The following is a 57,671-nucleotide window of genomic DNA, read 5'->3' on the forward strand; positions in this document are numbered from 1 at the left end:
ATGTGAGAGAGGAAGAAGTAGGCAGAGTCCTTGGCATGAGCAAAGAAGAAGTCAGAAAAGTAACAGCAGAGAGTTTTTTCGCCCACACACTGTCAATGGATGAGGCAACTCCAGAAGGGGAAAGAGAAGAGACGTTTACTGCTTCCATTGCAGACAAAAATGTGTTGTCACCAGAAGAAACTTATATAAAATCAGCGGCATTACAAGAACTAGCGGATGTGATTCAACATCTTCCCGAGAAAGAAAAGGTTGTTATTGGTTTATTCTACCAAGAAGAAATGACATTAACTGAAATCGGAGAAATTATGAGCCTGTCCACATCCCGCATTTCACAAATTCATTCCAAAGCGTTGTTTCGCTTGAAACAAACTCTGAAAAATCGTTGGAATACATAATAAAGAAGGTTTGATAATATGCGGATAGAAGAGTGCTTTGACGTACACATTGCAGAAGATGGGATGACCGCTTATTTGACGATATTAGAAAAATCAGATGAACAGGAACAGTGGGAGCTGGATGTATGGGAAAGTTTCTTGAAAGCGAATGGCGTAGTTTACGGTATAAAACACCAAACGCTTGAAGCTGTAGTGGAACAGCCGCAAGAGCTGACCTTTCCGCTTGTTATAGCGGAAGGAATCTCTCCACAAAATGGAACAGCCGCTTTCATCCAGTCTGCGCTAATAGAAAGGGAAGTCCATACATCAAGGACGCAGGCCGGTCAGCAAATAAATATCAATTTAAAACAGGTAATTGATATACCAATGGCAGAAGAGGGCGAACTGGTTGGGGAAAAAGTTGAAGCTACTCCCGGAGTAGATGGCACTACGGTCACCAATGAATCCATTAAAGCAAAAGCCGGCCGGGACTTTGTTCTTCGTCCAGGAAAAAACACACGCATAGAAGGCAATCAGATTTATGCGTTATCATCAGGGCAAGTAAGTGTCCACAAAAAAACAGTTCATGTCTATCCTGTCTATGAAGTATCAGGAGACTTAGATCTGCAAACGGGCAATATTGATTTTACTGGTAATGTTGAAATTAGAGGGAATGTGCCATCTGGTTTTGAAGTGAAAGCAAAAGGAGATATTAGGGTGCGTGGGACAGTGGAAGGTGCTTTTATTGAAGCGGGTGGATCTGTTTATATTGGAGAAGGTATTAGTGCACAACATAAGGGGTATGTGGAAGCAGGAAAAGATATACAGGCGACATACCTGAATGAAGCACATGTCGAAGCTGGTGATAACATTGTTGTCCAGGAAACAATAATGCACAGCCGTTGTCATGCAGGTGGAGATATTATTTGTTTAAAAGGCAGAGGCCTTGTAGTAGGAGGTTCTCTCTCTGCCGTTTCGGCTGTCTGTGTGAAAGAAGCAGGCAACGTGATGAATACGAAAACGTCGTTTTTCCTTGGTGCAGCTGAACAGCTCATTAATAGACAAAAAGAGCACGAGCAAACACTGGTTCAAGCAAAAAATGAAAGCCTGAAACTGCAAAAGTTTTTAAAAGATTTAGATAACAAAAAAGTACCTGCAGCTAAGAATCGTGTCATGAAGCTAAGAGCACGGAATGCGTTAAAAACATTACAGATTAAAGCAAAAGATGCCGCTGAAGAATTAGAAGTAATGCATGACGTATGGGAAGATGCCGGAAGGGGATATATTATCGTCAAGAACCAGCTGCATGAAAATGTCGTGATTCATTTTGGGAAATATAGCAAAACGACTCGAAGAACATATTCAAATGTGAAAGTGACGTATGAAGAAGGCGATATTCATATGAAATCATTGTAAATGGAAGGGGCCAGCTATGTTTTTACGTGCCGTTGCACGAGAGCATCAAGCTGTGCATAACGTGCAGCATATCCCTTCTTGAAAACAAGAAAAAACACGTGAGAGGAGGAATAGTTATGACTGTGGCTTTTATAGTGTTAAGCTTTTTCGTTCACATTGTAACGATAGGCTTTCTTGTCGTGATATCTAAAAAACAGAAGGCCTTACAAAAAGAGCGCGGCAATCTTATGAATGTTCGTGAGGATGTCAAAGGTTTGCTCGAAACCTATACCAATGAAGTGAAGCGAGAAAACGAAGCGCTAAAACAATCGCTGCAAACTCAAACGTCAGCACCCAGAATATATGAGCTGCAGCAGCAAACACAACAAGCAGCAGAAGAAAGTGATAAACGTCCTGAACAGCAAGAGCGCACTGATAAGAGAGAAAACATACGTGAAAATAATTTTTCTATTCCGAATAAAAACGAAGACATCGAAGATACAGAAGATACATATGAAGTATCGTTCAAAGCAAAAGTACTCTCATTAGCCAATCAAGGGTATGAAAAAGGAGAAATTGCGAAACAATTGAATATGGGAAAAGGCGAAGTAGAGCTGCTGTTAAAATTTTATCAATAAAAACGGATGACAATCTTGCTTTGCTGTGTGACGTATGGTATATTAATCCACGGTGTTATTACACACGTTTGGCTGATTTAAGCAATGGTGCCCCGCATGAGGGTTTTGCTTAAATATGAAGCAGACGGAGGAAAAAACCTAAGGAGGAATAAAAATGGCTGTTATTTCCATGAAACAACTGCTCGAAGCAGGGGTTCACTTCGGACACCAGACTCGCCGCTGGAACCCAAAAATGAGCCGTTATATCTTTACTGAAAGAAACGGCATTTACATCATTGATTTGCAAAAAACAGTAAAGAAAGTAGAAGAAGCGTACAATTATGTGCGTGATCTTGCCGCTGACGGCGGAAAGATTTTGTTTGTAGGTACGAAAAAACAAGCTCAAGATTCTGTACGCGAAGAAGCGCAGCGTTCTGGAATGTATTATATCAATCAGCGCTGGTTAGGCGGAACACTAACAAACTTTGCTACGATTAGAAAGCGTATTGCACGTTTGAAAGATATTGAAAGAATGCAGGAAGATGGAACGTTTGATGTTCTTCCTAAAAAAGAAGTAATGCTGTTGAAAAAAGAAATGGAGCGTCTTGAAAAGTTTTTGGGCGGCATTAAAGAAATGAACGAACTTCCAGATGCCATCTTTATCATTGATCCGCGCAAAGAACGCATTGCTGTAGCAGAAGCGCATAAATTGAACATTCCTATCATTTCCATTGTGGACACAAACTGTGATCCAGACGAAATCGATAAGGTAATCCCTGGTAATGACGACGCTATCCGTGCCGTTCGTCTATTAACTTCTAAAATGGCTGATGCTGTAATTGAAGCAACGCAAGGAGCAGAAGAAGCTGTTGAAGAACAGCAGCAGGAAGCGGCAGAAGAGAAGGAAGAAGAAGAAACCCTTTCTTAATCTTCCTAAACGCTCTGTACAGCAGATTGTTATATGTTTAACCATAAAGGGTGATAAAAGGGGGATGCCCTTTGTCACCCTTTTTCCTTGCAAAACATATGCACAGGATATAAATGTTTGAAATGAATACATTAGAGGAGGAATATGGAATGGCTATTTCGGCTAGCATGGTAAAAGAACTACGCGAAAAAACGGGTGCAGGAATGATGGACTGCAAAAAAGCTTTGACAGAAACGGATGGAAACATGGAAGAAGCAGTGAACTACCTTCGTGAAAAAGGTATTTCCAAAGCTGCTAAGAAAGCAGACCGTGTGGCTGCAGAAGGTCTTACTTACGTTACGAGTGAAGGTAATAAAGCAGTCATTGTAGAAGTGAACGCTGAAACGGACTTTGTTGCGAAAAATGAAAATTTCCAAACACTTGTAAAAACGATTGCTGATTACTTGTTGGAAAAAGAACCAGCTGACGTAGAATCCGCTCTTTCCAGTGAAATGAAAGATGGTACAACACTAGAAACATACATTAATGATCAAATTGCGAAAATCGGTGAAAAAATCTCATTGCGCCGTTTTGAAGTACTTACAAAAGGTGATAATGCAGCATTTGGCTCCTATTTGCATATGGGAGGACGTATTGGCGTATTAACAATGCTAGAAGGTACAACAGATGAAGATATCGCAAAAGATGTTGCCATGCACGTTGCTGCTATTAACCCAAGCTATGTTTCCCGTGATGAAGTGCCAAAAGAAGAAGCAGAAAAAGAGCGTGAAGTATTAAAACAACAAGCGCTTAATGAAGGAAAGCCTGAAAATATCGTAGAAAAAATGGTAGAAGGCCGCCTTAATAAATATTTTGAACAAATCTGCTTACTTGACCAAGAGTTTGTCAAAGACTCTGATCAAAAAGTTGGCAAATATGTAGAAAGCAAAGGCGCTGCCGTAAAAACATTTATCCGTTATGAAGTAGGAGAAGGCATGGAAAAACGCGAAGATAACTTTGCAGAAGAAGTTATGTCACAAGTGAAAAAATAACTGCACCAAAAGACAGGGGCTTAACAGCGTAGTGTAGTAGTGGCCGTCTGATGAAGATATATCATACCTCTTCATAAAGTCACGTTGCCTGTAAGCCCCCTTTTTGTGACGACGTTTTTGGGGACTGTTTCGATGACACCGATAACAGCCCCTGTTTTTCAATAAGAGCCTTCTTTTACATCACGATCACATGACAAATCACGACGTTATTGCAAGCAAAAAAACGGGGGTTAATCATGGCGAAATACAAACGGGTAGTATTAAAATTAAGCGGGGAAGCGTTGGCTGGCCAGCAGGGTTATGGAATTGATCCAGACGTCATACAATCCATTGCGTCCCAAATAAAAGAAATAGTAGAATTAGATGTAGAAGTTGCTGTCGTTGTAGGCGGAGGCAATATTTGGCGAGGAATGGCCGGAAGCTCAAAAGGGATGGATAGAGCTACAGCAGACTACATGGGAATGCTTGCGACTGTTATGAACTCGCTGGCTCTACAAGACAGCTTAGAAGATAATGCCGTGGAAACAAGAGTGCAAACGTCGATTGAAATGAGGCAGGTAGCTGAACCTTACATACGCCGCAAAGCGATACGGCATTTGGAAAAAAAGCGTGTTGTTATTTTTGCAGCCGGTACAGGTAACCCATATTTTTCCACCGATACAACAGCAGCACTTCGCGCAGCGGAAATTGAAGCAGAAGTAATTTTGATGGCTAAAAATAATGTAGATGGCGTATATGATGCAGACCCATCAGTACATGCAGATGCTAAAAAATACCAAACGCTGACGTATTTGGATTTATTAAACGGAGGATTAGGAGTTATGGATTCAACCGCTTCAACGCTCTGCATGGACAATAATATCCCGCTGCTCGTATTTTCCATTATGGAAGAAGGTAATATAAAAAAAGCGGTTCTTGGTGAAGATATTGGAACCGTGGTCAGGGGGAAAGAATAATGGCAAAAGAAATAATTCAAGAAGCAAACGAGAGAATGAGCAAATCGGTTGATGCACTCAGCCGTGAATTAGCTACGTTGCGAGCTGGACGAGCAAATCCTTCCATGCTTGACAAAGTCATGGTTAATTACTATGGAGCAGAGACGCCGTTAAACCAGTTAGCAACGATTTCTGTACCAGAAGCGCGCCTTCTTATTGTCACGCCTTTTGATAAATCCTCAATTGGTGATATTGAAAAAGGGATTCAAAAAGCAGACCTTGGTTTGTCTCCGAACAACGACGGCGGTGTGATTCGCATTAACATTCCTTCCTTGACAGAAGAAAGGCGAAAAGAGTTAAGCAAGCTCGTGAAAAAATATGCAGAAGAGGCAAGAGTGGCTGTGCGCAATGTACGCCGCGATGCAAACGATGGTTTGAAAAAGCAGCAAAAAGAGGGCGAGATTTCGGAAGATGAGTTAAAAAGGCATCAAGATGAGGTCCAAAAGATTACCGATAAACATATACAGGCAATTGACAAGGCAGCAGAAAATAAAGAACAAGAAATTATGGAAGTTTAATGCAAATCACGTTACAATGAAAGCATGTTATGAAACCCTCTTCTACGTTAGGAGGGTTTTTTTGCACCATTGTATGTTATTTTCTCGATGCTACATAGATGTGATACTTTTAACAAAGGCTGGTGCCCTCTACATGGATGATCAATTTTTTCATGCTAGAAATGCAAATGCGATAGATAATACTCAAGCAACAAAACTTGGCAATATTCCGGAACATATAGCCATTATTATGGATGGAAATGGGCGATGGGCAAAGCAAAAAGGTCTGCCGCGCGTAGCAGGTCATAGGGAAGGCATGAAAGTGATTAATAAAATTGTTGCAAAAGCATCAGAGGTGGGTGTTCGATACTTAACCCTGTACGCTTTTTCCACCGAAAATTGGAAGCGGCCTAAATCAGAGGTTGAATTTTTAATGAAATTGCCTGACCGTTTTTTGTCGAAAGAGCTGCCGAAGTTAAAGAAAAATAATGTACAGGTGCGCACAATGGGAGAAAAGTCATTATTACCTGCACATACTCAAAAAGCAGTTCAAAAAGCAGTGCGGGAAACGGCAGACAACACAGGGGTTGTGTTAAACTTGGCTTTAAATTATGGAAGCCGTCATGAACTTGTTTATGCCATGAAGGAAATTGGCAAAGATATAGAAAAAGGCAAACTTGCAGCAAAAGATATAGATGAAAAGTTAATTGCAAGCAATTTATTATGCAGTGACTTGCCAGAGCCGGACTTGCTGATTCGAACGAGCGGAGAGCAGAGATTAAGTAATTTTATGTTGTGGCAGCTGGCGTACAGCGAGTTTTGGTTCACCGAAGTATTGTGGCCTGATTTCACAGAACATGACCTTTTACAGGCAATTCAAACGTTTCAGCAGCGCAAAAGGCGGTACGGCGGTGTATAATGGAGGATAAATAATGAGACAGCGGCTTATTACAGGAATAATTGGAGCAGTTGCTTTTATAAGTGTAGTCATTATAGGAAATACAGTATTCACATTAGCTATTGCCATCGTTGCATCGATGGCGATGTTTGAATTGCTGCGAATGAAACGAATTCGGCCGTTTTCTTTAATGGGGGTTATTAGCTTATGTATTATGTGGATTTTGCTTGTACCAACTGAATGGCTAAACATTGTTTTTTTTATGCCTGTATCAAAAGCGGAACTATTTTTAATGACTATTCTTTTACTGCTGGCATTGACGGTGTTCACGAAGAACACGTTCACCTTTGATGAAGCAGGTTTTGTCATATTATCTTCCGTCTATATAGGGTATGGGTTTTATCACTTTTTGGTGGCGCGGAATTTAGAAGAAATCGGACTTACGTTGATATTATTTATTTTGTTTCTTATTTGGTCCACTGATTCAGGTGCTTATTTTGTTGGCAAACGCTGGGGGAAGCACAAGCTTTCTCCAGATATCAGTCCAAAAAAAACCATTGAAGGATTCATCGGCGGCATCGTTATGGCTGCAGTCGTCGGCGGAATCTTTCATTTCTTTTTTCCGATTTATTCGTCCATAACGACATTAATACTATTCATCGTCGTGACATCTGTATTTGGACAACTTGGTGATTTAGTGGAGTCGGCGTTAAAGCGTCATTATGCGGTGAAAGATTCCGGAACAGTCCTTCCAGGCCATGGAGGCGTGCTGGACCGCTTTGATAGTTTGATTTTTGTGATGCCCGTTCTACATTTCTTCCATTTTTTCTAACAGCTCTGCTGCAGGTAGCAACTTCCTATGTAAGCAGGTGGATAACATGAACTGATCATTCAATGTGCGAAAAAGACACTTGTTTTGCGAGTTTCAGAGAAGGAAGTTTTTCTCCGTAAGCATAGCCGATAGTACCGCCATAACAACAGCAATATGAAAAAGAACCTTTTTAACAAAAAACGTCCATCATGACACAAAGGAGTATCTTCATGAAAAATATTGCACTCATTGGTTCGACTGGCTCGATTGGAACCCAAACATTGGACATTATTCGAACACATCGAGATGAATTCAATTTAGTTTCGATAGCAGCCGGCCGTAATATAGAGTTAGTGCTCAAACAAATTAGAGAGTTTTCGCCCAATGTCGTAGCAGTTGAAAGAAAGCAGGACGCAGAACATATTCAGCAGCAAGTAGACCCAGCTGTTAAAGTGTTACATGGGAAAGAAGGCTTGCTTGAAGCAGCTGTTGCAGACAACGCGGATTTTTTAATGAATGCTTTAGTGGGAAGTCTTGGCTTAGAGCCAACGCTGCAAGCGATGGAAGCAGGCATGGATATAGGTATTGCCAACAAAGAAACGTTGGTTACTGCCGGACACCTTGTCACTGAAAAAGCAAAAAAACATCAGGTGCAGCTTTTACCAGTAGATAGTGAGCATTCTGCAATCTTTCAAAGTTTAGAAGGCAATCGGCGTCAAGAAGTAGAACGGTTAATTGTGACCGCGTCAGGAGGAAGTTTTAGAGACCGAAGCCGCAGTGAATTAGAAGGGGTGTCCGTAGAAGATGCACTTAAACACCCGAACTGGCAAATGGGTGCAAAGATTACCATTGATTCTGCTACGATGATGAACAAAGGGTTTGAAGTTATTGAAGCTCATTGGCTGTTTGATATGTCTTATGATGACATTGATGTTGTTCTTCACAAAGAAAGCATTATTCATTCACTTGTAGAATATCGTGATAAAAGCGTACTTGCCCAGCTAGGTTCTCCAGATATGCGTGTGCCAATCCAATATGCCATGTCTTATCCAAATAGGCTTGAATTAAATGATACGGAAAGGTTAAACTTATGGGAAATAGGGAAACTGCACTTTGAAAAGCCTGACTTTGACCGGTATCGTTGTCTGCGCTATGCTTATGAAGCAGGACGAACGGGAGGGACGCTTCCAACAGTATTAAATGCAGCCAATGAAGAAGCAGTCCGGCACTTTTTAAACGGTCAAATCACCTTCTTATCAATTGAAACCCATATTGAAGAAGCGCTTGGACGGCATCAAACGATACAACATCCAGATTTGGATACGATTTTAGAAGTAGACAAGGAAACAAGGGAATTTGTCAGCTCTCGAATAGGATGAAGGTGGGAGAAATGTGGATACTTTAATTGCGATTATTATCATATTTGGTGTGCTCGTAGCGGTTCATGAATGGGGACATCTTTATTTTGCTAAAAAAGCTGGTATTCTGTGCCGTGAATTTGCAATTGGTTTTGGGCCTAAGATTTTTTCGACAAAGAAAAATGAAACGGTTTATACCGTTCGACTTTTACCTTTAGGCGGGTTTGTCCGCATGGCGGGGGAAGACCCGGAAGCTGTCCAAATAAAGCCAGGATATGAAGTCGGACTGGTATTTAACGAAGCGAACAAAGTCCGTGAAATCATTGTTAATAACAAATCGAAACATCCAGAAGCGAAAATTGTTTCTGTTGAGAGAATAGATCTCGAACGCAAGTTGCAAATCGAGGCGTATACCGATGAAGAGGATGGCTTGAAGTCATTTGATGTGGATGAAAAATGTGACGTCATTGTTGATGAAAAGCCTGAACAGATTGCTCCCATCCACCGGCAATATGGTTACAAAAAGCCATGGCAAAAAGCAATGGCCATTTTTGCCGGTCCGTTTATGAACTTTGTGCTTGCTTTTGTCATTTTAGTTGCATTCGGTTTGATTAATGGCGTTCCTCAAGACGACGCAGCACTAGGCGAATTTACGGAGGAGAGCCCGGCTAGGGATGCAGGGCTTGAAGAAGGAGATCGCGTTGTCTCTATCGAAGGAGAAGAGGTAGACAGCTGGACGGAAATGACGAGAGCAATTCAACAGCACCCTAACGAAGAAATTGCCTTTCAAGTTGAGCGAAACGGAGAGTTATTGACAGTTCCTGTTGAAACCGGTTCGCGGTATGATGAAATGGCGGAAGAAGAAATCGGTATTATTGGTGTTACGAGCGTCATGGCCCATTCTCCACTAGAAGCCGTGCAATATGGAGCGAGTCAAGTCTATCAGGTAAGTATGTTAATATTTGATGTGCTCGGCATGATTGTGACCGGTGATTTTTCTTTAGACTATTTGTCAGGTCCTGTAGGGATTTATAATTACACAGGGGAAGCGGCAGCTTTAGGTATTGCGGTATTAATTCAATGGGCAGCGATGCTCAGTGTCAACTTAGGTATTGTGAACTTATTGCCGCTGCCAGCGTTAGATGGTGGAAGGCTGTTGTTTATATTTGCAGAAGCCATACGGGGAAAACCAATCGACCCGCAAAAAGAAGGCATGATTCATTTTATCGGCTTTGCCTTGCTGTTTTTACTGATGCTTGTTGTAACGTGGAATGATATAAATAAATTTTTCATGTAAGAAATTGACGCAATAACATAAGAAAGAAGGTTCTATGTTTATGAGACAGCAATTATTTTTTAGTCCTACCATGAGAGAAATTCCGCAAGGGGCGGATATTCCCAGTCACCAGCTGATGTTAAGAGCAGGACTTGTCCGTCAGACAGCTTCTGGTATTTATTCGTACTTACCGCTTGGAAAAAAAGTGCTTCGCAACGTTGAAGAAATTATCCGTGAAGAAATGGACAACGCGGGAGCACAAGAGTTATTAATGCCTGCCATTCAGCCAACGGAGTTATGGGAAGAATCCGGACGGCTGAATAATTACGGTCCAGAGCTCATGCGTTTAAAAGATCGGCATGAACGTGACTTTGTATTAGGGCCAACACATGAAGAAGTCATTACGAGTCTTGTTCGTGATAATGTGAATTCGTATAAAAAACTACCAATGAATTTATACCAGATTCAAACGAAATACCGTGATGAACGCCGTCCTCGTTTTGGGGTGCTGCGCTCACGAGAATTTATGATGAAAGATGCCTATTCGTTTGATACGGATAAAGAAGGGTTAGACAAGAACTACCAGGCCATGTTTAACGCCTATACAAATATCTTTTCGCGCTGCTGTCTTGACTTTCGGGCAGTAAAAGCTGACGCAGGAGCCATTGGTGGCAAAGGTGGAACTCATGAATTTATGGTGCTGTCTGATGTAGGAGAAGATACGATTGCCTACTCGGGTGCTTCTGATTACGCAGCGAACGTTGAAATTGCTGATTTGCCTGATATGTATGAAAAAGCAGAAGCACCGAAAGAGACAATGGAAGATATCCATACCCCAAACATGCGGACGATTGAAGAGCTTACACAAGGTCTTCAAATCAACAGTGATCGTTTATTAAAGTCGCTTTTGTTTTTAGTTGATGACAAGCCGATTCTTGTTGTTTGCCGGGGCGACCATGAAATTAACGAAATCAAAGTAAGTAATGCGTTTGAAGCAGAAGACGTAAGACTTGCCGAGGACAAAGAAGTTTTTGATATCATGGGAGTAGAAACCGGCTTTATCGGACCGGTAAACGTTCCAGAAGAAGTGACAGTTGTTTGTGATTTTGCGGTTAAATCTGTTGTATCAGGTGTTTGTGGGGCAAATAAAAAGGACAAGCATTATCAAAATGTTCATCCAGAGCGCGATTTTTCTGTGACGTCATATGGCGACTTCCGCCTTGTCCAAGAAGGAGATCCGTCTCCAGATGGCAAAGGGACCATTCAGTTTGCAAAGGGCATTGAAGTTGGTCATGTGTTCAAGCTTGGCACGAAATACAGTGAAGCGTTAGGGGCTGTGTATTTGGATGAAAACGGCCGTTCTCAGCCAATGATAATGGGATGTTATGGTATTGGAGTCAGTCGAACAATAGCTGCTATTGTCGAACAGCACCACGACGATAATGGACTAATATGGCCAAAGTCCATCGCTCCTTTTGATGTGCACGTCCTTGTATTAAATACAAAACAAGAAGAACAAGTGAACCTCGGGGAAAGTTTATATGAATCGTTGAAAAAGGCAGGATATAACGTGTTGATTGATGATAGAAAAGAACGTGCTGGTGTAAAATTTAAAGACGCTGACTTATTAGGGCTGCCGATTCGAGTAACGTGTGGAAAGAGGGCAGCAGAAGGAATTGTCGAAGTGAAAACAAGACGTGACGGCAATATGGAGGAAGTTCATGTTGATGAACTGGATTCTTACTTGACAACATTGTATCAACAAATACAGTAACAACATGCGGGCTGTTTATCAGGCTTTCACCCTTGAAGCCTATTAAAACAGCCCTTTTGTTTCCATTGTTAGGAGTATTGTGTGACAAAATACATGTGTGTAAACGCTCAGCATGCCTGTACATGCTGAAAGAAACCATAGGGAAGCTATGTGCTTTTTGTGAAGGAGGATTATAATCCAGATGAGCACCGGGGAAGATCACATTAGACAAGAACGCTTTCAATTGCTCCTTCAACAGGTCATGATGCCAGAAGATGTGGTAAACAAATATTTTAGTGAAGGAAGAGTTGACAAGTTAACAATTTGGAAAGAAGAGAAGAAATGGCATTTTCAATTCACTTTACCTAATCCTCTTCCATATGAAGTGTATGTACAGCTTGAACAGCGAATGACCAAAGCTTTTCAACAAATAGCAGATGTACATTTTTCGATATCGTATAGTGAAAAAGCGCTGCCGCTCTCTGATTTACCGATGTACTGGCCCTCTGTTGTTAGTAAGCTAGAAGGGCTTGCACCATACGCCAGGCAACGGCTGCAAGGGAATACACCAACTGTCAACGGAAACATTGTGACAATCACTTGTAAAAATGAAGCAGAAGGCTCAGCGTTGAAGCGTCGGTTACAAGAGCCATTAAATGAAGTGTTAGCATCATTTGGGTTTTCATTTTGTCAAATCGATACGTTGGTTGAAACTTCAGCAGAAGAAGTGGCACAGTTTGAAGAGAAAAAGAAACAGGAAGACCATTCTAAAATAGTCGAAGCTATGATGGAGAAGAAAAAGCAGGAACAGCAAGCGAGTCAGGAAAATAAAAACAAACCTCTTCAAATCGGCTATCCGATTAAAGATGAACCAGTGCCGCTTGAGACTATTCAAGATGAGGAAAGAAGAATGACAGTGCAAGGTTATGTGTTCGAAGCAGAGACCAAAGAGCTTCGCAGCGGCAGGACACTTTTAACGTTTAAGATAACAGACTATACGGATTCAATTTTAGTAAAAATGTTTTCCCGGGATAAAGAAGATATTCCTAAGTTAGAAGCCCTAAAAAAAGGAATGTGGCTGAAAGTACGGGGCGGCGTACAAAATGACACGTTTGTCCGTGACTTAGTTATGATTGCTAACGATATTGTGGAGATACAACCGCAGCAGGTGCGTGCGGATGAGGCGGATGAAAAACGAGTGGAGCTGCATGCTCATACGGTCATGAGTCAAATGGATGCAACGGCAACTGCATCGCAGTATGTAGAAAAGGCAGCAGAGTGGGGGCACGACGCAGTGGCCATCACAGATCATGGTGTGGTCCAGGCGTTCCCGGAAGCTTACAATGCCGCACAAAAACATGGCATTAAAATATTATACGGCATGGAAGCAAATCTTGTGGATGATGGTGTGCCGATTGCTTACAATGAAGCAGACCGGGATTTGTATAGTGACACGTATGTCGTCTTTGATGTTGAGACAACCGGTTTATCGGTAGTGTACGATACAATTATTGAACTGGCAGCGGTAAAAATAAAAGACGGCGAAATTATCGACCGCTTTGAATCATTTGCAAACCCACACCAAAAGCTGTCAGATACAATCATCGATTTAACAGGTATTACTGATGATATGGTAAAAGATGCTCCAGAAGTGGACGATGTGCTGCGAAAATTCCATGCCTTCACCCAAGGTACGGTGCTCGTTGCCCATAATGCTAGTTTTGACATCGGCTTTTTAAATGAAGGCTATAAAAAAGCAGGACTGGAAAAAACGGAAAACCCCGTGATTGATACGTTAGAGCTCGGCCGCTTTTTATATCCACAGTTGAAAAATCACCGCCTCAATACGCTTTGTAAAAAGTTTGATATTGAATTAGTAAGTCATCACCGTGCGATTTACGACGCCGAAGCCACGGGCTATTTGCTTTGGAAAATGGTAAAAGATGCGACAGAAGAAGGCATTAAACAGCATTATGAGTTAAATAAAAATATGGGAAAAGGAGATTTTCACCGTCTTCGCCCGTCTCATTGCACAATTATTGCAGAAAACCAAGAGGGCTTAAAAAATTTATATAAACTCGTGTCCATGTCGCATATTGATTATTTCTATCGTACCCCGCGCATCCCTCGGTCGAAGCTTCAGCAGCATCGAACAGGCTTAATTGTCGGTTCTGGGTGTGACAAAGGGGAAGTGTTTGAAACAATGATGCAAAAATCGGCGGAGGAAGCAAAAAAAGCAGCTGAGTTTTATGATTACTTGGAAATTCAGCCGCCGGAAAACTATCAGCATTTGCTTGAAAAAGAGCTGCTTCCAAACGAAGAAGCCATTTATGACGTGCTGAAAAAAATTGTTTCTCTCGGGAAAGAACTAGAAAAGCCAGTTGTTGCGACAGGAAATGCACATTACATGGAGCCGGAAGATTATATTTATCGCAAAATATTAATCGCATCACAAGGCGGGGCAAATCCGCTTAATAAACAGACGCTTCCACCTGTACATTTCAAAACAACATCTGAAATGCTTCAGGCATTTTCGTTTCTAGATGCTGATACGGCAAAGAAGGTCGTGGTTGACCATTCTCAAGATATTGCTGCGCGTGTAGAGGAAATACATCCGATACCAGATGAATTGTATACGCCTAATATCGAAGGCTCCGATCAAGAAATTCGTGATATGAGCTATGGTAAAGCCAAAAGTATTTATGGCGACCCACTTCCAGAAATCGTGGAAAAACGGCTCGAAAAAGAATTAGAAAGTATTATAGGCCATGGTTTTGCGGTTATTTACTTAATTTCACAAAAGCTGGTAAAGAAATCGTTGGATGATGGCTACCTAGTAGGTTCACGCGGGTCCGTGGGGTCATCATTTGTTGCGACGATGACAGAAATTACAGAGGTTAACCCGCTGCCGCCTCATTATGTATGTCCGTCTTGCAAGCATTCGTACTTCTTTAATGATGGCTCTGTTGGGTCGGGCTTTGACTTACCAGATAAAGAATGTGAAAAATGTGGAGCAATGTATATTAAAGATGGACAAGATATACCATTTGAAACGTTTTTAGGATTTAAAGGTGACAAAGTGCCAGATATTGATTTGAATTTTTCTGGTGAATATCAGCCGGTAGCTCACAACTACACAAAGGAACTATTTGGAGAAGACAGCGTTTATCGTGCGGGTACGATTGGAACCGTTGCGGATAAAACTGCTTATGGGTTTGTAAAGGGGTATCAAAGCGATTTAGACATTCATTACCGCGGTGCTGAAATTGACCGGCTCGTGTCGGGATGTACTGGTGTGAAACGCACGACTGGCCAGCACCCGGGCGGCATTATCGTTGTTCCGGATGAGTATGATATCCATGACTTTTGTCCCATTCAATATCCAGCAGATGACAAGGATGCGGAATGGAGAACAACACATTTTGACTTCCACTCTATCCACGATAACTTGTTAAAGCTGGATATTTTAGGCCATGATGACCCTACTGTAATTCGTATGCTTCAAGACTTGAGCGGGATTGATCCCATGACAATCCCAACGGATGATAAAGAAGTAATGAAAATTTTCAGCGGACCGGAAGTGCTTGGTGTTACACCAGATCAGATTATGTGTAAAACAGGAACATACGGCATACCAGAGTTTGGAACGCGTTTTGTACGGCAAATGCTTGAAGAAACAAACCCCAGCACCTTTTCAGAACTCGTTCAAATTTCAGGTCTTTCTCATGGTGCTGATGTATGGCTTGGCAATGCGCAAGAGCTTATTCAAAGCGGGACATGTGAACTTAAAGATGTGATTGGCTGCCGTGACGATATTATGGTTTATTTAATTTACAAAGGAGTGGAGCACTCTCTAGCATTCAAAATTATGGAGTTTGTTCGAAAGGGCAGAGGGCTCGAAGAAGAATGGGTAGAGGAAATGAAAAAACACGGTGTGCCGGATTGGTATATCGAGTCGTGTCTTAAAATTAAGTACATGTTCCCTAAAGCCCATGCGGCAGCTTATGTATTAATGGCTGTTCGAATTGCGTATTTCAAAGTGCATTACCCTATTTTATTTTACGCAGCGTATTTTACGGTACGTGCCGATGATTTTGATTTGAATACAATGGTTAAAGGTGCATCTTCAATACGCGGGAAAATTGAGGAAATCTATGCAAAAGGCATGGAGGCCTCTCCGAAAGAAAAAAGTTTAGTGACTGTTTTAGAGCTGGCGCTTGAAATGTGTGAACGGGGCTTTTCTTTCCAAAAGGTAGATTTATATCGTTCACAAGCAACTGAGTTTGTCGTAGATGGTGATAGTTTAATACCGCCTTTTAATGCGTTGGATGGTGTAGGCACAAATGCTGCAATTAACATTGCAAAGGCACGAGAAGATGGAGAATTTTTATCTAAAGAGGATTTGCAGCAGCGCAGTAAAGTAACGAAAACAGTCATGGAACATTTAGATTTGCATGGCTGTTTAGAAGGACTGCCGGATTCAAATCAATTATCGCTTTTTTAAAGTCTCCTTGTCTGTATGGAGGTTTGTTGCATTTGATGGCAGAGTATGGTATTCTTTTCAATGGATACTTCGAATAAGTACGGGGGAAGAGTGGGTTATTGCCCACTCTTTCGTTTGCTATTAGATATGCTTTTGATGCAGAAAGTACATGTAATACGTTGATTAGTAAATACTAAAAAATATCTGTTTACTGTATACACAAACTTGTCAATAGAGTGTGTGTATGGTCAGCAGATAATGCCCTTCTTGCACTAGACAACTGATGCATTCATCAAAAGAGCAAAGATTTTTCTTTAGAAGGAGGCAGCACATGAGCGGAAAGATTAAAGATACAGCGGCGAAATTAGCTGAACCAATACTAGAAGAGATGAATTTGGAATTGGTCGATGTAGAGTATAAAAAAGAAGGAAAAAACTGGTTTCTGCGCTTGTTTATAGACGGTGAAGATGGTGTTGACATCGAAGAGTGCGGGAAAGTAAGCGAACAGTTAAGCGAGAAACTTGATGAAGAAGACCCCATTCAAGGAATGTATTACCTTGAGGTGTCCTCACCTGGGGCAGAACGGCCTTTAAAGAACGCTTCTGATATACAAAGATCTATTGGAAAACATGTCTATGTTACGACGTATGAAGCAATAGATGGTGATAAAGCCTTTGAAGGGTGCCTGCAAGACTTTGACGGTGATACGTTAACGATAGAAGGAAAAGTAAAACAAAAAAATGTAGTTTACAAGGTACCTTATGATAAGGTAGCTAAAGCAAGGTTAGCTGTTCAATTTTAAGAGGATGCCGGCGGACACATGATCAGCCGGATCATAAAGGGGGAACCAAAGTCCATGAACAGTGATTTTATGGATGCATTAACGACATTGGAAACGGATAAAGGTATTGAAAAAGAAGTCATTATTGAAGCTATTGAAGCTGCATTAATTTCTGCTTACAAACGAAATTTTAATCAAGCCCAAAATGTACGAGTGGATATTAATCGGGAGAATGGAAGTATCCGTGTTTTTGCTCGCAAAGAAGTAGTGGAAGAAGTTTTTGATCCCAGACTTGAAATTGCATTGGAAGCGGCGAAAGAGATAGATCTGAACTATGAGTTAGATGACGTTGTCGAGTTAGAAGTCACCCCAAAGAACTTTGGGCGCATAGCTGCTCAAACAGCGAAGCAGGTAGTAACACAACGAGTGAGAGAAGCGGAACGAAGCATTATTTATTCCGAATTCATTGATCGGGAAGAAGACATCATGACAGGTATTGTGCAGCGTCAGGATAATCGATTTATTTATGTGGATCTCGGTAAAGTGGAGGCATTACTTCCGCAGGGCGAGCAGATGCCAAATGAAACGTATAAACACAATGATCGGATTAAGGCGTATATTACGAAAGTAGAAAAAACGACAAAAGGACCGCAAATACTTATATCCCGCAGTCACCCAGGGCTGTTGAAGCGTCTGTTTGAACTTGAAGTGCCCGAAATCTATGATGGTACTGTAGAAATTTTGTCCGTTGCTAGAGAAGCAGGAGACCGCTCAAAAATTTCTGTCTATGCAGAAGATCCGGAAGTAGACCCTGTTGGTGCTTGTGTCGGGCCGAAGGGGCAGCGTGTGCAAGCTATTGTAGATGAATTGAAAGGGGAAAAGATTGATATTGTTCACTGGTCCGAAGATACATTTGAATATGTGAGCAATGCTCTGAGTCCGTCCAAAGTACTCGATGTGCAAGTGGATGAAGGAGACAAGAGTACACTTGTTATTGTGCCGGACCATCAGCTTTCGCTGGCAATCGGAAAGCGCGGGCAGAATGCGAGGCTGGCAGCCAAATTAACGGGTTGGAAAATTGATATAAAAAGCGAATCAGAAGCGGTTAAACTAGGATTATACGACCCGAATGCGCCGGCGGCTGCTCCGCTGGAATCAAATGAAACACAAACAGGTGTGGAGCAGTTCACAGGTGAAGATGAGCAGGCACACGATGAGCTTCGTCAGGATGATGAGTACTTCGATGATAATCATGAGTTTGTAGAAGAAGAGTAACAGACGGGGAAAGGAGCGGTGAATGGTGAAACGTAAAAAGCCTATACGAAAGTGCATTGTTACCGGTGAAGCAAAAGAAAAAAAAGAGCTCATTCGCATTGTAAGAGATCCTGATGGCCACGTATTTGTTGATCATACAGGCAAAAAGAATGGTCGTGGTGCGTATTTAACCAACGACGAACAATGCTTTATCAAGGCCAAGAAAACAGACGCGCTTTCCCGTCATCTAAATGTCAAAGTGTCGCCAGAAGATTATAATCGTCTACTTGATGAACGAGAGAGAGGAAGAACATAATGACAGCATCTTTTCTTTCTTTCCTTGGACTGGCTGCAAGAGCTGGGAGAGTCAAGACGGGAGACGATACCGTTTTAAAAGAAATGAGAAAAGGCTCACTTCATCTTGTCATTATAGCCAGCGATGCTTCACCAAATACGCAAAAAAAATTTAGAGATAAGTCCAGCTATTATCACGTGCCAATGTTGATTGCAAAAGATCGGGATTCTCTCGGTCAAGCTATTGGAAAACATAGCCGTGTAATTGTAGGTGTCACAGATAAAGGGTTTGCTAACAAGCTGATCTCAATGCTGGATGATTAGAAGGTGGAGGTTATGCTTATGAAAAAAATGAGAGTATATGAATATGCGAAATCGGTAAATAAATCAAGCAAAGAAGTTGTGCAACAGTTGAAGAATATGAATGTAAATGTGACGAACCATATGTCTGTGATAGATGAGCATACGATTGCAAAATTAGAAGGAAAAAAACAAGGCAGCCAAGACAACGCTCAGACAGATAGTAAGTCATCCAATAACAATAGTGGACGAGGAGATAAAAAGAAAAACAATATGAATAAAACTAAAAATAACCCGAACCAAAACAAAAACAACAAAAAAGCGAAAAAGCAAAAAAGAAAAAGGGATAATCATCAACAATTTAAGCAAGGAAAACAGCTTGCTCAAACACCAGAAAAGATCACGTACAGCGGTTCATTGACCGTTGGCGAATTAGCAGAGAAATTAAACAAAGATTCCTCTGAACTGATTAAAAAGCTGATGTTCTTAGGTGTAATGGCGACGAAAAATGAAGATTTGGAAAAAGAAACGGTTGAGTTAATTGCAGAAGACTACGGGGTGGAAGTTGAGGAAATCGTAGAAGTAGATGAGCTTGATATCGAACATCAAGTAGAAGAAGACGATCCAGAATCTTTGGAAGAACGTCCGCCAGTGGTGACCATCATGGGTCACGTTGACCACGGGAAAACAACACTTTTAGATTCTATTCGCCATACAAAAGTGACTGCTGGGGAAGCAGGCGGCATTACACAGCATATTGGTGCATATCAAGTCAGAGAAAGCGGGAAGAAAATAACGTTCCTTGATACACCAGGTCACGCTGCTTTCACAACAATGCGGGCGCGCGGCGCACAAGTGACGGACATTACTATTCTAGTCGTTGCAGCAGACGACGGAGTCATGCCGCAAACAAAAGAAGCGATTAACCATGCGAAAGCAGCAGAAGTGCCAATTATTGTTGCGGTAAACAAGATGGATAAAGAAGGAGCGAACCCTGATCGAGTGATGCAAGAGCTGACAGAATTTGAACTTGTTCCCGAAGCATGGGGCGGTGACACAATTTTTGTTAACGTGTCAGCTTTAAAAGGTAATGGTATCGATGAACTGTTAGAAATGATTCTACTTGTTGCAGAAGTGGAAGAATTAAAAGCGAATCCAGATAAACGAGCGCGTGGAACGGTTGTTGAAGCAGAACTTGACCGTGGAAGAGGTCCAGTTGCTACGCTGTTAGTACAAGAAGGGACAATGAATGTTGGTGATCCAATTGTTGTTGGTAATACGTATGGTAAAATACGAGCCATGGTCAATGATTTAGGAAAGCGTGTCAAAACCGCCGGGCCTTCAACGCCAGTTGAAATTACCGGATTGAACGGAGTGCCAAACGCGGGGGATCAGTTCGTTATCTTTGGTGATGAAAAGAAAGCCCGCCAATTCGGTGAAGCCAGAGCCACTCGTGCTAGGGAAGAAGAAAGAAATCTTACTTCTAAAGTAAGCATTGATGATTTGTTTGAACAAATCCAAGAAGGAGACGTCAAAGAAATTAACGTCATTGTTAAAGCAGATGTACAAGGGTCTGTGGAAGCAGTGAAAGGTTCCTTGGAAAAAATTGATGTAGAAGGCGTTAAGATTAATATTATTCACGCAGGTGCCGGGGCTATTGCTGAATCAGATGTGATTTTGGCGTCTGCATCTAATGCATTAATTATTGGTTTTAACGTTCGTCCGGATGCCAATGCCAAACGAACAGCAGAAGCAGAAAAAGTAGACATTCGTCTGCATAGAGTCATTTACGACGCGATTGAAGAAATTGAATCAGCGATGAAAGGGATGCTCGACCCAGAATATCAGGAAAAAGTGATTGGGCAAGTAGAAGTTCGTCAACTCTTTAAAGTATCGCGCATTGGTACAATTGCAGGAAGTTATGTCTTAGAAGGCAAAATTACAAGAGATTCCACAGTACGTCTCATACGTGACGGCGTAGTTGTTTATGAAGGCGAAATCAATGCGTTGAAACGCTTTAAAGATGATGTGAAAGAAGTACAAGCAGGTTATGAGTGCGGGATTACACTCAAAAACTATAATGATGTCAAAGAAGGCGACATTATTGAAGCTTATATCATGGAGGAAATCAGGCCTGCATGATTGGAGCAGCACATTGCGAATGTTATATTTATCAAGCCCAGTCGTTAAAGGAAAAGCGAGCCGTGTTAAAAAGTATAACTGCTAGGTTAAAGCAAAAGCTAAATGTGTCGGTTGCCGAAATGGATTATCAAAATCTCTGGCAGCGTACCGCAATATCGATTGTTGCAGTTAATCATGAAAGAACCATGGTGGAAAAAGAGCTGCATACCGCTCTTGATATGATTGACAGCATGCCAGAGATAGAACGTACAGTAACGGAGTTTGAATGGCTTTAACGAAAGGAGTCAATAAATATGAGCAATGTCAGAGCAGATCGCGTCGGTGAACAAATAAAAAAAGAACTTGCTGATATTTTAGCTCGTGAAGTCAAAGATCCACGTGTACAGTTTGTGACAGTCACTGGTGTGGATGTAACAGGTGACTTGCAGCAAGCTAAAGTATTTGTCACAGTGCTTGGGGAAGAGAAAGATAAAGAAGAAACATTAACAGCACTGCAAAAAGCCAGAGGGTTCATCCGGAGCGAAATTGGCAATCGTGTACATTTACGTAAAACTCCCGAACTTTCGTTTCATTTTGATGAATCGATTGATTATGGAAACAGGATTGAGCGGCTGTTAAAAGAAATTCATGACGAAGATTCAAATGAAAATCGCTAAAGCTTATTTAAGCTGTCTCTTTATAAACGAAGGACAGGCATGCATACCGTGTGTTCCTTCGTTTACAGGCAGCTTCTTTTTTTTAAAAGCTAAAGGCAGTCAGAGGCAGGTGAGTGACATATGCCAAATGGAATCATACCGCTGTATAAACCAAAAGGGATGACATCGCATGACTGTGTTATACAGATGAGGAGATTATTTGAAACAAAAAAAGTTGGTCATACAGGTACACTTGATCCTGATGTGGAAGGTGTGCTTCCCATTTGTATCGGCAGAGCAACAAAAGTCGCTGAGTACATAACCAATCTGCCAAAACAATATGAAGCAGAAATAACATTAGGATACAGTACGACAACAGAAGACGCCAGTGGTGAGATTGTTGATAAACAAACAGTGGCACCCGGTCTATCAGTACAGACCATTCAGCAGTCCTTGACATCTTTTTTTGGCACAGTAGAACAGACGCCGCCGATGTATTCAGCGGTAAAAGTAAATGGGAAAAAACTATATGAGTATGCTAGAGAAGGAATCACTGTTAAAAGGCCAACAAGAACAATACAAATTTTTGATATAACGTTGTTAGAAAGCAGCATTCGAAAACAGGAAGAGACGCTCTCCTTCCGGATTGATATTACTTGCAGCAAGGGAACATATGTGAGAACACTTGCTGTTGATATTGGAAGAGAGCTTGGATATCCAGCTCATATGTCAGATTTAGAGCGCACGAAGTCTGGTCCATTTACGACGGATATGTGTTATACATTAGAAGAATTAAGAAGAAAAAAACAGCAAGGGCAACTAGATGCAACCATTTTGAATATTATTAATGCTCTTGCACACATGGAACAAATAGAAGTAGACCAGCACATGGCTCGTAAAATCATGCATGGAGCGGTGCTTCCTAAGCGTGAGCATGTTAAAAGTTCTACATATCTGTTGCTTTATAACGGGAAAGCGCTGGCTATGTATGCTGATCATCCGAAAAAGCCCGGATACATGAAACCGAAGACGATGCTTGTGACAAATGGTGAAGATGACATCAAGGTATGATGTGTTTGGTAAAACCGAAAAACGGCAGGTGAAAGACCGTGGAAACAATATATTTGTATCATGAACAACAAGCTCAAAACACAACGTATCCAGAAATGGTGCTTGCTCTGGGATATTTCGATGGAGTCCATCGCGGCCATCAAAAGGTGATACAGACTGCCCGCGACATTGCAGAAAAACAAGGAAAGGCGCTTGGCGTCATGACTTTTCATCCCCATCCTAAGGCTGTACTCTCGCCCGCTATTTCTGAAAACGATATGCGTTATATCACGCCGCTGCCTGAAAAAGAAGAGCAATTAAAGCAAGAAAAAGCAGACTATTTATTTATTGTGCATTTTGATAAAACATTTGCTTCTCTCTACCCGCAAGAGTTTGTTGATCAATACATCATTGGTCTTCATGCTGTTCACGTTGTGGCAGGATTTGATTTTTCCTATGGGAAACTTGGCAGAGGCACAATGGAAACGCTGCCGTTTCATTCACGGAATACATTTGAACAAACGACTGTTGGAAAAGTAACTGATCACGATCAAAAAATTAGTTCGACACGTGTGAAGCACCATATTCAAATGGGGGAAATTCAAACAGTCAATCGATTGCTGGGGCGTTTATACCGTGTAAAAGGAATGATTGTTAAAGGCGAGCAGCGTGGAAGAACGATTGGTTTTCCAACAGCAAACGTCAAGATGACAGATTCATACCTTCTTCCTGCTGTCGGTGTCTATGCTGTACAAATACATATCGCTGGCACGTGGTATAACGGAGTGTGCAATGTTGGATATAAGCCAACGTTTCACGATGATAAAACAGCAGAACCTGTTATTGAAGTCCACATTTTTGACTTTGCTGGTAATGTATACGGAGAAAAAGTGACGGTGGTATGGCATGATTATATTCGCGGGGAAAAGAAGTTTGCTTCTGCTGATGAATTAGTAAAGCAGATTGAACTCGATAAACAGACAGCTGCAAGGATTCTTTCGTCTGCAGAAAGCAAATAATTGCAAGGAATTCATCATCTTCTCTTGCATTTTCACGTTAAAAAAGGTATTCTAATCAATGTACAAAAAACAGCCATTTGCTTGGCCAGCACGAGCAACTCCGACGGTTGGCTAGGGAATTGGTGATAAAGAAAATAAAGGAGGTGTTAGGATGGCTTTAACACAAGAACGTAAAAAGGAACTAGTAGAAGAATTTAAGACACATGATAAAGATACTGGTTCTCCAGAAGTTCAAGTAGCTATCCTTACAGAGCAAATTAACAGTCTAAATGAACATTTACGTGATCACAAAAAAGATCATCACTCCCGTCGTGGGCTGTTAAAAATGGTCGGTAAGCGTCGTAATTTGTTAACATTTTTGCGTAACAAGGATGTTACACGTTATCGTAATCTTATTAAGAAGCTCGGTTTGCGCCGATAAAAAAAGCGGGAGAAATCCCGCTTTTTGTTGTACAACAAACATGTTTGTATCATAACTTGGTTGCAGCCGGCCAAGTTTTTTCTCATTATGTATAAATGGATACATACGGTGATACAACCATAAAGGAGACAATATCTTTATATAGAAAAAGCAAAAAGTTTATCTTTTCTCACATTATATTTGTAAAATAGAGGATGTACGGCTAAACTAAGAAGTATAAACGTTTAATTGTGCAATTATGTTTGAAACAGGAGGAAGATCCTTTGGAAATGGAACAAGAATTAAAAACATTTACGTTTGACTGGGCAGGCCGAGAGTTGAAGGTGGAGACCGGTCAACTGGCCAAGCAGGCAAACGGATCAGTATTAGTCAGATATGGAGATACAGCAGTACTATCGACTGCAACCGCTTCAAAAGAAGCGAAAGATCTTCCGTTTTTTCCGCTGACAGTGAATTATGAGGAACGTCTCTATGCAGCAGGGAAAATTCCGGGAGGTTTTATTAAACGAGAAGGCCGTCCAAGTGAAACGGCGGTTTTGACAAGCCGCTTAATTGATCGTCCGATTCGTCCACTGTTTCCGGACGGATTTAGAAATGAAGTACAAGTTGTCAGCATGGTGATGAGTGTCGACCAAGATTGCTCATCAGAAATGGCTGCTATGCTTGGTTCTTCTCTATCGCTTTGCCTTTCCGATATTCCGTTTTCAGGCCCTGTAGCAGGTGTGAATGTCGGAAGAATCGATGGGGAGTTTATTATCAACCCAACATCCGAACAGATGGAAAAAAGTGATATTGAGCTGACAGTAGCAGGTACAAAAGATGCCATTAATATGGTTGAGGCTGGAGCGAGTGAAGTACCGGAAGAAATCATGCTTGAAGCAGTGATGTTTGGCCATGATGAAATTAAGCGCCTCGTCGAATTTCAAGAAAAAGTCATGCAAGAAGCCGGCGTAAAAGAAAAAATGGATGTAGAATTACAAACGCTTAATCAAGATTTAACGAAAAAAGTCCGTGAAGTGGCGGAGTCTCAATTAAAAGAAGCTGTACAAGTGAAAGAAAAGAAAGCAAGAGAAGAAGCTATTGAAAACGTGAAAGCAGAAGTAGCTGATACGTTTGAAGAAGAAGAGCAGGAAGAAGTTAAAGAGATTTTGCAAATGCTTGTTAAAGAAGAGTTCCGCCGGCTTATTACGAAAGAGAAGGTACGTCCGGATGGAAGAGGCCCAGATGAGATCAGAAACTTGTCATCTGAAGTAAAGATGCTGCCTCGAACGCATGGTTCTGGTTTATTTACACGGGGACAAACCCAGGCGTTGAGCGTTTGTACACTAGGTGCACTTGGAGATGTACAAATTTTAGATGGGCTGGGCATGGAAGAGTCCAAACGATTTATGCACCACTATAACTTTCCTTCGTTTAGTGTAGGAGAAACCGGTCCAATGCGAGGACCAGGAAGGCGTGAAATTGGGCATGGTGCTCTTGGTGAACGTGCGTTAGAGCCGGTCATTCCGCCTGAAAAAGAATTCCCATACACTATTCGCCTCGTTTCAGAAGTGTTAGAGTCAAACGGATCCACTTCACAAGCAAGTATTTGTGCCAGCATATTGGCCATGATGGATGCCGGGGTACCGATTAAAGCACCTGTTGCAGGGATTGCAATGGGGTTAGTGAAAGAAGATGAAGATGTTACTGTATTGACGGATATTCAAGGCATGGAAGATGCGTTAGGTGATATGGACTTTAAAGTGGCGGGAACAGAACAAGGTGTAACTGCTTTGCAAATGGATATAAAAATATCCGGTATTGACCGGGATATTTTGGAATACGCGCTTGAAAAAGCAAAATCTGCGCGGATGAAAGTACTTGAGAATATGTTAACAGCCATTAGCGAGTCAAGAAGTGAACTCTCTGTTTATGCACCAAAAATCCTGACGATGACAATTGATCCTGATAAAATCCGTGATGTGATTGGTCCAAGCGGAAAAACGATTAATCAAATCATTGAAGATACAGGAGTTAAAATTGATATTGAACAAGACGGTACCATTTATATATCTTCTACGGATGCAAAAGCAAATAATGAAGCTAAACAAACTATCGAAGATCTCGTTCGTGAAGTGAAAGTAGGCGAAACATATCTCGGTAAAGTCAAACGTATTGAAAAATTTGGCGCATTTGTTGAGCTGTTTAAAGGAAAGGACGGACTTGTTCATATTTCTCAGCTGGCAAATGAGCGTGTGAATAAAGTTGAAGATGTTGTAAAAATCGGTGATGAAATTATGGTGAAAGTAACGGAAATTGATAACCAAGGAAGAGTAAATCTTTCACGTAAAGCGTTATTAAAAGAACAGAACCAAGAATAATGCACAGAAAAGACGCTTGGCTTTGGCCAAGTGCTTTTTACTGTTTGCGATAAGCGGTTGCAAAATGAACGTTCTATCCCCCAGCAGCGTGTGCATAGTATATGGACAGGGGGGAGAACGTATGAAAAAGCACTGGATGGCAACCATTCTTTTTATCGTTGTACTTTTATTGTTTGTGCAAAAAGAGCTTTCATTGGATGTCGTTCCGTACATACATGATAAAGATGAGTCTGCAGCACCAGCAGCGAGCAGCCCGTCCTCGCTGTTTGAACAAGTTGAAAAAGCAGCAGACTCATTGAATGAGCCGCCTGTTGATGCAGTGGTTGATAAGGTGTGGAAAGCTGTTCCGGGTTATAACGGTAAAATGGTGGATACCAAAGCGTCGTATGAAAAAATGAAACGAGACGGTTCCTTTGATGAACGAAAATTAGTATTCGAAGAAGTATCCCCAGAGGTTCACTTGGAAGATTTGCCACCAACGCCTGTGTATAAAGGTAATGCCCAAAAACCAATGGTTTCCTTTTTAATCAATGTGTCGTGGGGAGAAGATTATTTGCCATCCATATTAAAAACCTTGAGAGAAGAAAAGGTGAAAGCTACGTTTTTTCTAGAAGGGCGCTGGGTCCAGAAGAACCCGAAGTTAGCGAAAATGATCAAAGAAGAAGGACATGAAATTGGCAGTCATGCTTACTCGCACCCTGATTTAAGCACTTCATCACGGGCACGCATCAAAGAAGAGCTTCAAAAAACGAATGAAGCGTTAGCAGCTGTTTTATCAGTGGAACCGCGCTTATTTGCTCCCCCATCTGGAAGTTTTAATCAAGAAACGGTTGATATTGCGCATGATATGGGAATGTATACCATCTTATGGACGGTGGATACGATTGATTGGAAAAATCCAGAACCAATGGACATGGCAGTAAAAACTGCCTCGAAAGTGGAGAATGGTTCGATGATTTTAATGCACCCAACAGCATCTACAGCAGGTGGATTAAAGGAGATGATTCGAATCATCAAAGAAAAAAATTTGCAAATTGATACTGTTACTCATTTATTGGACGAAACACGAATGCAAACAACATCCTCATCAACCAACTAAAGGAGGCCCCATTCATGGTAGAAACGCTTACATTAAATAATGGTCTTCGTGTCGTAACCGAACATATATCTTCTGTACGTTCTGTGACAATGGGCATATGGGTGAAAGCCGGTTCAAGATACGAACAGCAGCAGGAAAATGGTATTTCTCATTTTTTGGAACATATGTTTTTTAAGGGGACAAATTCGCAGTCGGCCGCTGATATTGCAGAAAGTTTTGATAAGATTGGCGGCCAGGTCAATGCGTTGACATCCAAAGAATACACATGCTTTTACGCAAAAGTACTTGATGAGCATGCGCAGCGAGCACTGGATATTTTGGCTGACATGTTTTTTCATGCGACATTTGACAGTGATGAATTAGAAAAAGAACGAAATGTTATTTTTGAAGAAATTAAGATGGTTGATGATACACCAGATGATATTGTGCACGACATTTTAAGTGAAGCAAGTTATGGCGACCACCCGCTGGGAAAACCTATTTTAGGGACAGAGCACACGGTTTCTCAATTTACCAAAGAACAGCTGCAATCTTATAAATCGCGTTTTTATACAGCCGAAAACGTGGTTATCTCCTTGGCAGGCAATATTCATGATGCACTGCTCCGCCAGATAGAGAAAAAGTTTGGGTCGTTTGCAAATCAGCACCATGCACAGCCAGTCACAGCCCCAACGTTTCAGACAGGGAAAAAGACAAAGAAAAAAGATACAGAACAAGCACATCTGTGCTTAGGATTTCCCGGTCTTCAAACAGGAGATGACAACATATATGCGTTGATTTTATTAAACAATGTGCTGGGTGGCAGCATGAGCAGCCGGCTTTTTCAAGATATACGTGAAAATAAAGGGCTCGCTTACTCCGTTTTCTCTTACCATTCGGCTTTTCAAGATAATGGTATGCTGACGATTTACGGTGGTACAGGATATCATCAGCTCGATGAGTTGTATGAGAGCATTATGCACTGTGTGACGGATTTGCAGGAGAATGGTTTAACAGAAAAAGAATTAGCCAATGGCAAAGAACAATTAAAAGGGAACTTAATGCTCAGTTTAGAAAGCACTAGCAGCCGCATGAGCAGAAACGGAAAAAATGAATTGTTATTAGGGAGACACCGTTCGCTAGACGAGTTAATTGAGCGTGTGCAAGCAGTTGATTTAAACGATATTAAAACAACAGCCAATCAAGTCTTTCAAGGTGATTTTGCGCTGTCATTAATTAGTAAAGACGGCAAGCTGCCTGGCTCTGTCAATTAATACAGGAAGGGGTCATGAGCATGCGATTGAATGACATCTCAAAAAAAGAAGTGCTGGATGCAAAAACCGGTGAAAAACTTGGTATGCCAGGCACAGCTGACATTATCATTGATGAGGACTCAGGAAAAGTCCTCTCTCTTTTGCTGCCTGCATCGGCATCACCATTTCGGAAACGCCGAAAAGAATGGGTAATTCCATGGGATAACATCCAACGGATTGGTGAAGATTTCGTCATTATTGACAGCGGCTACCTAAAAGAACCGAAAACATTTGAATAAAGAAACAAAAAAAACAGCGGTCCAGCGAGGCAGCTGTTTTTTTAAGTTCTATAAAGTGTGTGTCGATAATCATCATTTTCTTATTTCTGATTAGATGGTTCTTCCAGATCATTTGTGGTGGGCGATGGAGAACATCACCCCGGTAAATCTCCAGCTGTTGCTTCGCCTGCGAGTATCTCACCGCGTCATTATTAACGAGGATAGAGCCGACAGAAAGTGTGCCGTACACTCATCCTCGACATATGAATAACTTGCCGGCACTTTCCATAAGTGCAGGGAGAACGACACGTGTGCCGCTTGGTCTTTATACATTAGGAACTTCTAATACTGTTAAAGAATGGAAGTACAAGTGAAACAGCGGCTTCGGCCTTTTGGACTCAAGGAAAAAGAGGTTTTCTAACTAGTGTTTCCCTGTTTTGTTTCAGGACAATAAGATTCTTCTGCATAAATTTCTCTTGTCTAGCTGGGCAATTATATTTCACTATTACGCGAATTTCTCATAAGGTATTAAAGGCGGATATGCAGTGCGAAGGAGAGGAAGAGAACATGGGAAAACCAAATAAATTGGCATTCATTGGAGGAGATGCCAGGCAGATTGAGATGGCTGAATATCTATGGGCACAAGGTGATGAGATATACTTGTTTGGGTTTGACCAGTGGATGAGAAACACTGCAGGCATTACAAAAGCAAAAAGTGACCAAGAGATACCATGGGATCAATTACATGCTGTTATTCTGCCTGTCAGCGGATTGAAAGCAAATCAAAAAGTAGAAGCCTGTTTTTCATCTAAAGATGTCATATTAAATGAAAAATGGCTGAAACAAACGCCAGAGAGCTGTGTTATCATCAGTGGAATTTCTACACAAGAACTAGAAGACCTGTTGCAAAAAGTGAAGCGAAAAACAATAAAGTTGTTAGAAAGAGATGATGTGGCCATTTATAATTCCATTCCATCAGCAGAGGGGACGCTGCTAATGGCTATGCAGGAGACAGATATTACCATTCATAAGTCAAATACAATAATTTTAGGATTTGGCCGCACTGGGCAAACAATTGCAAGAACCTTTTCTGTGTTAGGTGCATATGCAAAAGTAGGAACGATACATCCAGCCGAAAAAGCACGTGCAGAGGCAATGGGGTTAGAAACGTTCGAATGGAAAAACTTGCAAAATGAAGTGCAGTCTGCAGATCTTTGCATTAATACCGTGCCAGCTAGCGTATTGACAGAAGACATTCTTGTACATTTTCCGGTTCGTTCCGTCATTATTGATATCGCTTCTCCGCCTGGTGGCACTGATTTTTCATTTGCCAAACAAAGGGGTATCAAAGCAATCCTAGCACCTGGTCTTCCTGGAGCAGTGGCCCCGAAGACAGCAGGACAAATTTTAGCAAAAGTAATTAGTCAGTTGCTTGGTACAAACCAAGTAGAAAAGGAGGCTTAACATGCCTTTTCAAAATAAGAAAATAGGTTTTGGTGTAACTGGTTCACATTGTACATTAGAAGAAGCAATTCCGTATATGAAAGAATTAAGGGATAAAGGCGCCGATGTTTATCCTTTCATTACACCGACTGTGTTAAAAACGGATACGAAATTTGGCGCCGCAGAAAAATGGTTGAAAAAGATTCAAGAGGCTTCGGGAAAAGCAGAGGTCGTTGACTCCATCGTCAAAGCAGAACCGTTCGGTCCCAAAACACCGCTTGATGCTATGGTGATTGCTCCTATGACAGGTAACTCCATCAGCCGATTTGCAAATGCAATTACTGACTCTCCTGTACTCATGGGGGCAAAAGCAACGCTTCGAAACGGCCGTCCCATTGTTTTGGCTATTTCAACAAATGATGCGTTAGGATTAAATGGATCGAATATTTTGAAGTTAATGAATGCAAAAAATATTTATTTTGTTCCATTTGGTCAAGATAATCCAGTTAAAAAACCTACGTCTCTAGTAGCCAGAATGGAAGATATCTCATTAACATTGGAAGAAGCTCTTTCTGGTCGCCAATATCAGCCAGTCATTATTGAAAAATTCAAAGATTAAACGATTACCGCTATTGCGAATTATTCTATCATCTTTTATGTTAAAATAGATACAGTTATACACGAAGCTTCCATCAAGTTTATTTGGAAGAAATTTTTACGAAACGGAAGGAGTCATCATTCATGGCTAATGAAACAGGTTACAATGTAGCAGTTGTTGGAGCAACTGGTGCTGTAGGTGAACAAATGCTAAAGACGCTGGAGGAAAGAAATTTTCCTATCAAAGATTTAAAACCACTTTCTTCTAAGCGCTCAGCAGGAAAAAAAGTGTCCTTTAAAGGAAATGAATATACAGTAGAGGAAGCAACACCAGAAGCGTTTGAAGGGGTGGACCTGGCGTTGTTTTCTGCAGGAGGATCGGTATCAAAAGCACTTGCTCCAGAAGCAGTGAAAAAAGGAGCAATAGTTGTTGATAATACAAGTGCTTACCGTATGGACGAAAATGTTCCGCTCGTTGTCCCAGAGGTAAATGAAGCGGATTTGAAAGAGCATAATGGTATTATTGCCAACCCTAACTGTTCAACGATTCAAATGGTTGTGGCACTGGAACCAATCAGAGAAAAGTATGGTCTGAAGAAAGTAATTGTTTCGACTTATCAAGCGGTTTCCGGCGCTGGTCTTGCGGCAGTGGATGAAATGAAAGAACAATCAAAAGATGTGCTCGAAGGAAAAGACATCAACCCTGAAATTCTTCCAGTTGGAGGAGACAAAAAGCACTATCAAATTGCTTTTAATGCGATACCCCAAATTGATAAGTTCCAAGATAATGGCTACACGTTTGAAGAAATGAAAATGATTAATGAAACGAAGAAGATTATGCACCAAAACGATTTAGAAGTAGCAGCAACTTGTGTGCGTCTTCCAGTAGAAACGGGTCACTCTGAATCTGTTTATGTAGAAACAGAGGACGGCTCACCAGAAGTAAGCGAATTAAAAGACTTATTACAAAGCGGTGCAGGTATTACGCTTCAAGATAACCCGTCTGAACAAGAATATCCGATGGCTGTTGACAGCGTTGGCCTTTCAGACGTATTTGTTGGAAGAATTCGTCGGGACCTTGACCGTGACAACGCTTATCACTTCTGGGTTGTATCAGATAATCTGCTAAAGGGAGCAGCATACAACTCCGTGCAAATTGCTGAAAGTCTTGTGAAATTAAATCTGTTAAAAGGGTAAAAAGAAGGGTTGCCTATGAAAAAGCTCGTTCAGAAATTCGGCGGAACCTCTGTACAGAATGAAGACATGCGAAAAAGAGCAGCAAGACATGTCAAAAATGCAGTAGCACAAGGATATAAAGTTGTTGTTGTCGTGTCGGCAATGGGAAGAGAAGGTGATCCGTATGCAACGGACACCTTGCTCAGTCTTGTTAATAAACAATCATCTCATGTAGGCACAAGAGAGAAGGATATGCTCATCTCTTGTGGAGAAGTGATTTCGTCAGTGGTGTTTACGGAACTGTTGTTATCAGAAGGAATCAGCGCTACGTCGATGACAGGTGCACAGGCGGGTTTTCTCACAAACGAAGAATTCGGAGAAGCTCGTATCATAGATATAACATCCCGCCATCTAGAAGATACGCTGTCTCATGTCGATGTTGTCGTTGTTGCCGGCTTTCAAGGGGTGTCTGAAAATGGAGAGTGGACGACACTTGGCCGCGGCGGCAGCGATACGTCAGCAACTGCGTTGGCGGCTTCCCTGCAAGCAGAGCGGGTTGATATTTTCACCGATGTAGAAGGTATTATGACAGCAGACCCAAGAATTGTAGAAGAAGCGACGATTATTGATTCAGTGACATACCAGGAAATTTGTAACATGGCCTATCAAGGAGCAAAAGTGATTCACCCGCGGGCAGTTGAAATTGCCATGCAGGCTAAAATACCGATTAGAATACGATCAACAGTTTCCAGTGCACCGGGTACTCTGATTACAGTTGGGGCGAATGAACAGTATGACGTACAAGATCGTCCAGTTACAGGAATTGCACATATGTCTGGAATTTCACAGATTACGGTGCGGGGAAATGATTATTTATCGCTTCAAACCGACGTGTTTCAAGAAATGGCAAAAGCAAATATATCGGTTGATTTTATTAATATCCAGCCAGCTGCGGTGGTGTATACGGTTCCAGATGAACGGGCAGAGCAGGCAATGCATGTGTTAAGAGAAAAAGGATACGAACCGGAATGTTTATCGAGCTGCGCGAAAGTTTCTGCCGTAGGCGCCGGGATGACGGGTGTTCCTGGTGTAGCATCGAAAATTGTTGCTGCGCTGGCAAAAGAAAATATTCAAATTTTCCAATCTGCGGATTCGCATACAACCATTTGGGTATTGGTAAAAGAGGAGGACATGGAAAAAGCAGTTCTTGCTCTTCATGCTATGTTTCAATTGGAAAAACCGAATAACTCTGCCACAGATGAAGGTTAAGAATGCGGTGTTAATTCTGCCGCTGCAACATGAGTTGGCGGATAAGAAAGAAAGGGGCGGAATATGATTGAATTTCGGTCGATTGCTCACCGCTATGGTAACGCCTTTTGATCAATATGGGGGACTGGATGAAGACGCATTAGAGCCCTTGGTTGAACATTTAATCGCCACTGGCACGGAAGGTCTTGTCGTTGCGGGAACGACAGGGGAATCCCCTACGTTAAAAGCAGAAGAAAAATTGTTCCTTTTTAAGCGTGTGAAAGAAATAGCCGGCAGCCGTACGAGTGTTATTGCGGGGGTTGGCACAAATGATACATCTTATTCAAAAGAATTAACCGAAAAAGCTGCTAAAACGGGGATTGATGGTGTAATGGCAGTCACCCCGTATTATAATAAGCCGAATCAAGAGGGGATGTATCATCATTTTCAAACCATTGCTAATGCTTCGTCTCTTCCCGTCATGATTTACAACATTCCTGGACGTTGCATTGTAAACCTGCAGGCAGATACGTTAATTCAATTAAGCAAGCTGCCTACGGTTACGTCTGTGAAAGAAGCAAGCGGTGACTTAGAACAAATTTCTTACATCATAGAAGAAAGTCCTGAAGACTTTTATGTGTACAGTGGTGATGATTCGATGACGCTTCCTATTATGTCCGTAGGAGGACACGGAGTAGTATCTGTGGCGGCTCATATGGTTGGAAAAGAAATGGCAGCAATCATCAAAGAATTTACAAGCGGCAATGTGGCAGCTGCTTCTAATAAGCATCGAAAGCTGCTGCCCAAAATGAAGGCCTGTTTTATTGCACCGAGCCCAGCGCCCGTAAAAGCAGTACTTGCACAAGCAGGAATATTGTCAAATTATACGAGACCGCCAATCCTGCCGTTAAACGAAACTGAAAGAAAGCAGTTAGAACAATGGTTCAGCCTGGCATAAAGCCAGGCTTTTTTCGCTTTAGAATGTTTCATTTTGCGAAAGGCTGGAAGTATCAGCAAAATAATTACCTTCTGTCATTTGAAACTTGACGGCATGATTATTGTCTTTATGATATACAGGATTTCGGCGTTAATGGCTAGTTGAGATTGTGATTATACGGGCGCTGGACAAATAAAAATACGTGCAGGTATGGAAGAAAACGCACCATCTGGCTGGTGGATAAATATGTTTTTCTTATATTTGTAAACAGAGGAATACACTTGTATTCTTTAATACAAGTAAGTTATACTACTATCAAGTGATTTGTCCGGATACAAATAAATAGAGGTAAAAGTTTGCGTACAAACGTCACAAAGCAAGATAGAAGAGAATGCAATACTAGGAGGAAATGAAGTTGTCAAAGCAGTCATTAGAGAGCATACGTGTTTTTGCACTGGGCGGTGTCGGTGAAGTTGGCAAAAACATGTACGTTGTAGAAACAGATGAAGATATATTTATGATTGATGCGGGACTGATGTTCCCTGAAGACGATATGCTTGGTGTCGACGTTGTGATACCAGATATATCATATATTGTTCAAAATAAAGATCGTTTTCGCGCCATCGTTTTAACGCATGGACATGAAGACCATATCGGTGCACTTCCTTATATTCTGCGGAAAGTAAATGTTCCGGTATATGGCACAAAATTGACATTGGGCTTAGTGGAAGATCATTTAAAAGAAAAGGGTCTTCGAAAAAAATCTGACCTTCGTCTTATTCATGAACGCAGTCGCATTAAGGTTGGTCAAATCCCATTAAGTTTCTTTCGTGTTAATCATAGTATCCCGGATGCGGTGGGCATCTGTGTGCATACGCCGCAAGGAATTATTGTGCACACGGGAGACTTTAAATTTGATCAAACACCAGTTGATGGCAAGTTTACAGATATGAACACATTAACGAATGTTGGAAAAAAAGGCGTTCTTTGTTTGTTATCAGACAGCACCAATGCAGAACGTCCTGGTACAAGCCCTTCGGAGACTTCGACGGGGGAAGGAATAAAAGAAGTGTTTCAAGAGGCAACCGGACGAATTGTTGTTACAACGTTTGCGTCGAATGTACACCGTATCCAGCAAGTCATTGACGCTGCCAGAAAACAAAATCGGAAAATTGCTGTTGTCGGTCACTCCATGAAAAAAGTAATTGATATTGCACGCGGTATTGGTTATTTAGAATATCCGGATGAATTGTTTGTTGATACCGATAAAGTAAATGACTTGGATAATGATAAAGTGACAATTTTGTGTACAGGAAGTCAAGGAGAGCCGATGTCTGCCTTGACACGGATGGCAAAAGGGGCTCATCGGCAAGTAACCATCGAAAGCGGAGACACTGTTATTATTGCGGCTAACCCAATACCTGGAAATGAAAAGTCTGTGTCACGTATCATTGACTTTTTATATCAAATCGGTGCAGAAGTGGTGTATGGCGATAAGCATGTACATGCTTCTGGTCATGGTTGTCAAGAAGAATTGATGCTGATGCTCAATATTTTAAAACCACAGTATTTTATTCCTGTACATGGTGAATACAGAATGCAGCACGCTCATGGAGAGTTGGGTGAAAAAGCAGGTGTTGATCCGAATAATATCTTTCTCATTGATAAAGGAGAAAGAGTAGAATTCACTAATGGAAAAGCGAAACAAGCAGGAAAAGTTCCTTCGGGAAATGTGTTGATTGATGGCCTGGGTGTAGGCGATGTCGGTAATATTGTGCTGCGTGACCGCAGGTTATTGTCAGAAGATGGTATTCTCGTTGTTGTTGTTACACTTGATAAGAAAAACGGAGGTATCCGCTCGGGTCCTGATATTATCTCAAGAGGATTTGTTTATGTGAGAGAGTCAGAAGAACTGCTAGAAGAAGCGAACAATAAAGTGTCGGCAACGTTAGAAAAGTGTATGAGTGAAAATGTCAATGAATGGTCTTCCTTAAAAAGCAGTATCCGCGACGTGTTGAGTCGTTATTTATACGAAAAAACAAGGCGGCGTCCGATGATTTTGCCTATTATTATGGAAGTTTAATCGACATCTGAAAAACGGCATGTATTCGGCTTTTCTGGAATGCAAGCCGTTTTTTTATGTTTGTTCGTGAAGGCAGGGGTTTTTGTGCATGAAGATAGGGTGTGGTTGTCATACTACTGGTATACTCATATAGGGAGGTATGACAACATGCCGAATAACGAAAACCCATCAACGCCACAGCAGCCAAATCCGCAAACGTCTCCAAATCAACCCCCGCAACAACCAAATAAAGATGATAAAAGCTCGAGTCTTGTTAACAAAATACAAGAGCTCGGACAAACCAACGTTGCACAAATGGAAAATTCGAATATTCACTGTATCACGGTTGTTGGGCAGATTGAAGGACACATGCAGCTGCCTCCGCAAAATAAAACCACGAAGTATGAACATATCATTCCGCAATTGGTAGCGGCAGAACAAAATCCAAAAATAGAAGGGCTGCTGCTCATTTTAAATACGGTGGGAGGAGATGTGGAAGCGGGCCTTGCTATGTCTGAAATGGTAGCAAGTATGAGCAAACCTACCGTGACAATTGTATTAGGTGGAGGCCACTCCATTGGTGTTCCAATTGCTGTTGCAGCAGATCACTCTTACATTGCAGAGACAGCGACAATGACAATTCACCCGATTCGTTTAACAGGGCTGGTTATTGGTGTGCCGCAGACATTTGAATATCTCGATAAAATGCAAGACCGTGTCATTAGCTTCGTGACGCGTCATTCCAACATTGAGGAAGAGAAATTTAAAGAACTCATGTTTGCAAAAGGTAATTTAACAAGAGATATTGGTACAAATGTTATTGGCGGAGACGCTGTCGAATACGGCCTGATTGATGAAGTGGGCGGGATTGGAAAAGCATTAAAGAAATTAAATACACTCATTGATGAAGCAAAAGAAGACAATGGCGGGGAGATGCTGCAATGATTATTTATACACCGCTTGGCATGGAGTCCATTTTCCCTCCAGATGAAAAGGATTGGAACAATAAAAAGCAGGTGCCGATTGAAAATGGAACAGTAATGATTGAAAAAGCAGATGATTTTACATGGAGAGTGGTCGCTTTAAACAGCTCTAACCCAAATGATTACATGCTTCCTCAATATCAGCCAGGTACAACATGGACGGGCGGACAATAAAGTTTTTTCAAGGAAAGGCAGGAAAATTGTGTTATAATGAGAATAGAATAGTCAGACTGTAAGGGCTGTCTCCGAATACGTGAAACGTCGAGGCAGCCCGCTTCGTTGTGGTCACCATCTGTTACCAACACTTTGTATACATACATGAACCACAGCGATAAAGAGCGGGAGATGGAGGTGATCAGATGGGCAAAAAGAAAAAACGCAAGAAAAGGTCGTCGAAAAGCTGGAAGTCACAAATGAAACATGAGTTGACGGGTCTTTTTTTGTTTACATTTGGCATACTGGCGCTGTTTCATTTAGGGCGCGCTGGTGAAGTGACAATGTCTTTGTTTCGCTTTCTTGCAGGAGAATGGGCAGCGGTATTGAATATTGGACTGCTGGTTTTTTCTGCAACACTGATTATCAAAAGAAAAATACCAACCTTGTATGAGAAGCGCTTAGGCGGTATATATTTAGCTGTTTGTACTCTGTTGTTACTCAGTCATGTACAAATGTTTGAGAACTTGGGAAGGCAGGGAGACTACGTAGAAAGTTCTGCACTTGTTACAACATGGGAATTATTTTTTTTAGATCCTTTTGCTAATGGACGCGTGGAAGATATCGGTGGAGGAATGCTTGGGGCAGTTTTATTTGTTACATCCCAATTTTTGTTTGATACCGGTGGTACCCGAATTGTTGCTGTTTTGCTATTCTTATTATCTTTTTTACTCGTCACAGGTTTATCGATGCAAGATATCTTGCAGTATATTTCTAAAAAAAGCGGACCAAAATTAAAACAAGCAGCTTTATCTCTCAAAGAAAAAGCAGCAGAGCAGCGAGAGTCTATTCAACAACAAAAAAAAGCAAGACAACAGTCTAAAGAAAGGAAGCCTGCACAAAAAGAGAAGTCAGTGCAGCCTGAGACGGCCGAAGCAGAACCAGTACAAGAACCTGTTATTTATAATTTTGCCGAACAAGCGTATCAGCGCTCGGATGTGGAAGATCATCAGGAAGAACAGGGAGAAAAGATTACGCAAGAAAGGCCGCCGTCTTTTGAAGGGCAAGAGAAAACAGAGGAAGACGAGGTGAAAACCCCGCTTTTATCTCATGAAGAAGAAAACAAAGACTATGAATTACCGGCTCTTCATTTGCTCGGTGCTCCAAAACATAACACACAAAAGCATGAACGCAGCTTGATTTCCTCCAATGCGCGCACATTAGAAGAGACACTGCACAGTTTCGGTGTGAAAGCACGTGTGAACGAAGTGCATTTAGGACCAGCAGTAACAAAGTATGAAGTGCAGCCCGACACCGGGGTGAAAGTCAGCAAAATTGTTAATTTAGCTGACGACTTAGCACTTGCGCTAGCGGCCAAAGATATCCGCATTGAAGCTCCTATTCCTGGAAAAGCCGCCGTTGGTATTGAAGTGCCAAATCAGGAAGTAGCGATGGTGACATTACGGGAAGTACTGGAAGCAGGTTATCAAAAAGAAGACCACGTCTTGTCCGTAGCACTTGGACGCGATATTTCTGGTGAGCCGGTACTTGCATCCCTTCATAAGATGCCGCATTTATTAGTTGCCGGTGCTACAGGAAGCGGAAAAAGTGTATGTATAAATGGCATTATCACCAGCATTTTGATGAAAGCTAAACCACACGAGGTCAAGTTAATGATGATTGATCCAAAAATGGTGGAGCTTAACGTTTATAACGGTATTCCACATTTGTTAACCCCTGTGGTTACCGAACCGAAAAAAGCAGCACAAGCATTGAAAAAAGTGGTTGCTGAAATGGAAAGACGTTACGACTTATTTTCTCATACTGGTACTAGAAACATTGAAGGGTATAACGAACTCATACGCAAGCAAAATGAAAAAGAAGAAGAAAGGCAGCCAGAGCTTCCTTATATTATCGTATTGGTTGATGAATTGGCTGACTTAATGATGGTTGCATCAAGTGATGTGGAAGATGCTATCACGCGTTTAGCACAAATGGCACGAGCAGCAGGCATTCATATGATTATTGCTACACAACGTCCGTCAGTTGATGTTATTACAGGCGTTATCAAAGCAAATATCCCATCCAGAATTGCTTTTGGTGTATCGAGCCAAACCGACTCTCGTACGATTTTAGACGCTAGTGGAGCGGAAAAGTTATTAGGAAAAGGGGATATGCTGTTTCAGCCAGTAGGTTCCAATAAATCAACCCGGGTGCAAGGTGCTTTTGTTTCCGATGAAGAAGTAGAAATGGTGGTTGATGCCGTTGTTGCACAACAACAGGCGAACTATCAAGAAGAAATGATTCCAGAAGACAAGCCAAAAGTCCAAGATGAAGTAAGCGATGAATTATATGAAGATGCAGTGGATTTAGTTACACAAATGCAGACTGCTTCGGTGTCAATGCTGCAGCGCCGTTTTAGAATAGGATATACAAGAGCGGCAAGATTGATTGATGAAATGGAGATGCGGGGTATTGTCGGGCCGTATGAAGGGAGTAAACCGCGTGAAGTTTTGATTCACTCCTACAGCGACCATAATGAAGAAGCTACGAGATAGCTGCAATAATACCCCCAACAACTGAAGGAGGTTCTTATTCAACATGGTAGAAGAGCAGGTAGTTAATACAAATGGATTAGACGTTCATGTTATGAACACGAACAAGTACAAAACGACTACATTTGTTTTACAAATAAAAGCGAACCTGAGCAAGGAAACAGCAACACACAGAGCGCTGTTAGCGAGCGTGTTAAAAAGTGCAACCGAGCAGTTTCCATCGCGCAAAGAAATTAGATTATATTTAGATGATTTATATGGTGCTTCGTTTTCGGCAGATGTGGCTAGAAAAGGTGAAAACCATATTATCTCGCTGAAATTTGAAACAGCAAACGAAAAGTTTTTGAAAGATGATTCATCGTTGTTTACAAAAAGTATTCAATTTTTAAAAGAAGTCCTAGAAAACCCTTATTTCGAAGGTGACAACCAATTCTCTGAAAAAATTGTGCGGGAAGAAAAGCGCACGTTAAAACAAAAAATGGCATCGATTTATGACGATAAAATTCGCTATGCAAATAAACGCTTAGTCGAAGAAATGTGCAAAGGCGAAGCGTATGCTGTTCATCCATTTGGAGATCAAGAAACACTTGATACCATTACGAGTGACGATTTAAAGCAAGAATATGAACGTCTCTTGCAAGAAGATGACATACGTTTATATATTGTTGGAGATATTGATGTAAAACAAGCGGAAGAAGCGGCTCAAATTTTTTCTGTTACCTCTAGAAATGCCAGCAGTGCTTTAGAAGAGGGATACAGCAAAAAAGATAAAGTAAACGAAGTTACAGAAACAGATGATATTCAGCAAGGAAAGCTGCATTTAGGGTATCGAACAGAGGTCATGTTTAATGATGAACGTTTTCCAGCTATGCAAGTAATGAATGGCTTATTTGGCGGCTTCCCACATTCCAAACTGTTTATGAATGTTCGCGAAAAAGAAAGTATGGCTTATTATGCTGCTTCTAGGTATGAGAGTCTGAAAGGGTTAATGTTTGTATTTGCAGGCATTGAGGCAGTAAAGTACGAAAAAGCAGTAGATATTATTAAAAAACAGCTGGAAGATATGAAAGAAGGTCAATTTAGTGAAGAAGCGGTGGAACAGACAAAAGGGATGGTGAAAAATCAATTATTAGAAACAGCAGATTCAGCAAGGGGGCTTGTTGAATTATCTTATCAGCACGTGATTGCCGGAAGTGATCGATCGCTTTCTGATTGGCTTAAGGCGATTGATAAAGTGAGTAAAGATGACGTTATAAAAGCTGCACAAACGGTAGAGTTGGATACGAGCTACTTTTTACGAGGCAAGGAGGTAAATCATGGCCAATAAAAAAACATTTGACCAGCTTGAAGAAACCATTTACAGTGAAAAACTTGACAATGGACTAACAGTATTTGTTCTCCCAAAACCAGGGTTTCATAAAACATTTGCAGTGTTTTCAACGAATTACGGGTCTATTGACAATCATTTCGTGCCGTTAGGAAAGCAAGAAGCAGTAAAAGTTCCCGATGGTATTGCGCATTTTCTGGAACATAAGATGTTTGAAGATGAAGAAGGCGATGTTTTTCAAACGTTTGGGGAGCAAGGTGCTTCCGCTAATGCGTTTACAAGCTTTACGAAAACAGCCTATTTGTTTTCAAGTACACAGGAGACATATAAAAATTTAGAAACGTTGCTGGATTTTGTTCAACATCCATACTTTACAGATGAAAGTGTGGAAAAAGAAAAAGGAATAATTGAACAAGAAATTACGATGTATGAAGATAATGCGGATTGGCAGCTGTTTTTTAATCTGCTTGGCAATTTGTACCACAACCACCCTGTACAGATTGATATTGCCGGAAGTGCTTCCTCAATTTATGATATTACAAAAGAGGATCTTTACGAATGCTACCACACCTTCTATCACCCGTCGAACATGGTGTTATTTATTGCTGGCGATGTTGACAGCGAAAAGGTGTTTAACTTAGTGGAAAATAATCAGAGTCAAAAATCTTTTAAAGAACCCGAAAAAATTGAAAGGTTATTAGATGATGAGCCAAACGAAGTGAAACAGAAAAAATCTGTACAAGAAATGAGTGTTAATACACCAAAGTGTATGGTTGGATATAAAGTGGACGCCAGCACAAAAACAGGGTCAGATTTGCTTCAATATGAATTTTCGATGCAGCTGTTGTTAGATGTTTTGTTTGGGCCGGGCTCTGAAGCGTATGAAAGTTTTTATGAAGAAGGCTTGATCGATGATTCGTTTTCTACCGAGTTTACAGCAGAGAGGTCTTTCTCATTTTTAGCTGTCGGTGGTGACACCACAGACCCGGACCAGCTTGAAAAGCGAATTATTGACACCATTGAAAAAGCGGTGGAAGATGGTATTTCTAAGGAACAGCTGGACCGAGTGAGAAAGAAGAAAATCGGCAACTTTTTCAAACAACTCAACTCCCTTGAGTTTGTCGCCAATCAATATACCAGCTTTGCTTTTCACGATATCCATCTATTTGAAGCAATACCAGTGCTTGAAAACATAACGGCAGAAGAAGTAAATGAGCTGTTAAAGACCCATTTTCAACAAGATACACGCGCTGTGTCCCAGATCACTAAAAAACAGGCGGGATAATATGACAGCATTTACTGTCATTACAGGAGCCAGCGGCGCAATAGGAAGCGCCATTGCTCTTAAGCTGGCAAAAGAGGGCAGGCCGCTGTTTCTGCATTACCATCGTTCAGAAGATGATGTTCTCCGGCTTCAAGAAAAATGCGCTTGCTATGATGTCCCCGTTTTTGTTGTACGCGCTGACCTTTCCAAAAAAGGCGGAGCACAAGAGTTGTATGAACAGCTGCATTCTCCGGTAGATACACTGATTTATAACTGCGGTGTGCAACAGTATCGGTTGTTTCAAGACATCCAGGAAGAAAAGCTGTATGAAATGGCTCATCTGCATTTGTTAAATGCGATGCTCCTCAGCCAAAAATTACTGCCTGCAATGGTTTCAAAAAAGCATGGGAATATTGTTGTGATATCGTCTATTTGGGGAGAGCGGGGAGCAGCAATGGAAGTGGTATATTCCGCTTTAAAAGGCGGGGTAAACACGTTTGTCCGAGCTCTGGCTAAAGAGACAGCTCCATCCGGCATTCGTGTCAATGGTGTTGCTCCCGGTGCCATGGATACGCCGATGTTACACGCTTTTACCGATGAGGAAAAACAAATGCTGTTAGAAGAAATACCTAGCGGAAGGCTCGGAAAAGCGGCAGAAGCAGCCGATGCTGTTGCCTTTTTAACTAGTGAGCAAGCCTCCTATATTAACGGGCATGTATTGGATATTAATGGAGGCTGGTAATAAAATTTTCCCTCATAAATTTCTTCGTAATCGAACATCCTAAAGGCGATGACACCTTTAAGGAGGGAAATACATGTCTGTATTAGATAATTGGGATCAGTGGAAACAGTTTTTGAATGGAAGATTGGACCAGGCAAAGCATGATGGAATGCAAGGAAATGTGGTATCTGATGTAGCTTACGAGGTAGGCGAATACCTTGCCAACAATGTTGATCCAAAAAATGAGCAGGAACGAGTACTAGCTGATCTGTGGAAAGTAGCCGATGAAGACGAACAGCATGCCATTGCTAATATGATGGTGAAAATGGTACAGTCAGACTCTTCACGATAAGTATTAAAAGTAAAAGCTGTCCTTCTCTCTTTGAAGAGAGGGCAGTTTTCCTTTTCTTTAAAAAAAATGATTCCAAGAAGAGATGAATAGCGTATAATAAAAAATAAAGGATCTTTGTTTGAAAATAGTGTGTTAATACTGTTCAAAAACGGAAAAATAGCGTAAAATGACAAATGTCTAAAAAAGAAAGTTTTGTTAGCAGAGGTGAAAGAAGGATGGAGCAGAAAAAAGAGTGGTATTTGGAATATGAAATTCACCAGAATCGCCCAGGCCTTCTTGGTGACATATCCTCTTTGCTTGGTATGCTTTCGATTAATATTGTTACGATTAACGGGGTAGAAGACAGACGCCGTGGCATGTTGATTCGCAGTAAAAACGATGATCAAATCACACGTTTTCGTTCCATATTAGATACCATAGATAACATTACCGTCAGAAAACTTCGAGAACCAAAGCTGCGTGACAGGTTAGCAGTAATGCACGGCCGTTACATAGAACGTGATGCGGATGATAAAAAAACGTTTCGTTTTGTGCGTGATGAATTAGGGCTTCTTGTAGACTTTATGGCAGAGCTCTTTAAAAAAGACCGACATTACCTGATGGGGATACGGGGAATGCCTCGTGTCGGCAAGACGGAGTCATTAGTGGCTGCCAGTGTTTGCGCCAATAAACGCTGGTCGTTCATCTCATCGACGCTGTTAAGGCAAACGGTACGCAACCAGCTTGCCGATGATGAACTAGAAGAGGGGCATATTTATATTATTGATGGCATTGTCTCGATGATGAGAGCGTCTGAAAAGCACAGAATGCTGGTGGATGACATATTAAGACTTCCGGCGGTAAAGGTTGTTGAGCACCCGGACATATTCGTTAGAGAGTCAGCTTATACCCTGGATGATTTTGACTGTATTATAGAATTGCGAAACGATGAAAAAGAGGAGATAACATATGAAGTGGTAGAATCTGGTTTTTCTTCTTTTGATATCAGTTAGGTGGTAGGTGTTAACATTGTCAGAGCTTGGTCAGTTTTTGAAAACAAAACGTGAAGAACAAAACATCTCCATAGAAAAAATGCAGGAGATGACAAAAATACAAAAGCGTTATTTGGCTGCAATCGAAAATGGAAATTATGACGCACTGCCAGGTGCATTTTATACAAGAGCATTTGTCAAAAGTTATGCTGAAGCACTTAACTTAGAACCCGATGATATTTTTGAAGCGTATGGCCAAGAGCTTCCTAAACCAAAACAGCAGCCGACTGATTTGCCATCTCGAACCGAGCGGGCAAGGCCAAGGGCGAAGAAAAAGAAACAAAAAGCAGCAAATGTGTTTCCTGCTTTAATGGGGATATTATTCGTTATTGTCATTGCTGCAGGTGTATACCTCGTTGTACAAGGTACAGGAAGCGGGAGTACTGGAGGGGCGTCATCTCCAGAAGAAAATCCGTCAATTGAAGTAGACTCTAATGAAGATGCAGATACGGATGAAGAAACACGTGCGGATGAAAACGAAACAGACCGCCCATCTGAGGAAGAACAAACATCTGAAGAAGAGGAAGCACAGGAAGAAATGAACGAAGCAGCAGAAACGGATACAGAAAGCGAAACCCCGGAATTTGTATCAACAGAGAATCGCCGCTCCACATTTGATGCATCAACATCAGATGAACTTGTCATTGAATTGGAACTAACCGGCGACTCTTATTTAGATGTAAAAAACAGAGATGGTGAGCATTTAGATGACCTTTCAAACGTTTCAGATGGTGATACAGTACAGTTAGACTACAGTGACGAAGAGTATGTCATCTTAAATATTGGCAATGCGTCAGTCGTTACTGTTTCTGTAAATGGAGAAGAGATTGAATATCCGCTGAACCCCTCTGAAGTTGTTCACCAGTACTTGATTTTTGACAAAGAAGAATGATGTATCCCTGGGGCAGGCAATGACCCAGGGTTTTTATTTTGGGCTCTACAATATTTGTTGGGGTTATAAGAATTTCCTCTTTCTGATTGGACGGCTTTTCCGGTTTGCTTCCTGCGGACAGTACTTTAAAGTTACCGGGAACATCACCTCTGACAGATTTGTCCGGTGCTGCTGTTTGAGCAGGCGTCCCCTGAGCTGCCATTAAGCAGGGATATAGATAAGAACAACCCGGCTTACTTTTTAGGTTCTTATAGAGGAAACCGCCGTTTTTCTTATCTTATTATCCTTTAACAAAGGTAAATATTCATAAGTGCCAAAAAGCACATTATCTATGCATACCAACATGTGTACGGGAAACTTTTTTTATTGTCTCTGCCTCGTTCTTTTAGCTAATATGATACAATAGCGTCTAGGAAGTGCGTGATTTTAGAAGAAGCGAGGGAATGCAATGAACTTGCCAAATAAAATAACAATAGCCCGTATTTGTTTAATACCTGTTTTTATGGTTTGCATGCTCCTACCTTTTCCAAATGGGACGATGGAAATACATACAACACAGCTTCCTGCTGCACATATTGCTGGTTTGATTCTATTTGTTATCGCTGCTTCTACAGACTGGCTTGATGGTTATTATGCAAGGAAATACCAACTAGTAACAAATTTTGGTAAGTTCCTCGATCCATTGGCTGATAAACTTTTAGTTACAGCGGCATTGCTTGTTTTTGTGGAGCTGCAGGTTCTGCCGGCTTGGATGGCAGTCGTTATTATCAGCCGAGAATTTGCTGTCACTGGTATGCGGCTTGTCGCAGCGTCTGATGGAGAAGTTATTGCAGCCAGCCCTTTAGGAAAATGGAAAACGGTGTTTCAAATGTTCGGATTAGCTGTGTTGTTTATCGATGGTTTATTTATAGCAGCATGGAATGTGTCTTTAGGGATGGTTTTGATATGGATAGCAGTTCTGTTGACAATTGTTTCAGGCATTGAATACTTTTGGAAAAACAGGCATATTTTCAAGCATTCCATGTAAATGTGTGAAGAAGGTGGAAAAATGAACGCAGAAGTTATTGCTGTAGGTTCAGAATTATTGTTAGGACAAATTGCTAATACAAATGGTCAATTTTTATCTCAACAACTGGCAGGAGTTGGTTTTAATGTGTACAGACATACAGTTGTTGGAGATAATTGGGAGAGAATGAGAACAGCATTTGAAGAAGCTAGTGAACGAGCAGATGTTGTATTTGTAACTGGAGGTCTTGGCCCAACACAAGATGACTTAACAAAAGAAGTCATTGCTGAGTTAACGGAGAAACCGTTGCAGTATCATGAGGAGACGCTAAATAATATCAAACAATTTTTTGCAAAACGAAAACGGCCCATGTCAGCAAATAATAAAAAACAGGCTCACTGTACAGAGGGCAGTCATGTATTTTATAATGGAGCCGGACTAGCCTGTGGTATGGCTGATGTGTATAAGGAAACAATGTTTATTTTGCTCCCGGGTCCTCCTCGTGAGTTGAAATATATGTACGAACATGAGGTTCAACCTTATCTGGCTAAGAAGATGCCCCAAGATGCTGTGGTTCTGTCGAGAGTGTTACGCTTTTTCCATATTGGCGAATCACGTTTAGAAAAAGAGCTTATAGATTTGATTTATAACCAGTCCAATCCAACCATTGCTCCTTTGGCATCAGAAGGGGAAGTGACGATTCGGCTGACTGCAAAAGCTCAAACCGCAACAGAAGCAAATCACATGCTGGATAAGACAGAAACATTGATTACAGATAAAGTGGGGCATTATTTATATGGAAAAGAAAAAGATACGTTGCCGGTTCAAGTTGTAAAAGCGTTCACAAATGACAAGAAAACATTAGCAGCTGCAGAAAGTTTAACCGGCGGCTGGTTTGGAAAACATATCGTCGATGTGCCCGGGGCTTCAGCTGTGTTTGAAGGGTCATTGACCGCTTATTCTTCCTCTGCAAAAATAAAATTATTAAATATCTCAAGCCAGCTTATTGATCAGTACGGGACAGTCAGTAAAGAATGTGCGGAAGCGATGGCAGAAAAAGCGCGGCAGCAGTATCAAACTGATGTGGGAATTAGTTTCACTGGTGCTGCTGGTCCGGAAGCACTAGAAGGCAAAGAACCGGGAACTGTTTGGATTGGGATAGCCGATCAACATGGGGTGACTGCTCATGAACTACATCTCGCCGGGAGCCGTGAAAGCATTCGCCGATTAGCTGTGTATTATGGCTGCTGGTTTTTATTGAAAGAAAAGGTGGTAAACAAATGACGTACTTTGATGATTTTGATGTGAAAGATGAAATTAAAAAAGCAATCCGGGAGATGGGGTTTGAAGAACCTTCTCCTGTACAGGCAAAAGCTATTCCTGAAATTTTAAAGTCTAACGATGTTATTGGACAAGCGCAGACGGGGACAGGAAAAACCGCCGCATTTGGCATTCCATTGATCAACCGCATTACAAGTGATAAAAACGTCCAGGCAATGATTTTGACACCAACAAGAGAACTAGCAATCCAAGTGTCCGGGGAACTGCAAAAGCTATCCAAATACTTAAACATTCGTACACTGCCTATTTATGGAGGGCAATCCATTGGACATCAGATAAAAGCATTAAAACAGGGTGTTCAAATTGTTATTGGTACACCGGGTCGGGTACAGGACCATTTGCGCCGTAAAACATTGAAATTGGATCGCGTACAAACTGTAGTGCTGGATGAAGCTGATGAAATGCTTGACATGGGCTTTATTGATGATATTGAAACGATTTTAAAACAAATCAATATAGACCGGCAGACACTGTTATTTTCTGCTACAATGCCACCTGCTATCCGCAAGCTGTCAAAGCGTTACATGGTCAAGCCAGTAACTGTATCCATTAGCAAAAGTGAAGTGACTGCTCCTTCGATTGATCAGTGGTACTATAAAGTACTTGAGCGCAATAAGCAAGAATCATTGTGTCGTATTTTAGACAGTCAAGATCCTGAACTTGGCATTATTTTTTGCCGGACGAAAAAAGGAGTGGCTGAGCTGGCAGAAGTGTTACAGGCTCGAGGATATTTAGCGGATGGGCTGCATGGCGATTTGACTCAGTCACAGCGTGATGCTGTAATGAAAAAATTCCGGGAAGGAACAATTGAACTGCTTGTAGCAACGGATGTCGCAGCACGGGGCATTGACGTCCAAAATGTCAGTCATGTGATTAACTATGATATTCCACAAGACCCAGAAAGTTATGTCCATCGTATTGGCCGTACCGGAAGGGCAGGACGTAAAGGACAAGCATTAACGCTTGTAACACCAAGAGAAATGAAACACCTCCGCTCAATTGAAGCAGAAATCAATATGACTGTTCCATCAAAAAGCGTTCCTTCTATTGAAGAAGTCGTCGAAAAGCAGCAAGAGGCTTGGAAAAATCTTATTATTGATCAGTTTGAAGACGAGCAAGAGCTATCGTTGTTTGATGACTTAGCTGATGAATTGCTAGCTGAATATGATCCAAAAAATATCATTCGCTCTTTGATGAAAATGAATTTTTCTGCTGCTATTGGGGAAAATGATGACGGCTATAACTTTGGAGAAACAGGCGGAGCAAAAGGAATGATTCGTTTCTTTATTAATGTTGGCCGCAATGTGAATATGAGTCCAAAAGTGTTAATTGAAGAAATATCAGATGCTGTTGGTATTCCTGGTAAGGCTGTCGGGCGAATTGATATCTTTGAAAAGTTCACATTTGTAGAGGTTCCAGAAGAAGTCGCTCCGTTTGTATATGAGGCGCTGCGTTATTCTCGCATTAATGGAGCACGGGTGAATTTAGAGCCGGCTAAACCTCGTCCTAAAAAACCTGCACACACTGCTAAGTCACGTTCTCACAAATAAACGAACGCTGAACTGTTCAAAAGATGGGTTGCCATCTTTTGAACAGTTTTTATTCTATAAGAGGTAATGACAGCAATGCTTCATTCGCTTTGCTTTTGGGTGCTATAAAGTTTGAGAGAATCAGCATGACCTCTTCCTGCTGGTTATGCACTTCAACATTTGTGTGTGAACCTGTTTTTGAAGGAGCTTCTGCACGTTTGCCGACGTCCTGTTCACAGCAGAAACCATCATATCCTGGAAAAGGATAAAAAAGCGAATGAATGTTCGTGAAAACTATTGGCAAACGAATCAAAAACAGGTATGATGAAATAGGTGGTGAAACACATAACGGTCCTTTGGTACAAAGGCGTTTAAAATAGTTGTATTTTTTGTTTAGGGGAACAAGAAAAAGAAAGCATATGGAATTTTTTTATATCAAAGGAGAGATATACATGAGTGAACGGAAGGCAGCATTAGATCAAGCGCTCAAAAGCATCGAGAAACAGTTTGGGAAAGGTTCCATTATGAAGTTAGGAGAACAAGCAGAACGGAGGGTATCTACTATATCCAGTGGTGCTTTGGCGGTTGATATCGCTCTTGGCGTAGGTGGCTATCCGCGCGGAAGAATTGTAGAAATTTATGGGCCGGAATCATCAGGTAAAACAACGGTAGCACTGCATGCAATTGCTGAGGTGCAGCGCAAGGGCGGCCAAGCTGCATTTATAGATGCTGAGCACGCATTGGACCCTGTTTACGCGCAGAAGCTTGGAGTAGACATTGATGAACTGTTGCTGTCTCAGCCAGATACAGGAGAACAGGCGCTAGAGATTGCTGAAGCGCTTGTCCGAAGCGGAGCCGTAGATATTATTGTAGTGGACTCTGTAGCAGCACTTGTGCCGAAAGCGGAGATAGAAGGGGAGATGGGAGACAGCCACGTAGGGCTGCAGGCACGTTTGATGTCACAAGCTCTTCGCAAACTGTCCGGTGCAATTAGCAAGTCGAACTCTATTGCCGTATTTATCAATCAAATTCGTGAAAAAGTTGGCGTTATGTTTGGAAGTCCCGAAACAACTCCCGGGGGCCGTGCCTTGAAATTCTATTCTTCGGTTCGCTTAGAAGTGCGCCGTGCTGAAACGTTGAAACAAGGCAACGAAATGGTTGGAAATAAAACGCGTATTAAGATTGTCAAAAACAAAGTTGCGCCTCCATTTAAGCAAGCCGAGGTAGATATTATGTACGGGGAAGGCATTTCAAGAGAGGGGTCCATTCTTGATATTGGTGCTGAGCTTGATATTGTCCAAAAAAGCGGAGCTTGGTATTCCTATGAAGGAGAACGCCTGGGACAAGGACGTGAAAATTCGAAGCAATATTTAAGAGAAAATGAGGATGTAACGGCAGCAATTGAGCAAAGCATTCGAGAACATTACAGCCTTGATTCGATTCAGTCTCAACAGGAAGAAAAATCAGAGGAAGACGAGAGCTTTTTGACAGACACGGAAGAATAAACGTTAAAGAAAGCCACCTGCCGCTAAAAGGTGGCTTTCTTTATTTCTTCAGGCTTCGTGCCCGTGAGGTTGGGAAGTCTTGACATGTCTATATCGGAAGGATACAATTAAATGGAGTGAGACTTTATATGTCTCACAGAATGTTCACCGTATTTGCTTTGAAAAGGCGTTTTATCAAAGAAATTAGTTCATAATTTCAAATAAAAACAGCCTTTTTTACTGACAGCACAACCGGTCGACACCACGTCAAAGAAACATTCAACACGTATGCACACGTACTACACTCTTGAACGAAGATGGAAGAAAAAGCCTAACAACAGCAGGTAGGCACAACTAGATAGCAAGAGGAGGTGAAAAGACTTGGACAATATCTTTCTCATCTCCATTTTGCTTGTTGTCGTTGCAGCTTTGAGTGGATTGATTGGTTATTTTGTTCGTAAATCTATTGCTGAAGCGAAGATAGCGAGCGCGGAACAAGCCGCCAAACAAATCGTAGAGGATGCAGAGCGGAAAGCAGAAGCAAGTAAAAAAGAAGCAGTGCTGGAAGCGAAAGATCAAGCGCATCAGCTTCGTGCAGAAGCAGAAGAAGATTTGCGGGAGCGGCGAAATGAAGTTCAGAAACAAGAAAACCGCTTAATGCAGAAAGAAGAGATTCTTGACCGGAAAAGCGAGACATTGGACAAGAAAGAGGAATCGTTGGAAAAGAGAGAAGAATCTCTCGCCGACAAACAACGACAGGTAGAAGAAGATCACAGCAAAGTGGAGGAGATTTTAGCCAAACAACAAGAAGAGTTAGAGAGAATATCAGGAATGTCTCGTGATGAGGCGAGAACCATGATACGTCAAGACGTTGAACAAGAGCTGGAACATGAAACAGCGATTATGGTCAAAGAACATACAGAACGCGTAAAAAGCGAGGCCGACAAGAAGGCTCGTCAAATTTTATCTTTGGCGATACAACGTTGTGCAGCCGATCATATCGCTGAAACAACAGTTTCTGTCGTTAACCTGCCTAATGATGAAATGAAAGGGCGTATCATTGGAAGAGAAGGACGTAACATTCGTGCACTGGAGACATTAACTGGAATTGACTTAATTATTGATGATACACCAGAAGCTGTTATCCTCTCTGGCTTTGATCCTATTAGAAGAGAAATTGCCCGAACGTCTCTTGATAAACTCGTCCAAGATGGACGCATTCACCCTGCTCGCATTGAAGAGACAGTGGAAAAGTCCCGGCGTGAAGTGGATGAGTTAATTCGTGAATACGGCGAAGAGACAACATTTGAAATGGGTATTCATGCACTTCATCCCGATTTAATTAAAATACTCGGGCGTTTGAAGTTCCGATCCAGTTATGGGCAGAATGTGCTGAATCACTCGAAGGAAGTAGCACATTTAACAGCGCTAATGGCAGCTGAACTTGGTGAAGATGAACAACTAGCGAAGCGTGCTGGTTTACTTCATGACATTGGAAAAGCAATTGATCATGAAGTGGAAGGCAGCCACGTTGAAATAGGTGTTGAACTCGGAGAAAAATACAAAGAACACCCGGTTGTTATTAATAGTATTGCTTCTCACCATGGAGATACAGAAGCAACTTCGGTGATTTCCACATTGGTGGCTGCAGCTGATGCGTTATCTGCTGCCCGTCCGGGAGCTAGACGAGAAACCCTTGAAACCTATATCCGCCGCTTAGAGAAATTAGAAGAAATTGCGGAATCGTTTGAAGGGGTAGAGAAGACCTATGCTATTCAGGCTGGACGTGAAGTAAGAATTATGGTTAAGCCTGACTTAGTGGATGATGCTGTCGCTCATCGTTTAGCAAGGGACATTACCAAGCAAATTGAAGAAGAACTCGATTATCCAGGGCATATTCGAGTTACCGTTATTCGTGAAACAAGAGCAGTAGAATATGCAAAATAAAGCGGCAGAAACGCCGCTTTATTTTTATGATGACAGCAATGTCTGAAGGATAAAAATATAATTTGAATTTCTTCTTGCTGTTTTGTTATAAATAGATATAGAAAAAGGCTTATATTAAAGGAGTTATTTCATGAAAATCTTATTTATAGGTGACGTTGTCGGGTCTCCTGGCAGAAAAATGATACAAGAGTACCTACCAAAATTGAAAAAAAAACATAAACCAACAGTCACCATTGTTAACGGTGAGAATGCTGCGGGTGGCAAAGGCATTACAGAAAAAATTTACAAAGGTTTTCTCGAGCAAGGAGCCCAAGCCATTACACTAGGAAATCATACGTGGGATAATAAAGATATCTTTGAATTTATTAACGATGCGCCTTTAATGGCACGTCCTGCTAATTATCCGGAAGAAACTCCCGGAAATGAGTATATTATTACAAAAGTCAACGATCTAGAGGTAGGGGTTATTAGCTTAATGGGGCGTACATTTATGCCTCCAAACGATTGTCCGTTTAAAAAAGCAGAAGCGCTGGTGAACAAAATAAAAAAACGCACTCCCTATATTTTTGTTGACTTTCATGCCGAAGCAACGAGTGAAAAACAAGCAATGGGTTGGTTTTTAGATGGGAAAGTGACCGCGGTGGTTGGAACGCATACCCACGTACAAACAGCAGATAATCGTGTGCTTCCAAGTGGAACAGCTTATATCAGTGATGCGGGAATGACTGGGCCTTTAGATGGAATTCTTGGCATGAAACGTGAAGACATTATTAATAAATTTTTAACAAATTTACCTGTCAGGTTTGAAGTAGCAAAAGGCAGGGAACAATTAAATGGGATTCTTATCCACGTTGACAGCAAAACAGGTCTTGCTAAAGCAATGGAGCGGATACAAATCAGTGAAGAACAACCATTTTATGAATAACATTCAGGCTATTGATTAGAAAATTTAGAAAATGATAGAGAAGTTTGCAGGAATAAACGAACAAATCGTGAATATAGTTAGTGAGGGGCATTATCCCACATAAGGAGGTACTAAAAATGGAAGTATTAAAAGTATCAGCTAAATCCACTCCCAATTCTGTAGCAGGCGCATTGGCAGGAGTTATTCGAGAAAGAGGAGCTGCGGAAATTCAGGCGATAGGCGCAGGTGCCCTGAATCAATCGATTAAAGCAATAGCTATAGCGAGGGGATTTGTTGCCCCAAGCGGTATCGACCTTGTTTGTATTCCAGCATTCACAGACATTCAAATTGATGGTGAAGAACGAACGGCAATAAAATTAATTATAGAGCCCCGTTAATTCCATATCAGCACATTTAAACCTGGCTGTCAAATAGATCAGCCAGGTTTTTCTATGCATATGCGGCGGCAGCTTTCAGGATAGGATAAGTTTAGTAAATAATAATAATAATAATGCACTTAACGGTTGATTTTTGTAAATTTTCATTCTATTATATAGGAATATATACATTTTATCTTTGCAGGTGTATTACATAAACGCATGCCTAGATAAACAAAGTAGTAGGGATAGGAAGGACTGGAAAGGATGAGAAACACATGATTGATCAACTTAGTTGGAAAGTTGGCGGACAGCAGGGGGAAGGGATAGAGAGTACAGGGGAAATCTTTTCTACTGCCTTAAACCGCCTTGGTTATTACTTATACGGGTATAGACATTTTTCATCACGAATAAAAGGTGGTCATACCAACAATAAAATTCGTGTAAGTACAAAGCCTATAAATGCTGTTTCTGATGATCTGGATATTTTGGTTGCTTTTGATCAGGAAACCATTGACGTGAATTATCATGAGCTACGGAGTGGCGGGGTGGTTATTGCAGATGCGAAATTTAACCCGTCTATTCCTGAAGATGGAAAAGCAACATTATATGAAGTGCCATTTACGGAAACAGCGAAAGAATTGGGTACTCCTTTAATGAAAAATATGGTTGCAGTCGGGGCGTCTAGCGCTATTTTAGGCATCCCTGCTGACTATTACCAAGAAGTCGTAGAAGAGATATTTTCGAAAAAAGGCCAGTCTGTTGTTGACAAAAACATGCAAGCGCTGCAAACAGGGGCAGAACAGTTTCGAGAGCAAGCTGGCGATAACGTAGATGCATTCCTTTTAGAAGAAGCAGATGGTAAAAAACGAATGTTTATGATTGGAAATGATGCCATAGGACTTGGTGCGGTAACAGCTGGTTCGCGTTTTATGGCAGCGTACCCTATCACCCCTGCTTCGGAAATAATGGAGTATTTAATTAAAACGTTTCCTGATTTCGGCGGTACGGTGATTCAAACCGAAGACGAAATTGCGGCAGCTAATATGGCGATTGGTTCCAATTATGCCGGTGTTCGCGCATTAACAGCATCTGCAGGTCCTGGATTGTCGCTTATGACAGAAGCGATTGGACTTTCTGGGATGACCGAAACACCTTTGGTTATTGTGGATACACAAAGAGGCGGACCAAGTACAGGGCTTCCAACAAAGCAGGAACAATCGGATATGATGGCAATGTTGTATGGTACGCACGGGGAAATTCCAAAGATTGTTATTGCTCCTAGTACTGTACAAGAAGCCTTCTATGATACGATTACAGCATTTAATATGGCTGAGGAATATCAGTGTCCAGTTATTTTAATGTCTGACCTTGCATTATCATTAGGCAAGCAGACTGTGGAACCATTAAACTTTGATAATGTTCAAATTCGAAGAGGGAAGTTAGATCAAGCTCCAGATCTGCCTGTACAAGCACCAGAAGAATACTTTAACCGCTACGAGTATGAGGCGGAAGGAGACGGCATTTCAACTCGATTGCTGCCAGGAACAGAAAACGGAATCTATCATGTTACTGGAGTGGAACATGACGAAACGGGGAAGCCATCGGAAAAACCAGAAAATAGACAGCAGCAAATGGACAAGCGATTAAAGAAGACCCAAACGGTGCCTTATCGTTTCGATGAGCCGGTATATCGGGATGAACCCTATGAGAAAGCAGACTTATTAGTAGTTGGGATTAATTCGACTAGAGGAACGATACAAGAAGCTGTCTCTCGCTTGAGAGAGGAAGGACACGCTATACATCATGCACATATTCGACTGCTGCATCCTTTCCCGGTTGAAGAGTTAGAGCAAGCATTAGAGCGTACGGAAAAGGTTGTTGTCGTCGAAAATAATGCAACGGCTCAGTTGGCTAACATTATTCGATTGAATACAGGGGTTAATGCTGAAAATATTTTGAAATATGACGGCAATCCATTTTTACCAGGTGAAATTTATCGTGAATGCAAGGAGTTGTTATAGGTGGCTACTGTAAAAGATTTTCGTAATAAAGTGAAACCAAACTGGTGCCCAGGATGCGGTGACTTTTCAATTCAAGCAGCTATTCAACGTGCAGCAGCCAATGTAGGCTTAGAACCACACGACTTAGCGTTGATTACTGGTATCGGCTGTTCCGGAAGAATCTCTGGTTACATCAATGCTTATGGGTTCCACGGTGTACACGGACGAGTGCTTCCTTTGGCACAAGGAGTAAAAATGGCAAACCGAGATTTAACGGTTATCGCTTCAGGCGGTGATGGTGATGGATTTGCTATTGGAATGGGACACACCATTCACTCGATTCGGCGAAATATCAACATGACGTATATTATCATGGACAACCAAATTTATGGGTTAACAAAAGGACAAACATCGCCAAGAAGTGAAGCTGGCTTTAAAACAAAGAGTACACCGGACGGTTCCATCGAGGCATCTCTTAATGCAATGGAAACAGCGTTGACAGCTGGAGCTACATTTGTGGCACAAAGCTTTTCAAGTGATTTAAAAGAACTTACCTCATTGATTGAGCAAGGCATTAACCATGACGGTTTCTCTATTATTAATGTATTCAGTCCATGTGTAACATTTAACAAAGTGAATACGTATGACTGGTTTAAAGAAAACTTGACGAAATTAGAAACAGTCGAAGATTATGATTATACTGATAGGAAAAAAGCGATGCAAACGTTAATGGAACATAATGGTTTAGTGACCGGGTTAATTTATCAAGATGATTCGAAGCCTTCTTATCAAGACCAAATTCCAGGATACAAGTCGACACCGCTTTCTGAGTCAGAATTGAAGTTAGAAAAAGAAACATTTGAACGTCTAGCAAATGAATTCATGTAAACAAAAAGGTTGGCCACTTGCTACAAGCAGTGGCTGAACCTTTTTTGTTTGTCTTTCTTAGATATTGTTGTCAGGCACTACCGGTGAACATGTGCGGCTTCAGCAGTCGCCAGTATGTTAACATGCTGGCTGAGAAATCTTATATTTCTGTTTGTGCAAGGCGCATCTCA

General features: G+C 41.4%; 51 protein-coding genes (1 of these 51 only partly in view). All 51 read left to right on the top strand.

What is annotated here, in order from left to right; translation table 11 throughout:
* Positions 1–395, top strand: the 3' portion of a protein-coding gene (locus BLT18_RS01150; RefSeq protein WP_091270417.1) for a FliA/WhiG family RNA polymerase sigma factor. Its footprint begins 376 nt before the window's first position; only the last 395 of its 771 coding nucleotides appear in the window; the start codon falls outside the window, past its left edge; it ends in the stop codon at positions 393–395.
* Between the two features lie 18 nt (positions 396–413).
* Positions 414–1,790, top strand: coding sequence for a DUF342 domain-containing protein (locus tag BLT18_RS01155; protein WP_091270420.1), 1,377 nt, complete (start codon positions 414–416; stop codon positions 1,788–1,790).
* 116 nt (positions 1,791–1,906) lie between these two features.
* Positions 1,907–2,407, top strand: a complete 501-nt coding sequence (locus BLT18_RS01160) for a DUF6115 domain-containing protein (RefSeq protein ID WP_091270422.1) — start codon at positions 1,907–1,909, stop codon at positions 2,405–2,407.
* 154 nt (positions 2,408–2,561) lie between these two features.
* Positions 2,562–3,314 (top strand): 30S ribosomal protein S2, encoded by a 753-nt coding sequence (gene rpsB / locus BLT18_RS01165; RefSeq protein WP_091270423.1) that lies wholly within the window; start codon positions 2,562–2,564, stop codon positions 3,312–3,314.
* Between the two features lie 149 nt (positions 3,315–3,463).
* Positions 3,464–4,345 (top strand): translation elongation factor Ts, encoded by an 882-nt coding sequence (tsf, locus tag BLT18_RS01170; protein ID WP_091270425.1) that lies wholly within the window; start codon positions 3,464–3,466, stop codon positions 4,343–4,345.
* A 236-nt stretch (positions 4,346–4,581) separates the two neighbouring features.
* Positions 4,582–5,301 carry a UMP kinase gene (gene pyrH, locus BLT18_RS01175; protein WP_091270426.1) on the top strand — a complete coding sequence of 240 codons (720 nt, stop codon included), beginning with the start codon at positions 4,582–4,584 and terminating at the stop codon, positions 5,299–5,301.
* Entirely contained in the window at positions 5,301–5,858 is a 558-nt protein-coding gene (gene frr / locus BLT18_RS01180) for a ribosome recycling factor (protein ID WP_091270428.1), read from the top strand. The genes pyrH and frr overlap by 1 nt, the downstream gene beginning before the upstream one ends.
* Positions 5,859–5,991: 133 nt before the next feature.
* Entirely contained in the window at positions 5,992–6,756 is a 765-nt protein-coding gene (locus BLT18_RS01185) for an isoprenyl transferase (RefSeq protein ID WP_091271124.1), read from the top strand.
* Positions 6,757–6,769: 13 nt separating this feature from the next.
* Complete coding sequence (locus BLT18_RS01190) at positions 6,770–7,567, top strand: phosphatidate cytidylyltransferase (RefSeq protein ID WP_091270429.1); 798 nt, start codon at positions 6,770–6,772, stop codon at positions 7,565–7,567.
* 209 nt (positions 7,568–7,776) lie between these two features.
* Positions 7,777–8,925: a 1-deoxy-D-xylulose-5-phosphate reductoisomerase gene (locus tag BLT18_RS01195; RefSeq protein ID WP_091270431.1), complete on the top strand. Its 1,149-nt coding sequence runs from the start codon at positions 7,777–7,779 to the stop codon at positions 8,923–8,925.
* 13 nt (positions 8,926–8,938) lie between these two features.
* Positions 8,939–10,201 carry an RIP metalloprotease RseP gene (gene rseP, locus BLT18_RS01200; RefSeq protein WP_091270432.1) on the top strand — a complete coding sequence of 421 codons (1,263 nt, stop codon included), beginning with the start codon at positions 8,939–8,941 and terminating at the stop codon, positions 10,199–10,201.
* Positions 10,202–10,241: 40 nt separating this feature from the next.
* Positions 10,242–11,954, top strand: coding sequence for a proline--tRNA ligase (locus BLT18_RS01205; RefSeq protein WP_091270434.1), 1,713 nt, complete (start codon positions 10,242–10,244; stop codon positions 11,952–11,954).
* A 181-nt stretch (positions 11,955–12,135) separates the two neighbouring features.
* Positions 12,136–16,437, top strand: a complete 4,302-nt coding sequence (locus tag BLT18_RS01210) for a PolC-type DNA polymerase III (protein WP_091270435.1) — start codon at positions 12,136–12,138, stop codon at positions 16,435–16,437.
* A 310-nt stretch (positions 16,438–16,747) separates the two neighbouring features.
* Positions 16,748–17,218: a ribosome maturation factor RimP gene (rimP, locus tag BLT18_RS01215; protein WP_091270437.1), complete on the top strand. Its 471-nt coding sequence runs from the start codon at positions 16,748–16,750 to the stop codon at positions 17,216–17,218.
* 54 nt (positions 17,219–17,272) lie between these two features.
* On the top strand, positions 17,273–18,472 hold the full coding sequence (gene nusA, locus BLT18_RS01220) for a transcription termination factor NusA (protein WP_091270438.1): 1,200 nt from the start codon (positions 17,273–17,275) through the stop codon (positions 18,470–18,472).
* Between the two features lie 22 nt (positions 18,473–18,494).
* The gene (rnpM, locus tag BLT18_RS01225; RefSeq protein WP_091270440.1) at positions 18,495–18,767 is read left to right on the top strand and encodes an RNase P modulator RnpM; all 273 of its coding nucleotides are present in this window, start codon (positions 18,495–18,497) and stop codon (positions 18,765–18,767) included.
* Entirely contained in the window at positions 18,767–19,069 is a 303-nt protein-coding gene (locus BLT18_RS01230) for a YlxQ family RNA-binding protein (RefSeq protein ID WP_091270443.1), read from the top strand. Before rnpM ends, BLT18_RS01230 begins: the two co-directional genes overlap by 1 nt.
* 18 nt (positions 19,070–19,087) lie before the next feature.
* A complete protein-coding gene (gene infB, locus BLT18_RS01235) occupies positions 19,088–21,187 on the top strand; it encodes a translation initiation factor IF-2 (RefSeq protein WP_091270445.1) in 2,100 nt (699 codons plus the stop codon).
* The gene (locus BLT18_RS01240) at positions 21,184–21,462 is read left to right on the top strand and encodes a DUF503 domain-containing protein (RefSeq protein ID WP_091270447.1); all 279 of its coding nucleotides are present in this window, start codon (positions 21,184–21,186) and stop codon (positions 21,460–21,462) included. Before infB ends, BLT18_RS01240 begins: the two co-directional genes overlap by 4 nt.
* Positions 21,463–21,480: 18 nt before the next feature.
* Positions 21,481–21,843 carry a 30S ribosome-binding factor RbfA gene (gene rbfA, locus BLT18_RS01245; RefSeq protein ID WP_091270449.1) on the top strand — a complete coding sequence of 121 codons (363 nt, stop codon included), beginning with the start codon at positions 21,481–21,483 and terminating at the stop codon, positions 21,841–21,843.
* A gap of 120 nt (positions 21,844–21,963) precedes the next feature.
* Positions 21,964–22,893 (top strand): tRNA pseudouridine(55) synthase TruB, encoded by a 930-nt coding sequence (gene truB / locus BLT18_RS01250; RefSeq protein ID WP_091270451.1) that lies wholly within the window; start codon positions 21,964–21,966, stop codon positions 22,891–22,893.
* Between the two features lie 38 nt (positions 22,894–22,931).
* The gene (gene ribF, locus BLT18_RS01255) at positions 22,932–23,891 is read left to right on the top strand and encodes a riboflavin biosynthesis protein RibF (RefSeq protein ID WP_091270452.1); all 960 of its coding nucleotides are present in this window, start codon (positions 22,932–22,934) and stop codon (positions 23,889–23,891) included.
* 151 nt (positions 23,892–24,042) lie between these two features.
* Positions 24,043–24,312 carry a 30S ribosomal protein S15 gene (gene rpsO, locus BLT18_RS01260; RefSeq protein WP_091270454.1) on the top strand — a complete coding sequence of 90 codons (270 nt, stop codon included), beginning with the start codon at positions 24,043–24,045 and terminating at the stop codon, positions 24,310–24,312.
* Positions 24,313–24,581: 269 nt separating this feature from the next.
* The gene (locus tag BLT18_RS01265) at positions 24,582–26,672 is read left to right on the top strand and encodes a polyribonucleotide nucleotidyltransferase (RefSeq protein WP_091271125.1); all 2,091 of its coding nucleotides are present in this window, start codon (positions 24,582–24,584) and stop codon (positions 26,670–26,672) included.
* Between the two features lie 121 nt (positions 26,673–26,793).
* A complete protein-coding gene (locus tag BLT18_RS01270) occupies positions 26,794–27,771 on the top strand; it encodes a polysaccharide deacetylase family protein (protein WP_091270456.1) in 978 nt (325 codons plus the stop codon).
* 14 nt (positions 27,772–27,785) lie between these two features.
* Positions 27,786–29,024, top strand: a complete 1,239-nt coding sequence (locus tag BLT18_RS01275) for a M16 family metallopeptidase (RefSeq protein WP_091270458.1) — start codon at positions 27,786–27,788, stop codon at positions 29,022–29,024.
* A 14-nt stretch (positions 29,025–29,038) separates the two neighbouring features.
* The gene (locus BLT18_RS01280; RefSeq protein WP_091270460.1) at positions 29,039–29,302 is read left to right on the top strand and encodes a YlmC/YmxH family sporulation protein; all 264 of its coding nucleotides are present in this window, start codon (positions 29,039–29,041) and stop codon (positions 29,300–29,302) included.
* Positions 29,303–29,848: 546 nt separating this feature from the next.
* Positions 29,849–30,745 (top strand): dipicolinate synthase subunit DpsA, encoded by an 897-nt coding sequence (gene dpsA / locus BLT18_RS01285; protein WP_091270461.1) that lies wholly within the window; start codon positions 29,849–29,851, stop codon positions 30,743–30,745.
* A 1-nt stretch (position 30,746) separates the two neighbouring features.
* Positions 30,747–31,343 carry a dipicolinate synthase subunit B gene (locus BLT18_RS01290; RefSeq protein ID WP_091270463.1) on the top strand — a complete coding sequence of 199 codons (597 nt, stop codon included), beginning with the start codon at positions 30,747–30,749 and terminating at the stop codon, positions 31,341–31,343.
* A 122-nt stretch (positions 31,344–31,465) separates the two neighbouring features.
* Positions 31,466–32,518, top strand: coding sequence for an aspartate-semialdehyde dehydrogenase (gene asd / locus BLT18_RS01295; protein ID WP_091270465.1), 1,053 nt, complete (start codon positions 31,466–31,468; stop codon positions 32,516–32,518).
* Positions 32,519–32,533: 15 nt separating this feature from the next.
* The gene (dapG, locus tag BLT18_RS01300) at positions 32,534–33,766 is read left to right on the top strand and encodes an aspartate kinase (RefSeq protein ID WP_091270467.1); all 1,233 of its coding nucleotides are present in this window, start codon (positions 32,534–32,536) and stop codon (positions 33,764–33,766) included.
* Positions 33,767–33,833: 67 nt separating this feature from the next.
* Positions 33,834–34,703 carry a 4-hydroxy-tetrahydrodipicolinate synthase gene (dapA, locus tag BLT18_RS01305; RefSeq protein WP_091270468.1) on the top strand — a complete coding sequence of 290 codons (870 nt, stop codon included), beginning with the start codon at positions 33,834–33,836 and terminating at the stop codon, positions 34,701–34,703.
* 388 nt (positions 34,704–35,091) lie between these two features.
* Positions 35,092–36,765, top strand: a complete 1,674-nt coding sequence (locus BLT18_RS01310) for a ribonuclease J (protein WP_091270470.1) — start codon at positions 35,092–35,094, stop codon at positions 36,763–36,765.
* Between the two features lie 147 nt (positions 36,766–36,912).
* The gene (locus BLT18_RS01315; RefSeq protein ID WP_091270472.1) at positions 36,913–37,689 is read left to right on the top strand and encodes a ClpP family protease; all 777 of its coding nucleotides are present in this window, start codon (positions 36,913–36,915) and stop codon (positions 37,687–37,689) included.
* Positions 37,686–37,901 carry a YlzJ-like family protein gene (locus tag BLT18_RS01320; RefSeq protein WP_091270473.1) on the top strand — a complete coding sequence of 72 codons (216 nt, stop codon included), beginning with the start codon at positions 37,686–37,688 and terminating at the stop codon, positions 37,899–37,901. The genes BLT18_RS01315 and BLT18_RS01320 overlap by 4 nt, the downstream gene beginning before the upstream one ends.
* Positions 37,902–38,086: 185 nt before the next feature.
* Entirely contained in the window at positions 38,087–40,438 is a 2,352-nt protein-coding gene (locus tag BLT18_RS01325; RefSeq protein WP_091270475.1) for a DNA translocase FtsK, read from the top strand.
* 43 nt (positions 40,439–40,481) lie between these two features.
* Positions 40,482–41,762 carry an EF-P 5-aminopentanol modification-associated protein YfmF gene (gene yfmF / locus BLT18_RS01330; RefSeq protein WP_091270476.1) on the top strand — a complete coding sequence of 427 codons (1,281 nt, stop codon included), beginning with the start codon at positions 40,482–40,484 and terminating at the stop codon, positions 41,760–41,762.
* Positions 41,752–43,047 carry an EF-P 5-aminopentanol modification-associated protein YfmH gene (gene yfmH, locus BLT18_RS01335; protein ID WP_091270478.1) on the top strand — a complete coding sequence of 432 codons (1,296 nt, stop codon included), beginning with the start codon at positions 41,752–41,754 and terminating at the stop codon, positions 43,045–43,047. Before yfmF ends, yfmH begins: the two co-directional genes overlap by 11 nt.
* A gap of 1 nt (position 43,048) precedes the next feature.
* Positions 43,049–43,768, top strand: a complete 720-nt coding sequence (gene ymfI, locus BLT18_RS01340) for an elongation factor P 5-aminopentanone reductase (RefSeq protein ID WP_091270480.1) — start codon at positions 43,049–43,051, stop codon at positions 43,766–43,768.
* A 73-nt stretch (positions 43,769–43,841) separates the two neighbouring features.
* Positions 43,842–44,099 carry a DUF3243 domain-containing protein gene (locus BLT18_RS01345; RefSeq protein ID WP_091270482.1) on the top strand — a complete coding sequence of 86 codons (258 nt, stop codon included), beginning with the start codon at positions 43,842–43,844 and terminating at the stop codon, positions 44,097–44,099.
* A 215-nt stretch (positions 44,100–44,314) separates the two neighbouring features.
* On the top strand, positions 44,315–45,091 hold the full coding sequence (locus BLT18_RS01350; RefSeq protein ID WP_091270483.1) for a DUF3388 domain-containing protein: 777 nt from the start codon (positions 44,315–44,317) through the stop codon (positions 45,089–45,091).
* Positions 45,092–45,107: 16 nt separating this feature from the next.
* Complete coding sequence (locus tag BLT18_RS01355; RefSeq protein ID WP_217635725.1) at positions 45,108–46,022, top strand: helix-turn-helix domain-containing protein; 915 nt, start codon at positions 45,108–45,110, stop codon at positions 46,020–46,022.
* A gap of 448 nt (positions 46,023–46,470) precedes the next feature.
* The gene (pgsA, locus tag BLT18_RS01360; protein ID WP_091270487.1) at positions 46,471–47,049 is read left to right on the top strand and encodes a CDP-diacylglycerol--glycerol-3-phosphate 3-phosphatidyltransferase; all 579 of its coding nucleotides are present in this window, start codon (positions 46,471–46,473) and stop codon (positions 47,047–47,049) included.
* Between the two features lie 21 nt (positions 47,050–47,070).
* Positions 47,071–48,312 (top strand): competence/damage-inducible protein A, encoded by a 1,242-nt coding sequence (locus BLT18_RS01365; protein WP_091270489.1) that lies wholly within the window; start codon positions 47,071–47,073, stop codon positions 48,310–48,312.
* Positions 48,309–49,919, top strand: a complete 1,611-nt coding sequence (locus BLT18_RS01370; RefSeq protein WP_091270491.1) for a DEAD/DEAH box helicase — start codon at positions 48,309–48,311, stop codon at positions 49,917–49,919. The genes BLT18_RS01365 and BLT18_RS01370 overlap by 4 nt, the downstream gene beginning before the upstream one ends.
* A 431-nt stretch (positions 49,920–50,350) precedes the next feature.
* Positions 50,351–51,403 (top strand): recombinase RecA, encoded by a 1,053-nt coding sequence (gene recA, locus BLT18_RS01380; RefSeq protein WP_091270494.1) that lies wholly within the window; start codon positions 50,351–50,353, stop codon positions 51,401–51,403.
* Between the two features lie 360 nt (positions 51,404–51,763).
* Positions 51,764–53,329 carry a ribonuclease Y gene (gene rny / locus BLT18_RS01385; protein ID WP_091270496.1) on the top strand — a complete coding sequence of 522 codons (1,566 nt, stop codon included), beginning with the start codon at positions 51,764–51,766 and terminating at the stop codon, positions 53,327–53,329.
* Positions 53,330–53,459: 130 nt separating this feature from the next.
* The gene (locus BLT18_RS01390) at positions 53,460–54,254 is read left to right on the top strand and encodes a TIGR00282 family metallophosphoesterase (protein WP_091270498.1); all 795 of its coding nucleotides are present in this window, start codon (positions 53,460–53,462) and stop codon (positions 54,252–54,254) included.
* Between the two features lie 116 nt (positions 54,255–54,370).
* Entirely contained in the window at positions 54,371–54,631 is a 261-nt protein-coding gene (locus tag BLT18_RS01395) for a stage V sporulation protein S (protein WP_091270499.1), read from the top strand.
* A 257-nt stretch (positions 54,632–54,888) separates the two neighbouring features.
* Complete coding sequence (locus BLT18_RS01400; protein ID WP_091270502.1) at positions 54,889–56,634, top strand: 2-oxoacid:acceptor oxidoreductase subunit alpha; 1,746 nt, start codon at positions 54,889–54,891, stop codon at positions 56,632–56,634.
* Entirely contained in the window at positions 56,635–57,501 is an 867-nt protein-coding gene (locus BLT18_RS01405) for a 2-oxoacid:ferredoxin oxidoreductase subunit beta (protein WP_091270503.1), read from the top strand.
* Positions 57,502–57,671 lie beyond the last annotated feature (170 nt).

This window comes from Alteribacillus persepolensis, from assembly GCF_900099605.1.
Taxonomy (GTDB): Bacteria; Bacillota; Bacilli; order Bacillales; family Marinococcaceae; genus Alteribacillus; species Alteribacillus persepolensis.

Excerpts from the sequence above, each read along its gene's own strand:
- BLT18_RS01155 (WP_091270420.1), top strand. The coding sequence starts at position 414 with ATGCGGATAGAAGAGTGCTTTGACGTACACATTGCAGAAGATGGGATG.
- BLT18_RS01160 (WP_091270422.1), top strand. The coding sequence starts at position 1,907 with ATGACTGTGGCTTTTATAGTGTTAAGCTTTTTCGTTCACATTGTAACG.
- rpsB (WP_091270423.1), top strand. The coding sequence starts at position 2,562 with ATGGCTGTTATTTCCATGAAACAACTGCTCGAAGCAGGGGTTCACTTC.
- tsf (WP_091270425.1), top strand. The coding sequence starts at position 3,464 with ATGGCTATTTCGGCTAGCATGGTAAAAGAACTACGCGAAAAAACGGGT.
- pyrH (WP_091270426.1), top strand. The coding sequence starts at position 4,582 with ATGGCGAAATACAAACGGGTAGTATTAAAATTAAGCGGGGAAGCGTTG.
- frr (WP_091270428.1), top strand. The coding sequence starts at position 5,301 with ATGGCAAAAGAAATAATTCAAGAAGCAAACGAGAGAATGAGCAAATCG.
- BLT18_RS01185 (WP_091271124.1), top strand. The coding sequence starts at position 5,992 with ATGGATGATCAATTTTTTCATGCTAGAAATGCAAATGCGATAGATAAT.
- BLT18_RS01190 (WP_091270429.1), top strand. The coding sequence starts at position 6,770 with ATGAGACAGCGGCTTATTACAGGAATAATTGGAGCAGTTGCTTTTATA.
- BLT18_RS01195 (WP_091270431.1), top strand. The coding sequence starts at position 7,777 with ATGAAAAATATTGCACTCATTGGTTCGACTGGCTCGATTGGAACCCAA.
- BLT18_RS01205 (WP_091270434.1), top strand. The coding sequence starts at position 10,242 with ATGAGACAGCAATTATTTTTTAGTCCTACCATGAGAGAAATTCCGCAA.
- BLT18_RS01210 (WP_091270435.1), top strand. The coding sequence starts at position 12,136 with ATGAGCACCGGGGAAGATCACATTAGACAAGAACGCTTTCAATTGCTC.
- rimP (WP_091270437.1), top strand. The coding sequence starts at position 16,748 with ATGAGCGGAAAGATTAAAGATACAGCGGCGAAATTAGCTGAACCAATA.
- nusA (WP_091270438.1), top strand. The coding sequence starts at position 17,273 with ATGAACAGTGATTTTATGGATGCATTAACGACATTGGAAACGGATAAA.
- rnpM (WP_091270440.1), top strand. The coding sequence starts at position 18,495 with ATGGTGAAACGTAAAAAGCCTATACGAAAGTGCATTGTTACCGGTGAA.
- BLT18_RS01230 (WP_091270443.1), top strand. The coding sequence starts at position 18,767 with ATGACAGCATCTTTTCTTTCTTTCCTTGGACTGGCTGCAAGAGCTGGG.
- infB (WP_091270445.1), top strand. The coding sequence starts at position 19,088 with ATGAAAAAAATGAGAGTATATGAATATGCGAAATCGGTAAATAAATCA.
- BLT18_RS01240 (WP_091270447.1), top strand. The coding sequence starts at position 21,184 with ATGATTGGAGCAGCACATTGCGAATGTTATATTTATCAAGCCCAGTCG.
- rbfA (WP_091270449.1), top strand. The coding sequence starts at position 21,481 with ATGAGCAATGTCAGAGCAGATCGCGTCGGTGAACAAATAAAAAAAGAA.
- truB (WP_091270451.1), top strand. The coding sequence starts at position 21,964 with ATGCCAAATGGAATCATACCGCTGTATAAACCAAAAGGGATGACATCG.
- rpsO (WP_091270454.1), top strand. The coding sequence starts at position 24,043 with ATGGCTTTAACACAAGAACGTAAAAAGGAACTAGTAGAAGAATTTAAG.
- BLT18_RS01265 (WP_091271125.1), top strand. The coding sequence starts at position 24,582 with ATGGAACAAGAATTAAAAACATTTACGTTTGACTGGGCAGGCCGAGAG.
- BLT18_RS01270 (WP_091270456.1), top strand. The coding sequence starts at position 26,794 with ATGAAAAAGCACTGGATGGCAACCATTCTTTTTATCGTTGTACTTTTA.
- BLT18_RS01275 (WP_091270458.1), top strand. The coding sequence starts at position 27,786 with ATGGTAGAAACGCTTACATTAAATAATGGTCTTCGTGTCGTAACCGAA.
- BLT18_RS01280 (WP_091270460.1), top strand. The coding sequence starts at position 29,039 with ATGAGCATGCGATTGAATGACATCTCAAAAAAAGAAGTGCTGGATGCA.
- dpsA (WP_091270461.1), top strand. The coding sequence starts at position 29,849 with ATGGGAAAACCAAATAAATTGGCATTCATTGGAGGAGATGCCAGGCAG.
- BLT18_RS01290 (WP_091270463.1), top strand. The coding sequence starts at position 30,747 with ATGCCTTTTCAAAATAAGAAAATAGGTTTTGGTGTAACTGGTTCACAT.
- asd (WP_091270465.1), top strand. The coding sequence starts at position 31,466 with ATGGCTAATGAAACAGGTTACAATGTAGCAGTTGTTGGAGCAACTGGT.
- dapG (WP_091270467.1), top strand. The coding sequence starts at position 32,534 with ATGAAAAAGCTCGTTCAGAAATTCGGCGGAACCTCTGTACAGAATGAA.
- BLT18_RS01310 (WP_091270470.1), top strand. The coding sequence starts at position 35,092 with ATGAAGTTGTCAAAGCAGTCATTAGAGAGCATACGTGTTTTTGCACTG.
- BLT18_RS01315 (WP_091270472.1), top strand. The coding sequence starts at position 36,913 with ATGCCGAATAACGAAAACCCATCAACGCCACAGCAGCCAAATCCGCAA.
- BLT18_RS01320 (WP_091270473.1), top strand. The coding sequence starts at position 37,686 with ATGATTATTTATACACCGCTTGGCATGGAGTCCATTTTCCCTCCAGAT.
- BLT18_RS01325 (WP_091270475.1), top strand. The coding sequence starts at position 38,087 with ATGGGCAAAAAGAAAAAACGCAAGAAAAGGTCGTCGAAAAGCTGGAAG.
- yfmF (WP_091270476.1), top strand. The coding sequence starts at position 40,482 with ATGGTAGAAGAGCAGGTAGTTAATACAAATGGATTAGACGTTCATGTT.
- yfmH (WP_091270478.1), top strand. The coding sequence starts at position 41,752 with ATGGCCAATAAAAAAACATTTGACCAGCTTGAAGAAACCATTTACAGT.
- ymfI (WP_091270480.1), top strand. The coding sequence starts at position 43,049 with ATGACAGCATTTACTGTCATTACAGGAGCCAGCGGCGCAATAGGAAGC.
- BLT18_RS01345 (WP_091270482.1), top strand. The coding sequence starts at position 43,842 with ATGTCTGTATTAGATAATTGGGATCAGTGGAAACAGTTTTTGAATGGA.
- BLT18_RS01350 (WP_091270483.1), top strand. The coding sequence starts at position 44,315 with ATGGAGCAGAAAAAAGAGTGGTATTTGGAATATGAAATTCACCAGAAT.
- pgsA (WP_091270487.1), top strand. The coding sequence starts at position 46,471 with ATGAACTTGCCAAATAAAATAACAATAGCCCGTATTTGTTTAATACCT.
- BLT18_RS01365 (WP_091270489.1), top strand. The coding sequence starts at position 47,071 with ATGAACGCAGAAGTTATTGCTGTAGGTTCAGAATTATTGTTAGGACAA.
- BLT18_RS01370 (WP_091270491.1), top strand. The coding sequence starts at position 48,309 with ATGACGTACTTTGATGATTTTGATGTGAAAGATGAAATTAAAAAAGCA.
- recA (WP_091270494.1), top strand. The coding sequence starts at position 50,351 with ATGAGTGAACGGAAGGCAGCATTAGATCAAGCGCTCAAAAGCATCGAG.
- BLT18_RS01390 (WP_091270498.1), top strand. The coding sequence starts at position 53,460 with ATGAAAATCTTATTTATAGGTGACGTTGTCGGGTCTCCTGGCAGAAAA.
- BLT18_RS01395 (WP_091270499.1), top strand. The coding sequence starts at position 54,371 with ATGGAAGTATTAAAAGTATCAGCTAAATCCACTCCCAATTCTGTAGCA.
- BLT18_RS01400 (WP_091270502.1), top strand. The coding sequence starts at position 54,889 with ATGATTGATCAACTTAGTTGGAAAGTTGGCGGACAGCAGGGGGAAGGG.